The organism is Virgibacillus salexigens, assembly GCF_000723585.1.
GTDB lineage: Bacteria > Bacillota > Bacilli > Bacillales > Amphibacillaceae > Virgibacillus > Virgibacillus salexigens.
Genome location: NZ_CCDP010000001.1, coordinates 288,358 through 346,028, shown reverse-complemented (window position 1 = coordinate 346,028; position 57,671 = coordinate 288,358). Strand labels below are relative to the sequence as shown.

Here is a 57,671-nt window from a genome sequence, read left to right as displayed (position 1 = left end):
AATCAATACTTGATCATTCTGTATGATACGAGTTTCTTTACTCTTTTTTGCTTGCATAACAATCACCTTATCTATTGATGTCATCAGTAGGCTTCGTACCTTACTGCTATTCCATTATAATCCCCTCTGTGGCGCAGCGTACAATGCCAATAACAAATGCGCATCATAACAAATTGTTATGGAAAGGCTTCACTGTTTGTCAGACCCATTCATTCTGTGAAAGCAATTGGTCTAAATAGATTTATAAGCTTTATTTACGAATTAATCCATGGCCATCTCCCTAAACTCCTCTACTCGAATCGGGAGAAGACTACCCGCAGATTAGCACTTTAACGAAAAAACGATTGCCCCCCCTGGATAGGGCGAGGGCAATCGTTTTCAGGTTCTGACAGTCCGCTGTCAGTAAGTTCAGTTTCAATTTGTTTATCTTGTTGAGTTTGAAATTTGATATTACCGCCTAAATCAAATCTCCAATATAGTATTCAAACCACCATCCTAATCGTAATACACGAAGACACCAGCGGAAAATGCAAGCGCAGAACGGAACGTTAGTGGAGTTTGAAGGGCTCACGGGTTCCCCGTGGAAAGCGTAGTGTATTCTATGCCGTTAGAGCCCATTAGAAAAGACTGTCGAGTTCCTTTCCCGACAGCCTGAGCCCCTCGTCAAATATGAAGTCCATCGATCATTCCTTATGCATTAGTTTTTCTTTGGCAAAACGAATAAATTCTTTCATCACTTCTGGCAGCTGACGATTACGCTTCCATATCAGAGCCAGATCCCATACAACGGTTGGGTTTTCAACTGTAATTGCTTTTACATCATTGGTTAGTTCAGTACTTGTACTTTCAGGTAATAACGTAATCCCAACGTTGGAAGCTACCATTTCTTCTATAAAATCTAATTGAGAGGTTTCTGAAATAATACGAGGTTCGAAACCAGCATTTTTACATGCTGTAACGATACTATCACGTAGTGAAAAATCTTTATTGAACATGATAAATGATTCATGCTTCAAATTATTTACTCGGATTTGCTGCTTATCTGCAAGCTCATGTGTAGATGGAACGATCACTTTTAACCCCTCTTTCAGGAAGGAATAATAATGAAATTCATCATGAATTGTAGGGAAAACAACAACCCCAAAGTCAAGACTGTCTTCTAGTACCTGTTCTTCAATCCTTTTTGAACCGTCCTCTTCTAATTGAAACGTAATTTCTGGGTACTCCTCGTGAAATGCAGCAATTAAATGTGAAAAAAAGAAAGAATTTGTAATAGAGGGTAGTCCGATTCGGATATGTCCTTTATTTAATTGCTGCATTTGCTCTAATTCATAATGCATCGCTTTGTACTGCTGATCAAATTGTTTAGCATGCTCAAATAATACACGTCCGGCTTCTGTTAATATCAGTTGTTTTCGGGAACGAATAAATAAGGGAAAGCCAACTTCCTCCTCTAGTGATTTAATAATTCGGCTAATTGCTGGTTGCGTAATATATAAATGGTTTGCTGCTTGTGTAAAGCTGCCTAACCTAGTTACCTCCAAAAAGTACTGTAAATGTTTTATTTCCACGGCCTTGCTTCTCTCCCTGTAATCAGAATTACATTCTTCATTATCAAACAACTACTTAAAATAGGCCCTGTATGCTGAGATAAAAGCTTCTGGTGAAGACTTCACCGTGTACGTATAAACCCCTTTAAGCGTATGTAAATAAAGAATACCACCCTTGTCCGCGATTTTTCGAAATGAGAAATCCATTACATCGTCCATCGGGAATACTCGATTCTGGGTAACTACTTTATCGGTGTATAAATAAATTACCCGTTGATGCTCAATATCATATTGTTCAATACTCGTTACTTTTCTTTCTATTTTTATATAGGGGTGTTGTGCAATCAGACTCATATCTTCCTCCTAATACATAGGCTTGTCATTCATATGGTAGCACATTCTCCATTCCGTCAACTTCTTCCTAGCAATTCTATTTCTTTTATATAAATACTCCATTTTCATCAAACTTTCACATTCGATATGTATGATGTAACTATACCGAGCTTACGGAGGAGAAATATGCCATCAACTACGATTTTAATTACTATTTCCATAAATGTTGTTAGTTTAACAATTGGCTTTATTGCCTTTCAGCTGATGAATGAGCTGGATCGTTCAGATAAAAAGCAAATCATTGACCAAATGATTACCTCCATTATTAATATGATTTTATTTATTTGGTTAGCGAAGATTATCCTGCATCTGTCTATTTTCATTTCAGACCCTATCGCTGTGCTTGCTTATCCAAGTGATGCGAATGCATTCTATCTTGCTCTTATATTAACAAGTATACAGCTTGTCTACAAAGCGAAACGAAATGGTTTAAAACTAGCGAGACTCTTCTATCACTTTATACCGGTACTCGTATTTGCAGGTTTCACTTATCATTTTATTGAGATAATTTGGATGGATAACTCATTTGCCTGGGGAAATTTCATTTTAATGTTTATGCTCTTAAGTCTATTTTTGTTGCTAAAGCGTCTAATCAATCAAAAAACGATGCTATTGCTAATAAGCTATTGCTGGGTATTTGGTAAACTTCTGATAAGTTGGTTGTTACCTTTCACAACCATTTTTGGGTATATGGTCGAACCACTATTCCTAGTAATGGTTGCTCTAATAATCTCTGTTCTATACTTATTCAATCGAAAGCTGGTGTTCTTATGATCGAAACCGCAGACCTTACAATTTGGTTAGCATTAGGGGCAGGAATGTTATCATTCCTCTCCCCTTGTACCTTGCCTATATTTCCAGCGTACTTATCCTATATAACTGGAATGAGTGTAAAGGAACTGGAGCATCATGCCACCTTCAAAATCCGACGGAAGCTCCTTTTTCATGCTGTGTTCTTTCTATTCGGTGTATCACTCGTGTTTATTAGTTTAGGAATTGGCGTATCTTATGTTGGACAATGGATACAAGGAATGTTAGCAGGAGAATCCGGACAATTTATTCAACGGATAGCTGGAATTTTCATTATCCTTATGGGGTTATTCGTCAGTGGTTGGTTAAAAGTTACTTCCTTTATGAAAGAAAAACGTTTTCGCTTCACTAAGAAACCAGTTGGCTATGTAGGAACTATCTTTGTAGGAATGGGGTTTGCTGCAGGATGGACACCATGTATTGGGCCAATCTTTGCATCTATTTTAGTTGTTGCTGCTGCAAACCCTACCCAAGGGGCATGGTATACGTTATTTTATGTTGTCGGTTTTTCATTGCCGTTTCTTATTCTTACGTTTTTTCTTGGATCAACACGATGGATTGTTCGTTACAGTGGGATGATTATGAAAGTTGGCGGAGTAATTATGATTCTGATGGGTCTGTTGCTATTTACAGGGCTTATGCCTCAAATATCAGCGTTTTTATTAAAATTAGTTGAGGATACTTGGCTTACGAAACTAGGTTAGCTAATTCGGCAAAATGAATCCGAAGGAGGTTGTAAAAATGAAAAAGATAATACTTATTGGAGTTATTTTAGCTATGTTTAGTTGGGCGGCCTATGACTTTCTTACTTCATCTAATACAGCACCAGAACAAGATCAGCAAGCATCTGAAAATAAAATCACCTCGACGTTGAAGGAAAGTGAAGAAAAAGCAGCGCAATCAAATGAAGTTGGACTTGAGATTGGGAATACTGCCCCTGATTTTACGTTATCAACGGTAAATGGAGAATCCATTCAACTGTCTGAACTAAGGGGAAAACCAGTAATGATTAATTTTTGGGCTACGTGGTGTCCCCCTTGCCGAGCTGAAATGCCGGATATGCAAAAGTTTTATGATAACAAAGATATCGTTATTTTGGCAGTCAACCTAACGGAAACAGAAGGAAGTCAACAAGAGGTAGAGAACTTTGTGAAAGACTTTCAACTCACCTTTCCAATTCTAATGGATGAACAAACAGAAGTAGCAAATAAATATCAAATTCAACCAATACCGTCATCCTATATGATTGATGCAGATGGAAGAATTCAGTACAAAGCACTCGGCGCAATGAATTATGATTTAATGGTTCAGGAATACGAGAAAATGAAATAGGAAATTGCTTCTCATTAATTCGCCTGAATGATGTAAACTATTTTTGAGGTGAAATCATGAAACAAACAATTATGGTCGTAGAAGATGACAAGATGATTCGAAACCTGATACGAATTTATTTGGAAAAGAATTATTACGAGGTAATAGAAGCTACGGATGGAGAGGAAGCACGGTTATTATTTTTAGAACAGCTTCCCTGCTTAATCATTCTCGATTTAATGTTGCCTAAATCAAGTGGAGAAGACTTCTGTCAATGGGTGCGCACCCAAGCACATGGCGAGGTTTCCATTATTATGCTTTCAGCTAAAAGCCGCACAGAAGAAAAAATATCTGGCTTAAGGATAGGGGCAGACGATTATATGACCAAACCTTTTGATCCTAACGAACTTATTGCCCATGTAGAAGCAGTATTACGCCGCACCGGTCAATTTTGTCAAAAAATAGTCTGGGATGGCCTTTGCATTAAACCTCGTAAAGGTGAAGTGCTTCTGCATAATCAGCCAATTAAATTAACCAAATACGAATTTAATCTGCTTTATTATTTCATGCAAAACCCAAATATCATCCTTTCTAGGGAACAACTAGTAGAAAAGATTTACCCGAATACTACACATCATGTCATGGATAGAACCATAGATGCTCATATTAAGAAGCTCCGAGAAAAAATAGAAATCGTTCCTTCACAGCCTAAACGTGTACAAACAATACGTGGAATGGGGTATAAATTTGTCACAGCTATGTAAAACGTTAAAGATGCTTCTTCCTGATAGCTTTTTATGGCGATTGACCTTTTTGCACTTTATTGTTATTGGTATCGCCTCACTTATTAGCGGCTGGGCATTATATCATACTGCCTGCTTTCTTGCAGCGGGCGTTGGTAACCTCGGAGAAGAGCGCCAACAACAATTTAATCAATCCTTATTTCATTATGTGTGGATGTTTATACTTATCGCAGTAATTGCTGGAACGATCCTTTATTTCTATTTAATGAAACGTTTACTAAAACCAATACATGAGCTTATAAATGCAACGAGGCTGCTAAAGAAAGGAAACTATCCGCAACCTATTGCAGTATCAAAAAAAGATGAGATCGGTCTCCTTGTAGAACAATACAACCAATTAATCCAGCAGTTAAATAAAAAGGAGCAGGATCGTAAAAAGCTTGTTTCTGATATTTCCCATGAATTTCGAACCCCTTTATCCAATCTCAATGGTTATTTATTTGCATTAAAATCAGAAGACATCACAGGAGATAACGAATTATTCGAAGCGCTCTATCAGGAATCAAAACGGCTTACTTCTATGCTGGAACAGTTTGAACAATTAAAGCAATGGGATCATACAACTTCTACTATGCACCCAAACAAACAACTCATTTCAATAAAACAAGTTATTGAACAAAGCACATCTATGTTTACATGGTCATTAAAACAAGCCGATATTCAATTACTGCTTAACGTAGAAGATGTACATTGTCTCATCTATCCAGAAGGACTGCAGCAAATCATTAATAATCTTCTCGATAATGCCATTCGCTATTACCGAAGTCCTGGTTCGATACGAGTAAGTGGGAAACAACAAGACAATTACTATAACCTAACTGTTTCTGGACCGAGCGAAACGATTCCAGAAGGAGAAAAGGAACAAATTTTTGAACGTTTGTACCGAATTGAAAGGTCACGAAGTCGAGAAACTGGAGGTGCTGGTTTAGGACTAGCCATTACGAAGGAAATCGTCGAGCAGCATAACGGTTACATTTATTTAGATACGTCCGAAGGTGAAAATAGCTTTCATGTTTATCTACCAATATAACAGACTCTCCCTGAATAATGAAGGGAGAGTCTGTTATTACTTTCCAGTTGCATTGAATTGTTTTATACGTTCACCAATTTCATCGCGTACACGTTGAAATACTGCCCATTTCTCCTCTTCCGTTCCTTCTGCTTTAGCTGGATCATCAAACCCCCAATGCTCACGCTTTACATGGGGAGGAGTCATCGGGCACTTATCTTTTGCATCCCCACACAATGTTACTGCTAAAGTTGCGTTGTTAAGAATGTCTCTGTTAATAATATCCGATGTTTGCTCTGAGATGTCGATATCAACTTCCTGCATCGCTTTTACAGCATTTGGATTTAATCCATGTGCCTCGATTCCAGCACTCTTTACTTCCCAATCATCGCTTAAATAGAATTTCGCCCAACCTTCTGCCATTTGGCTTCTGCAAGAATTACCTGTACACAAGAAATAGATGGTCTTTTTGTTCATTTTTAATCTCCTTTTCATCTCATGTTTATATTAAAACAATACAAGTGTTACATATAAACCAATTAATGTAATTAATAGAATTGGTAAGGTTAAAATGATCCCTGTTTTGAAATAGGTACCCCAAGAGATTTTAACCCCTTTTTGAGACAATACATGGAGCCAAAGCAGCGTAGCAAGAGATCCAATGGGTGTGATTTTTGGCCCAAGATCGGAACCGATGACATTAGCATAGATAAGTGCCTCTCGAATCGTTCCTGTAGTATTTGTCTCTGCGATTGCAAGAGCATCAATCATTACCGTCGGCATATTGTTCATGACCGAAGATAAAATTGCTGCGATAAATCCCATCGCAACCGTGGCAATAAACAAGCCTTGTTCAGCACTGGCCTGAATAACATTCGCCAATACATCGGTAAGCCCCGCATTTCGTAAACCATATACGACAACATACATTCCAATCGAGAAGAAAACGATATTCCAAGGAGCACCTTTAACAACCTTTCTCGTATTTACAGTACTGCTTCTGCTGGCCATAACTAAGAAAAAGATAGCAGTAACCCCTGCTACAATGGATACCGGGATCTCAGCAAATTCACTTACAAAATAACCAATGACTAATATCACTAATATAAACCACGATAAGCGAAACATTGGCAAATCGCGAATTGCCTCCCTTGGCGCTTGCAACTGTTCTGTGGCATAACTGCGTGGAATACGTTTACGAAAATAAAGTAGTAAAACGCCGATCGTTGCAACTAGCGAAAATAAATTCGGAATGACCATTCTAGAAGCATACTCCACAAAACCAATATTGAAGAAGTCTGCTGAAACAATATTTACTAAATTACTAACTACTAATGGAAGTGAAGTCGTATCAGCAATAAATCCACTTGCCATTATAAATGGAAAAACCATTTTTTCTGAAAAATTCAAATTACGTACCATTGCAAGCACAATCGGGGTGAGTATCAGTGCAGCTCCATCATTTGCAAAAAATGCAGCAACAATTGCACCTAATATACTAATATAAATAAACATTTTAATGCCGTTGCCCTTTGCTAATTTGGCCATATGTAAGGATGCCCATTCAAAGAAACCAATCTCATCTAAAATAAGCGATATAAGTATAATTGCTATAAATGCTAACGTCGCATTCCAAACGATTTGGGTTACTTCGATAACATCCGTAAATCCAACAACTCCTGCTATTAAGGCAAGAATTGCTCCCCCGCAAGCTGACCATCCAATGGATAGACCTTTCGGCTGCCAGATAACAAAAGTCAAAGTAATAATAAATATCGCTGATGCTATAAAAACCGTTGATGTCAAAACCTTCCCCCTCCTCTAACAACAAGTAATCCGTATTCCTTTTTCTTCTAATTCCTTTAATTTATCGTCCTGATCAGGGAGGTTTACCAGAATAGTTTGCACAAACGCATATGCTTCATGTTGTTTATTCATCGCGTAAAATATCCACTGACCCCTCCGTTCTTCTTTCACCAAACCAATATCCCTTAACTTCCGTAAATGCTGGCTGATCGAGGGCTGGCTAACTTGAAATATTTCTACTAATTCACAGACACAGCAATCTTGACTATCAAGAATTTTCATGATGGTTAACCTTGTTTTATCACCGAACAATTTACAAATTACTGAGGCTTTCTCCATTTCCATGACCTTATCACCACCTAATATAATCATATAAGCATATGCTTATATTTTCAATAAAAAAACCTCCTAAAAGCAAAATGCTGACGTTTCATGCCACCATGGCATACTTAGTCAGCGTTTTTGATTAACGGCTTTTGACAAGAAGATTAACCGCTTCTTGAATTAATTCCTCCGTACTCTCTCCATTTTTCTGTTCTTCACGAATACATCTTTCTAAATTTTGACTCACGATTAAAGCCAACGTGCGATCTAATGCGTTTCTTGCGGCTGACATTTGTGCTACAACATCTCTGCATTCCTTTTGTTCTTCCATCATTTTCTGTAGCCCACGAACTTGTCCCTCAATCCGCTTCATGCGATTCTTTACCTTTTCATCATATTGCACACGTCTTCACTCCTTTCTATTATCATAGCATAAAAAATAGGAATAGCAGCAAGATTATGAGGAAAGGAGCTGTTCTAGAATCAGCTCCTTTTAAACAACAAGAGAAACACTCCTTACTACTATTCTTCCTCTAAATGCGGCTCATGCTTGTTAATTTGTACCCGCTTTATCGTACGGTCTTCAATTTCAAGTATACGGAATGTTAGCGTTTCTTTCGCTAATGTTTCTCCTTCTTCTGGAAAATAATGAAATTCTTTTAATAAGTATCCAGAAAGGACGTCTTCTTCCTCTGGTATTTCCGTATGAAAAATGGTATTCAATCGATGTAGAGGTATTTTGCCATTACAAATAATTTCTGAATCCGTTACTTCCTCAACTAATGGTCCATTTCCACTATCCGTCTCATCTTCAATCTCTAAACCGATTAGTAATTCAATAATATCTTCATGGGTGATGATTCCTTCTGTTCCACCATATTCATCAAGTACAATCGCCATATGCTTTTTCTCTTGAATCATCTTGCGGAACACCCAATCAACCGAGTGAAACTCAAAGACAATTAACGGATCCATGTCACTATATGACTCCAGCGTTTTATCGGGATCCATCGACCAAGATAGCAAATACTTCGAATGAAAAACACCTACAATGTTGTCAATTTCTTCATCATAGATTGGATATCGTGTATACGGACTCTGAATGGCAATATTTCGCACCTCTTCAAAGTCAGAATCATACGGAAGCGCCAAAATATCTACACGAGGGGTTTTAAGTGCATCCTTTACATTTAAATTCGTAAATTCAAGCACCCCTTTAATTCGATGCGATTCGTCCTGCCTAAAAATCCCTTCCGTGCGTGCTACATCTACCATTGCTCGTATTTCGTCCTTTGAAACAGATGTATTGGCCTTTTCTCCCTTGGATAGAAACCGGATGATAAAGCCTGTTAACCAGTTTAACAGCATGGTTAACGGCTTAAAAACAAACACAACGGCTCGAATTACCGGGTAAACGATGTATGCAATTCGATCAGGAAAAGTCGCTGCTACTGATTTGGGGATAACCTCTGAAAAGATAATAATGGTGATGGTTAATACAGCTGAGGCTAGTCCAACATTAATTCCATAATCCATGGCTACCATCGTTACTAATGTAGGCAAGATAATGTTTGAAATGTTGTTCCCTATTAAAATAGAAGTAATAAATTGTTCTGGTTTGGATACTAACTTTAGTAGCTTACCAGAGCGTTTATCACCATTCTTCTCTTTCGTTTGCAGTTTCATCTTATTTGCTGCAGTTAGAGCAGTTTCACTGCCTGAAAAGAAGAATGATACAAATAATAAAACAATGATCACAATGATCACGTGCGTTTTCCTCCTTATGTAGTATGTAGTACCTCTAATATCATGTAGTTTAGGATGTGTTAATCCTAATTCTATGATACATGGATTTCCCAATTATACAAAAGAAAAACCTTTATTTTCCTTATAATGAACCATCGCATATTTTCCGTCCATAAAACGAAAAATAAAGGTAAAAGTAGGTGAAAAAATGAAAAAGGAACGTGCACAAGAAATCATGGATGCATTAGAACTTATCCAAGTTCGCTATCGAGGGATTCCGGTATATATAAAAGATTTACAAGAAACGACTGCAACAGTCTTCGCTTTAGATGAGATGGCTGAGGAACAAATCGTGGATTTACATGGGTTACAAGAAGTTGCTAATCATGATGAAATGGAATAGCTGGTGATACTGCACGCCAACTATTCCAACAATTAAAGCTGTAATCCAGTCCACTGCCAATACGTGAAGTAAAAGAATACCATAACTAGAATATAGACAGGCATCAACACACCACTAAGTTGGAGCAACTGTTTCTTATCAAATGATGTATCTTCCGCAAACAGCAAAATTGCCTTCGAGCTAACTGGAAATGTCAAACAATAATTCATTCCGATTAAGCTAAGAAATACAACTGACGTGGAATCTAACCCAATTGTTTCACTAAAAACAATCAAGCTTGGAATGAATATAACAGCCCTCGTCGTATGCGAGTGGATATAGAAATGACTAGTTATTGTAATCAGTAAAATAATTAGCAATAACAACCATTCTGGAGCTTGGTTAATTAGGTTTAAACCAATGAATAACTCCTTTTCCAACCAATTAATTACACCGGTATCAATAAGTGTTCCGCCTAAAGTAGTAGCACAGGCTACAAATAAGATAAGTGGCCAAGATACAGAATTTACTGCTTGCTTCCAGGTTATCACTCCATAAACAGGAGCCATAAATAACATTGCTCCCAACATCGTAATAAATCCAATATCATAATGATGAATGGGATGCGTTAGCCACCCTAGTAAAACCAAACCAATAAATCCTAACGCACGAATCTCCTTTTGATTAAGCGATCCATCCATCTTTTGTTGTTGTGAAATGGTCACATGATTCTTTTCGTTTCGCTTTTCTTTCGGCCAAATCATACACTTTAGAATATATAATGTAAGAAAACTAATTACGATAGTAAATGGTACACCCCAAATGAACCACTGGATATACGTAATCGATTGTCCGGTTGCATTTTCCAATAATCCAACGCCAATCAGGTGAGATCCTGCTCCAATTACCGTAGCTGAAGTACTTATTAAAATCAGAATCGGTGTAAATAATGCAAGAAAACGTTTCTCTTTTTCTGAATGCCACCGTTCACCTATTTGCGCAATTAATGGCTTCGCTAATGCAGCTCGGCCAGAGGTGGATGGAACGAAAAACGCAGATAATAAAAGTACATTTGTTAAACGACGAAGGAGTTTTTCTTTACATGAAGCATTCTTCAGTAAATAATCGATCATGCGATCCGTTAACCCAGACTGTTTTACCGCTTCTCCCATAATAAAAGCACCTATCATAAGCCAAACAACCTCTTGCGCTAATGCATCATATAAGATGGAAGGAGTAGCTCCTCCTAATAAAATAATTGCCATTAAGGCTGCAATTGCTATAAAACCAGCAGGAAGTTTCGTCAACACCCAACAAGTCATTGCGGATAAAAAGATGAATAACGAAACTTTGGCCGAATAATCTAGCGCTCCTGGTAAGACAACTGCCATTAAATAGAAGAGATGTAAAATAAGAACAACTGTATTTTTGAAAGGCAGCCGCGATTCCAATAATCCTGATTTACTGATTTTGATAGATTCGGCCATTCCTCTTAACATGAATAACATCCTTTCGCTTCGCTACCTTCTTACCAATGTCGATTTGTCTTAATATCGATTCAATACTGTCTGCGATCCAGATAGGTGCTAACTCCAACGCTTCTTGAAGTACGACTGGCTTCTGTGTAATACTGGTATAGGCATGGATACCTGCTCGGTAATTCGCAGTTGCCCCTTTTCCAATTGCACCAGCGATAAGAATGACAGGCACATCATATTTCTTTGCAATTCTTGCTACTTCAGCAGGAACTTTTCCATTGGGTGTTTGGAAATCTAAACTTCCCTCTGCAGAGAAAACGACATCCGCAGTTGCGATTGCTTGTTCGATATCAATAAACCTACGAATTAATGAAAACCGTTCATGTAACTTCGCCCCTGTAAACGCTGCCAAACCTGCGCCTAATCCACCAGATGCGCCTCCACCTGGAATCATTCGTACATTTACACCAATTGCTGTTTCAATTACTGTTGCATAACGTTCGAATCCTTCAGATAAAAGGTCAACCTGTGACGGGGTAGCACCCTTTTGTGGTCCAAATATGCGGGCAACTCCTTGATTACCGCAAAGGACGTTCTTCCAATTACAAGCTACATCAACTGGAATATGATGCAGACGTTTATCTAGTTCACTTGTATCCACTTCTGCCACTTCAATTAATCGTTCTCCACCTTCAACCGTTATCAATTGCTGTTTATCGTTATAAAAGCGGACACCTAATGCCTCAGCCATCCCAGCTCCTCCATCAGAAGTTCCGGAGTCCCCACATCCTATCAGAATATGATCCACACCGTAATCCAAGGCATGGATAATTAATTCTCCAACTCCATAGGACGTTGTCTTCAGAGGATTTCTTTGCTGAACCGGTACTAAATGTAAACCAGCTACCGCGGCCATTTCTATTACGGCAGTTCGCTTCCCATTCTCACGAATAACCCCAAAATAACTGGGAACTTTTTCACCGACTGGACCGACTACTTCTCGATGAACAAGTTGACCACCTTTTATATTAATAATGGTTTTCGTAAAGCCTTCTCCACCGTCGATCATCGGCACAACTTTGATGTCCATTGTCTTATCAAATCTTCTAGCTCCCCTTTCCATAGCTTCAGCAACCTCTCCAACCTGTAAGCATTCTTTAAAGCCCGAAGGTATCATAACTACTCTCACGTTAACCGCTCCTCATGAAAAATTTTTGATATGATAAATGTATCAATGAAAACTGAGTCCACCATGAGAAGTAGATTATAAATAATGAGAAGTTTATGAGAAGCATGAATTTAAAATGAAGGATAGCTAAAAGGAGCATTCGATTTTCGCTAGATTACTTGGTTGGTTATTCCACCATCTACCATTTCCTAGACAATAAAAAAGCTTGCAGAAGTACTACAAGCTTAAACAAAGTGAAAAGCTAGTTATTCTTTATCTCTTCCCTTATTACGATGCATCATCAATAACGTCCGTGGTTGCTCATCTCCAGTCATTAACTTCGTTACATAGGACGAAGTTAACTGATAACCATCTTCAATTTTTTCTGCCAGATAATTGGTTCGCTCAAACAGAATAGAGCGGATATTATCCAACTGCCTCACCATCTTTTCTGTTAACGCTTCTTGATTTTCTAAACGTGCATTTGTTTCTTTCTGTTTTTTATCATGGTTATTCACACGTTCTACAAGACCTTCCTGTAATTCTAAATGTGCTTCAACCCTCTTGGCAACATCGGCATTCGCCTGTTCAGACATTTTTAATTGCTCCATTAATTTTTCATCCGAATCTTTCAGCATATCCATTTGCTTGTGAAAATCCTGTTTAGATAATTGATGGTCATTTAAAACATTTTCCAGATTTGCTGTGGTTGTTTCCAAATGATGTAGCTGTTGCATTACTTTCTGTTCTACTTGATCATGCTCGGTGTGCAATTCCTTTAATTGATTTAGTCGCTTGCTGACCTCTTTAAATCGAGTCGATGCCTTCACATCCTGCTGAGCAACCAAGCGATTTAGACGATTAAAAGACTGTTGCAATGCAGCATTTACCTTTTGCTGTTCTTTTACCATTTCGGTCGTATGGTTTCTAACAAAGAATCGTTGATTCGGCTCCTTCCTAGCTTCTTCATGTTCATAAATGGTTGTATGATTATCTCGATTTATATATAAGCCCATGTAAATGCACTCCTTTGATTCCATCTACACTACTAGTTTATGCCTCAATAGGTTAATTGGGACAGAAGACCACGCCCATTTTAGAAACGGCTGTGAAAAGATTCAATCGTGGATGAGAAATATGATAAGATAAGAGAAAACAATTCCATCCTTGATGAAGGCTTACCTTATAGGAAAAAGACAAGCTTTCTAATTCCAATAAATCAATAAGGTAAATAAAATGGAGGGAAGCATATTGCTAAAGAAGTGGCTAAATGAAGCAAGTTATGTTGTTGTTTTTACTGGAGCAGGCATGTCGACAGAAAGTGGTTTACCTGATTTTCGTTCAGCAAATCAAGGACTGTGGAACAACCAAGACCCTAGTCAGATTGCAAGTACAGAAGCATTAAATAACAATGTCGAGGCGTTTACACAATTTTATCGCGAACGCGTCATAGGTGTAAAAACCTATCAACCACATAAAGGCCACTATATCCTCGCAGATTGGGAAAAACAAGGAATCGTCCAATCTGTAATCACACAAAACGTGGATGGTTTTCATCAACAAGCAGGCAGTAAACGGGTAGCAGAACTCCATGGAACCCTGCAAAAGCTTCATTGCCAGTCGTGTCAAAGAGAATATAGTAGTGAAGAGTACGTTCAGAGGGGATACTATTGTGAGTGTGGTGGTATCTTACGCCCTTCCATTGTCCTTTTTGGTGAAACATTGCCTGTGGATGCCTTTCAAATGGCTTTATTAGAATCCGAGAAGGCTGACTTATTTATTGTTCTCGGTTCTTCGTTAAGTGTCACACCAGCAAATCAGTTCCCTTTAATTGCTAAAGAACGTGGAGCAAGATTGGTTATTGTAAATCGAGAACCAACTGCTTTCGACAATTATGCTGATCAACTCATCCAAAATCGTCAGCTCGGTGATGTTTTAGCAGAAATTGAATAAAAGATATAAGAAGTGCCGGAACATTTCATCCCAGCACTTCTTAAGCCATCCATTTTGGTGGTGTATTCTTATCCCAGTATATATCGCCAATATCATAATGTTTCTCAAAATTATCGTCTTTAATATGATAATGGAAGTTAAACCAATGCCCTTCTAATGGACGATGGTCTCTCCTTACGTGAAATTTCGCAACATATTGCTGATTCTTTACATCTAAAATATTAAAGATACGTTCTCCATAACCATCAGCAGGGTCTTCTGTAATCGTATAATAAGGAATTGGTTGGTTGTTTTCATCGAGCAAGATAGTTTGCATAACCGCTTCAATGTTTGGCAGAATAACCGATGTAAATTCATCACCTACACGACGCGTAATCCTTGGCCCCATTTTAAGCTCAGTCTGTGCCTTGATCTTATGACTAAGCTGCTCCATTGTTAAAGCTACGTTCGTCGATTGTTCTAGTACAGTAGTAGAAGTTGCTTCATTTACATTCGATCCCGAGTCATAACGTTGTTTGGGCTCCTCCGGATCGGCAGTTAAAGAAGCAGGAACGTACATCCCTAAAGTCATTATTGTAATTAAAATGACGGCTATTTTTCTCATCCATTGCTTCATGATCGGGCGCTCCTTTTTATCTATTACTATAGATTTTATCACTTCTTGTCCATTTGTCTATCCTATTTTTCAGAATTTAACCATTTATTAAATGAAGTGATATATTTTGTAATTATATCTTTGTCAATCTGCTTTCGGGGGAACGCGAGCCTAAACGGAAGAAACCTTTGTCATTTAAGAGGTTCAAGATCATTCTGTTCGTGTGCCAAGTGTTAATCCACCATCAACAACAAATTCAGCGCCCGTACAGTATGAACTCTGACTGGAAGCAAGAAAAGCAATAACATTTGCAATCTCTGTTGGTTCACCGATTCTTCCTAACGGTGTTTGCCCATAAATCGGCAGCGTTCCACTTTTCTTCGCCATTTCCGTATTTACACCTCCAGGGTGTACCATATTGATTCTAATTCCCAATTCACCAACTTCTACAGCAGTTGCCTTCGACATTGCAACCACAGCTGCCTTCGATGAGGCATAAGCTGCTGTACCATCCAACGGCGCAAAAGCGGAAATAGATACATTGTTAATAATGGATCCTGCCCTTTGCTTCGACATGACAGGAATAACGTTTTGCATACCAAGAAAAACACCTATTTGATTCACGTTTATAATTTCACGGTAGTGATTCAATTCTGTGTCTGTTAAAGGACCATTATAATATAAACCAGCATTATTCACGAGTACGTCCAACCGCCCAAACACTGCGATGGTAGATTGGATAGCTTGTTCCCAATCTTCTTCGCTTGTAACATCAAGCTGAACAGGGAGCGTTTGATTTACTTCAGCTTCTTGGGAAAGTTTCTTAGCATCTTGCAGCTTACGGGAAGCAATGACGACTCGAGCTCCTAAGGACAAAAACTTGTTTACTTGAGACTCGCCTTGACCTTTAGAAGCGCCAGTAATCAGAACAACTTTATTCTCAAGATCATACATACGATCACCTTTTTCTTTATCTATTTTTGCATGATTTAATCATATCAAGTCAGCATCAAAACTTCACGAGAAATGTCACCTCTCATTTCTGGCTACACATCCCATTCTAACCTAAATCTTTCTTCTTCTCGTTTTACTTACGTATTACCGGGGAACATAAAAAAAGAAAGAATGCAAGAGACATCTATAGAATGACAGAAAAGAGGTATAAAATGAATACCACCAAAGCTTCTTCTAAATTACGCGATAGCTTTTGGTTTTTACCAATTATATATGGGCTATGTTCCATTCTTGCTGTCAGCATCATCACGTTAATCGATGTTACGCTCGTACCAAGATTTTCGAATAGTATTCCAAATATACTACTAACAGGACAAAGTATCGCAAAGAATTTGTATTCAGCTCTAATCACCGCGATGCTCACCATGATAACCATCAGCTTCTCAACAATCATGGTTGTATTAACCACTTATTCTTCCCAGTTTTCGCCGCGGGCCTTACAAGATTTTATGCGAAGTAAAATCACTAAACATGTCTTAGGTGTGTTTACCTTTGGGTTTATATTTGTGTTGATTAATTTATGGCTGTTAACAGAATCGAAGCAGAAAGACTTATTAAGCCCTTTTTTCACAGTGATATTCACTATTCTCTCTCTAGGATTTTTCATCTTGTTTATCCATTATGCCGCGCGTTATGTACAGGTGAACTTTTTAATTTCGACTGTACGTAATGAAACATCGAAATTAATTAAAGAGACCTTTGCAGATCGGACATATGGTGAGCACCAACATTGGGACCATTCACAAATTCAGGAGATAAAGGAAAAGGATAAGCAAACCACGTATGCATTGCGCTCTGGATATATTCAGCATGTTGATTACAACTATCTCATTCAATGGGCTAGTAAAAATAACATGGTACTCGAAGCAAATTTCCAAGTAGGAGATTATGTACCTAAGGGAATGCCCGTATTTTATTATTGGTCGTTTAACCACAAAGATGTAAATGAAGCCGAACACGATCAATTTCTTATGGTGGGAAATGAACGAACAAATTTGCAAGATATTGAATTCTCGATGGAAAAATTAGTTGAAATTGCTGTAAAAGCTTTATCAACGGGGATGAACGACCCAAATACAGCAATTAATTGTATTCATCGTCTTGGTGGTTTACTAACCGAGTTAGCAGGAAATTACCGCCCGATCACGTACTTCTCGGATAATCAAGGAGATTTAAGATTAATAATGGAACAAAAAAGATTTCGGGATTATCTATATAAAAGCTTTTACCAAATTAAACATTATGGCAAAGATGATATATCTGTCGTAAGTAACATCGTAGACGTATTATATAAATGTGCGGTTGTCAGCAATCAGTCGATCCAAAAAGAGCTTTGGGACTTTACCCATTATGTTTTAGAAGCGGTAGATGTCCAAAGTCTTCCATCAATGGATTACCATTATTTAAAAGAGATCATGGTTAAATTTGCAAATGTGACTGGCAAAAATCTAAATTGGGGCTGACGCAAGCGTCAACCCCATTTGACTATAATTGGCGATGGTACGTTTTCTTCCCATCGTGAGAATAGATGACTTTCTTCTCCTCCACATAGGTTTCTAAATAAACCGTTTTGCCCCATAATTGATAAATATAAGGAAGAACATGTTCTAAATAAGTAAGGTCCAGTTCCGTTCCTTCATAATTATGAACTAAATAGAGCTCCCCATTACGTAGATAATCTCCATTTTCTACCGTAATATAAGGAAAACCACCATTTACACGCATGGTTACTAATTGTTCTCGGACTGCTTCATAATCTTTATTCGTAATTTGATAATTCCTTCCTTTCTTCTCAAATAAATACATATCTTCTCGCTGTACCAATTCTTTCGTTAAATAATTACGAATAAATGATATGTCTGACTCCAGTTCTCGTACTTCGAAAATTTTTTCTCTACCTGAATTATCTTGAACACCCAATTCCTTCATCTCTTTGGTAGGATGATTATAACGTTCCTCAATATCTTCAAAGATCTTTATTCCCAAATAATAAGGATTAATTTGATGCCTCGATGGTTGAACAACTCCAGCATTTAAGGAAGCAAATTCAATCGTTTCATCACTCGTTAAATCCAGCTCACGTAAAATGCGCTGATGCCAATAGGAAGCCCAGCCTTCATTCATAATTTTCGTTTCTAACTGTGGCCAAAAGTAGAGCATCTCTTCACGCATCATGGTCAATATATCTCGTTGCCAATCGTCTAGCTCTCTGCTATATTCTTCAATAAATAACAGAAGATCTTTCTCTGGTCGAGGAGGAAACTTCTTTCTTTTTTTTATTTCCCTTTTTTGTTTATTCTCAGCCTTCTCATCCAAGCTCCATAAGTCATCATACGGCGTTTTTTGTATAGATAGCTGCTCTTCCTCTTCTTCTATTTGATAATCTGGTAACTTGGGTCTGATAATCGACGGATCAATATGCTCTTGAATTGCAAGAATAGCATCTAAAAATGCTTCCACTTCTTGTTTTCCATGAATCATTTCATAGTGAGCGATTCGTTCAGCCGTTGCCGTCATACTCTCTACCATATCCCTTCTTGTATTGGAAAAGCGCACATTATTCTTAAAGAAATCACAGTGCGCCAACACATGAGCAACGATCAATTTATTTTGAATAAGGCTATTAGTATCTAGTAAAAAGGCATAGCACGGATTAGAATTAATCACCAATTCATAAATTTGACTCAGTCCCAAATCATATTGCAGCTTCATCCGATGAAATTGTTTTCCAAAGCTCCAATGGCTAAAACGTGTTGGCATTCCATAAGCACCAAATGTATAAATAATATCTGCTGGACAGATTTCATAACGCATTGGATAAAAATCCAACCCAAATCCGGACGCAATTTCCGTAATTTCGTCAATGGCACGATCGAGTTTCTTCATTTCGGTCAAATAGATCCCTCCAAACGTACTTTATACAGTTTATGAACAAATAAAAGAATGATTACAGTTTATCCGAAAAGCTTTAGCGGATATAAAAGGGGGTCACTTTTATACTCAAATGCTACATGAGGACGATTGATCTAGTTAATAAGTGATACGTCCAAAGTTTTTAAACAAAAGTATTGATAAATTTAAACCATTGCCATATAATTTGCCTATAGGAAACTTTTTATAACCAATAAAACCTTTTGGACATAATACAACAAGAGCATGATTCACATATAATGCAAGAGAATTTTTTTAGGTTTGTTTTGCATTAATCAAACTTTATTAGAGAGGGGAAATACCACATTGAGAAAGATCGGATTTTTTATGATTACTACCCTATTTATTATCGGAGTTGCAGGCTGTTCCTCGGGATCAGAGGAGATACAAGGTTCAGAGGATAAACCGGTTGAAATTGTAACAACTACTGCCCAAATTGGAGATATAACAAAGAATATTGGCGGTGAGCTTGTAGAAGTAAATAGCCTAATGGGACCAGGGGTTGATCCGCATTTATATAAAGCAGTCCAAGGCGATATTCAAAATATGACAAGTGCTGATATCATTTTTTACAACGGCTTGCATCTTGAAGGACAAATGGGAGAAATCTTTGAAGAAATGAAAAAGGAAAAACCAACCATTCCAGTGGCAGAGCGTATTCCTGAGGATAAATTACTGGCTGACCCTGACAGTCCAGATGTGAGTGATCCCCATGTATGGTTCGATATTAACTTGTGGAAATATGCTGCCGAAGCTGTCCGGGACGGACTTATCGAACTGGATCCCAGCAATGAAGAAACATATGTTAAAAATACCGAAGCTTACCTAGAAGAGCTTGATAAACTAAATGAATACGCTATGGATAGATTTGAGGAAATTCCAGAAGAAAGTCGTGTTCTTGTAACAGCTCATGATGCATTCAATTACTTCGGTGAAGCTTATGGCTTTGAAGTATTAGGGCTTCAAGGGTTAAGCACCGAATCGGATTATGGCGTCAACGATATTCAACGAATTATTGATGTACTCGTCGAACGAAATATTAAAGGTGTATTCGTTGAAAGCAGTGTATCCGAACGTTCTATTAATGCGGTAGTAGAAGGTGCGAAAGAGGAAGGACATGATGTCTCCATTGGCGGTGAATTGTACTCCGATGCAATGGGTGAAGAAGGTACAGAAGAAGGTACCTATATTGGGATGTTTAGACATAATGTGGAAACGATTGTAGAATCTTTAAAGTAAGGTGGAGGATAGCATGTATGCATTGTCAGTGAAGGATATATCAGTAACCTATGATAAACAGTTAGCACTTGAAAATGTGTCTTTTGCTGTACCAGAAGGGTCGATAACCGGGATTATCGGTCCGAATGGTGCTGGTAAGTCAACGCTTATTAAGTCTATTTTACAATTATTACCTACACTCTCAGGTAATGTAGAAGTATTTCATAAACCAATAAAATCACAGAAGAAAATTATCGGTTACGTACCACAGCGCAGCGAAGTCGATTGGGATTTTCCAACTAATGCACTCGATGTCGTACTAATGGGAAGATATAATCACATTGGTTTGTTCAAACGCGCCAACAAAAAAGAAGTTACATGGGCCAAAACCTGTCTTGAAAAAGTTGGCATGCAAGACTACGCCACTCGACAGATTAGTCAATTATCAGGCGGACAACAGCAGCGTGTCTTTCTAGCAAGAGCTATGGCTCAAGATGCGAAAGTCTACTTTATGGATGAACCATTTGCAGGTGTGGATGCATCTACGGAGAAAGCAATCATTCAATTGATGAAAGAATGGAAAGCAGAGGGCAAGACAGTCCTTGTTGTCCATCATGATTTACAAACAGTAAATGATTATTTTGATCACGTATTATTATTAAATAAATCACCTATTGCTTATGGAGAAACGCAGACCGTATTTACCCTTGATAATTTAGAACAAGCATACGGAGGAAAGATTGCATTCTTACAAAAAGCCCCGGCTACTGTAAAGGAGAGTACGTAAGATGGACGCTTTTTCATCTTTTTTTTCCAGTGCTAACTTGCAATGGGTGCTTGCAGGGAGTTTACTATTAGGTTTTGCGAGTGGTGTCATTGGAAGTTTTGTTTTACTGAAAAGGCAAAGTCTAATTAGTGATGCTATGGCTCACGCGGCATTGCCAGGTGTATGTATTATTTATATTCTATTTCAAGTCAAATCGGTACCTTTTCTCTTAGCAGGGGCGGCAGTTACTAGTTTGATCGCAACTCAATCGATTCAAACCATCGTGAATAAATCGCGTATTAAAACAGACGCAGCGATCGGCATCATTATTTCTGTTTTTTTTGGACTTGGTATTGTTTTGTTAACCTACATCCAGCAGAACTCCAGCGGAAATCAAGCAGGACTCGATTCATTTATCTTTGGGCAAGCAGCTTCCCTTGTAAGGAGTGATGTTCAATTAATAGCCATTGGTGCATTGGTTTTGATCATCCTAACGGCATTGTTTTTTAAGGAATTTAAAATTAGTATTTTTGATCCAGAGTTTGCAAAAGGAATTGGATTACCAGTGACATTCTTTAATGGCGTTCTCTTGTTTTTAGTCGTTGCTGTAGTTGTCATAGGTATTCAAATGGTTGGTGTTGTATTAATTGCTGCACTATTAATTACACCGCCAATCTCTGCAAGGTATTGGACCGATCGTCTTGGATGGATGACGATACTAGCTGGTATATTTGGTGCGATCGCTGGTGTTAGTGGTGCTGTTTTAAGCACAGCTTTTAATAATTTACCAACTGGTCCAGTTATTGTTTTAAGTGCCTCCCTTATCTTTTTCATTTCCTTGTTCTTAGGATCAAAAAAAGGGCTTATCATTAAAGGGGTGAAGCACGCATGACCTATACAATTTGGATTATCTTAACTGGATGTCTTGTCGGTCTAACCTGTGGCGTGACAGGATCGATATTGGTTTTACGAAAAATGTCCATGATTGCAGATGCGATTAGCCATACGGTTTTATTAGGGATTGTTGGTGCATTCTTTGTTACACAATCACTGAATGGCGTACCCATGTTGATCGGTGCAGGAGTCGTCGGTATTTTAACAGCACTATTTGTGGAAATGCTCCATTCATCTGGTGTACAATCCGATGCGGCAATTGGTATCGTATTTACATCCTTGTTTGCATTGGGAGTTGTACTCATTTCCTTTATTGGGGATCAAGTTCACCTGGATGTACAGCATGCATTAATGGGTGAGATTGCTTTTGTACCTTGGGATACATTATCAATAAATGGTGTCAGCTATGGCCCTATTGCCGTATGGATGCTTGGTGCCGTACTCATCATCAATTTACTTTTAATCACCCTATTTTATAAGGAAATTAAAATGTCAACATTTGATGCGCAATTTGCAACGTTAATTGGAGTACCTGTTGTTTTTATTCATTATTTATTAATGACCATGGTATCCTTATCTACGGTAGCATCATTTGATAGTGTGGGAGCTATACTAGTCGTCGCTATGCTTATCGTACCTGGTGCAACTGCCTATTTATTAACAGACCGCTTTCTTATTTTACTTATTTTAAGTGGTGTCATTGGTGTTGTATCAGCATTAATGGGCTATTGGTTCGCTGTCAGCTTCAATGTATCTATTGCGGGTTCAATGGCCGTAGCAACAGGTGTGCTATTCCTTGCCGCTTTCTTATTCAGCCCTAAGCATGGTGTTATTTTGCGAAAGTGGAGAAATAAAATAGAAGAAAATGTACAACAATCTGCATAAAAAATGACCAAGGAATAGAATTCCTTGGTCATTTTTTATAGGTAAATGGAAATGGATGGAAGTAGTGAGATGATAACGAAACCAAGTATCTAATCATTCTTTGTATGTTTCCTTTCATTCGGGAAAAACTACCTATTAGGAGGAATTAGTATGCCAGATCAATTTTTAACCATCGAACAATTTAATAAGCTGTTAAAAAGATGGAATGGAAAACGTGTAAAAATTGCAAAGCAGGAACTACATGATTATGATGAAACCATCATTGATCTCTCTGCGGTCTCCTATGAGACAAACACCCGAAGAATCGATGATTATCAACCACTACATGCACTACATTTAAATGGAGTTGGTGAAATAGAAAATGCTTCCAATCACCTAGAAGAATTACCTATGTCTATGTATGAAATACCGCTGGAGGATACCTCATTATATCAGTTTGATGGCGAGCGATTTGCATTAGTAACGGATCGGGCCATTTATACAATTGAGGTTGTCAATGAATAGAACCGGCGCATCACTGGGTCATGGGACTCCAGAAATGCCCGGTTCTCCTTTTATACCAACGCTTCTTCTTTTTTGAAGAATGTTTTTAATGCTTGGTAAATATCCGCTTTTTCCTTCACAATATAGTACCTAAACTTCGGATCATCGATTTCTTCAAAAGCGCGCATTAAGGTTGATTTTCGATTATAGCCATTTACCTCACCATAGCCAAACATACTAGACACCTTCATAACCTTTTCTACAAGGTCGATACAGGTAGGGTTATCGGAAGTGATATTTTCCCCATCGGATATATGAAATGGATAGATATTATAGCGAGATGGGTGATACTGTTCTTGGATTAGTTCTAACGCTTTGGAATAGGCAGAAGAACAAATCGTGCCTCCACTTTCTCCCTTCGAAAAGAAATCTTCTTCGGATACCACTTTCGCTTCCGTATGATGCGCAATAAATTCAATTTCCACTGATTCATATTTTGTTCGTAAGAAGCGAGTCATCCAGAAAAAGAAACTACGAGCCACATATTTCTCAAATGTTCCCATCGAGGCACTTGTATCCATCATTGCTAATACAACAGCCTTGGATTCTGGCTTGGTTACATCATTCCATGTTTTAAAACGTAAATCATCATTATAGATCGGTGTTATCCCAGGTCTGCCCTCTCTAGCATTCCTTTTTATTGCAGTAAGAATGGTACGCTTTTTATCAATATTACCCATTAAACCTTTCTTACGAATATCATTAAACTCAATTCTTTCTGTAGTAATCTCGGCCTGTTCTTTTTCTTGGAGATTAGGTAATTCTAATTCTCGAAAGAGGGCATTCTCAATTTCTTCTAAGGATACTTCCGCTTCATAGTAATCTTCTCCTGGTTTATCTCCCGCCTTTTTGCCTCTTCCTTGGCCTTGCTCATCTCCTTTTGGAGCTTGGGCAATAATGTCACCGACTTGGCTATCTCCCTTTCCTTGCCCGACATGCTTTGATTTATTATAGCTATAGCGAATCTTATATTCATCTAATGACCGAATTGGAATTTTAATTACATCTTTTCCATTTGACATAATAATGTTTTCTTCACTTACCAAGTCCGGTAAATTATTCTTAATAGCATCTTTCACTTTATCCATATGACGTGTTTGATCCTGATAACCTTTACGGTGGAGGGACCAGTTTTCCTTCGATACGACAAAATTCCCCTTATCTTCTTGCATGCCTTCCCCTCCTATACAATTTGATCTACTTCTGTTTTGATGCTTTCTCTATCCTATGCAAGCACTAAGTTATTATTGCATTATTTAAACTATTTTGTAAAAATGGTTCATTTACCATCAAACAGAATTGCTATAAAAAATAACAGGGCGCGCGTCCACCCTGTTATTGGCACAAAGTTACTTATCTATTCAACAAACTTCCTACATATCGGAGCAGTTCATTCGCTGAGACAGAATTATAACCATATTCGTCAACCAATCTTGCAATAACCTCATTGATTTTCTTCAATTGTGATTCATCCGGTGTTTTCGTAGAAGTCGTTATTTTTACAACATCTTTCAAATCGGCAAACAATTTCTTTTGAATTGCTTGGCGTAAGCGTTCATGCGAGTTATAATCAAACCTTTTTCCTTTTCTGGCATACGCAGAAATACGAATAAGAATTTCCTCCCGAAATGCTTTTTTTGCATTTTCTGAAATTCCAATTTGCTCTTCTATCGAACGCATTAGCTTCTCATCAGGATTCATTTCTTCGCCAGTAAGTGGATCACGCAGCTTATTCTTATTACAATATGCCTCTACATTATCTAGATAATTATCCATTAATGTCTTCGCAGATTCTTCATAGGAATAAACAAAAGCCTTCTGTACTTCTTTTTTAGCAATCTCATCATATTCTTTTCTTGCAATAGAAATATAGTTCATATACTTTTCTTTATCTTCCTGAGAGATGGATGCATGCTGGCTTAAACCTTCTTTTAGTGAGCGCAACACATCCAGAGCATTGATCGATGGTACTTCCTTACGAATGATGGCAGAAGATATACGGTTAATTACATAACGTGGATCAATCCCGTTCATTCCTTCCACTGGAAACTCTGCCTTCAATTCTTCCACATCCATTTGATTAAAGCCTTCAACACTTTCCCCATCGTACAGGCGCATTTTCTTTACAATATCTACACCTTGCTTATTTGAATCTTCCAGCCTGGTCAAAATAGAAAAGATTGCTGCTACTTTTAGCGCGTGAGGAGCAATATGAACATGCGCCATATCACTTTCTTTGATCATTTTTTGGTAAATCCGTTCCTCTTGTGAAACTTCCAAATTATAAGGTATTGGCATCACAATAATCCGTGAATGCAAAGCCTCGTTCTTTTTATTGGAAATAAATGAGCGGTACTCAGCTTCATTCGTATGGGCGACAATCAATTCATCCGCACTAATTAATGCAAATCGACCTGCTTTAAAATTTCCTTCTTGTGTCAATGAAAGCAAATGCCATAAGAACTTTTCATCACACTTTAACATTTCCTGAAATTCCATCATTCCACGATTGGCCTTATTCAGTTCTCCATCAAATCGATAAGCTCTTGGATCGGATTCAGAACCATATTCGGCTATGGTGGAAAAATCAATGCTTCCTGTCAAATCGGCAATATCCTGTGATTTGGGGTCAGAAGGACTGAACGTACCGATGCCAACACGTTTGTCTTCGGAAAGGAAAATTCGCTCTACCCGTACATCTTCAATTTTCCCATTGTACTCTTTTTCTAAGCGCATTGTATTAAGTGGTGATAGACTCCCCTCAATCCGCACACCATATTCCTCAGCAAATTCCTCACGTAAATGATGCGGGATTAAATGCAATGGGTCCTCATGCATTGGACATCCTTTAATTGCATAAACAGCACCTTCCTCTGTCCGTGAATACTTTTCCAGTCCACGTTTCAGCATGGTTACAATTGTCGATTTCCCACCACTTACAGGACCCATTAATAATAGGATACGCTTACGTACATCCAGCCTTTTCGCTGCTGGATGAAAATATTCTTCCACTAATCTTTCCATTGCATCTTCCAGTCCAAAAATTTCTTCTCCAAAAAAGTCATACATCTTCTTGCCGTCTTTTTCTGTAATACCAGAACTCATGATCATATTATATATGCGTGAATGAGCAGTCTGAGCAATCTCTGGTCTCTCTTTCAATAACTCTAGATATTCCGCGAACGTACCTTCCCACTGCAGCTTGCGCTCTTCCTCACGATAAGTTTTCACCTTGTTTAATATATTCATTCGATCCCTCCATCAAGGTCGCGGTTTAATTACACTATATGCATTAGCCTACTTGATGATTCCCGTAAAAGAAATTACATTAAAAATCTTATAACCTTCCCTTATAGAAAAGCGCAAGTGTCCCAATCTCTACAGACACTTGCGCTTTAACCATTCAACTTTCGCTTCGAACCGAAGCAGGGAAATAACGGTTTTTCAATTGGGTAGACAATACCTCCAAGATAATAGCAATCAGTAGGATAGCATAGGTAATAAATCCAACCTCACTGAGATCAAAGTAAAATCCAGAAGCCATGAATAGTTCAAAACCAATCCCACCGGCACCTGCCGCTGCACCCATTGCAACAGCTACCGAAAAATTGATCTCAAATCTAAGAAACGTCCATGATAATAAATATGTAAACGTTGAAGGTAGTACCCCATGGGTAACTATATGCCACCAATTAGATCCGGTCGATTGTAATGCTTCTATGATCCCTTTATCTATCTCTTCAAATGCCTCGGAAAAAGCCTTTACTAAATAAGCAATTGAATGAAAAAGCATTCCAAGAACAGCGGCTTCACTTCCTAGGCCTGCTGCGATTGCAAAGATGAGGACCCATAGAACAGTTGGTACTGCTCGAATAAACGCAACGACAATTCGTACCGTTTTGGAAACCCATGCATTCGAAAGGTTTGTAGCAGCCATCAAAGAAAGAAACAATGCAATAACTGCTCCAATAACGGTAGAGAGCACCGCTAGTCCCAATGTAATACCTACTTGATAAAAAGCTTCTCCCAAACTAAAATGATTTAATGCAGGTTCAACGAACATTACCTTTAGATTATAGGCCGTTTCTGTAATTGCACTTGCTAAATCAAGGCCCGTATAATCAAATAGCAGAAAACCAATAAGACTTAAAATAATCAATGAACCGATCGTTGCACGCATAACCAATTGTTGTTTACTTCTAGCCTTAATTAAAATGCTGCCATCCCGGTTGCGTTTCATATACGTTGGTTTTGATAAAGTTTCCATTATAAGATCACCTTCCGTATATAGTTTGATAGCAATTCGATCACGATTACAGCGATAACAATACTAAAAGTAACCAATGCAACTGCATTATAATTCATTGACTTATAATACATATCAAACGTGTAACCAATTCCTGTTCCAGTTAGAATTCCTACCAGTGTGGCACTTCTAATATTCGTTTCAATCATAAACAGTATCCAGCTAATGATTTGGGGAAGGCTTTGTGGAATGACCGCTTTATTAACAATGTGAACATAGGTTGCTCCCGTTGCTGTTAAAGCCTCAACCGAACTATGACTCGCTTCATCAATCGATTCAATGAAAGCTCTCGTTAGAAAACCCACCGTACCGACAAATAAAGCTAAATAACCCGTTACGGAATTTTGTCCGAAGGAAAGTAATAATATTAATGCCCAAGCTACTACTGGGATATTTCTAGATACAGAAGCAATAAATCGGGCTGCCACGCTTAATACCCCATTTATACTCGTTGTTTTTGAACCCATTATACCTAAGAAAAGGGATACGACTGCAGCTGTTGTTGTAGCTGCAATCGACATAAATATCGTTTCTGTCAGCTTCTCTAAAATGGTTGGAAGCTTTTCTAGCGATTCCTGTGTAATCAGTAAATTAGCGAAAATCCAACCAATAGCTTGGGGGAATGCAGTTAAACCTTCCATAAGGTTGAAGTTAGTAATAAAAGCTGATAGATACGTAACAGCTATAATAAGGATGAAGAATAAGGTTGCTTGCCATTTTCGTTTTTGCATGACTTTTTCATTCACTTTAATTTCTCCCTACACCGTAATTAATTCTCGTGTTTGCGTTCCATAGATTCGATTAATCTTATCATCTGTTAATTGGTGAATTGGTCCATCAAAGACAACTTCTCCTTCGTTTAATCCAATAATCCGATCAGAATATTGCTGGGCAACTTCTACTTGATGCAGATTAACTAAACAAGTAATACCTAGTTCTGAAGTAATGCTCTTTAAATGATCCATAATGATTTTTGAAGAATTTGGATCAAGGGAAGCAATAGGTTCATCACATAGTACAAGCTTCGGGTCTTGAATCAAGGCACGAGCAATGCCAACTCGTTGTTGCTGCCCTCCACTTAATTGATCACAACGTTTATATGCATGCTCTTCAATTCCTAGTTTGTGCAGCAAATAAAATGCCCGTGCTTTCTCATCTTCATTAAATCTCCCAAGTACACCTTGTAGGGTTGATTTATAACCAAACCGTCCATGAAGAACATTTTCAATAACCGTTAACCTTGGTACTAAGTTATAATGTTGGAATACCATACCAATGTCCGTACGGAGTTTTCTTAGATCCTTTTTCTTTAATCTACTTACTTCTTGATTATCAAATAGTATACTTCCCTCACTTATCGATACCATCCGATTTATACAACGAAGTAAAGTTGACTTCCCAGCACCAGATGGACCAATAATAGAAACAAATTCCCCTGCTTTTACATCGAAATTAACTCCTTTTAATACACGGGTTTCTGTGTTGTAAGACTTACCAAGCTCAATAACTTGTAATAATGCCATCTTCATTACTCCTTTCTGTTTATAGTGAAGCTTCTATCGGTGGGAGTTCTTTTATCCCCCGTCAATTGTTAATACTCCGAAATGCTTAAAACCTCTGAACACAATCGTACGTATACTGGTAGTCTCCTAAGGATCACTGTCAGTTACATGTAGGATAAAAGAGTATGCCGTTCTACCGTGCATACTCTATTGGTTTATTGATTTATTGACAAGCTTTATTTACTTATTGATTTCACGAATCGGATCAAACCATGCATCTTCTACAGGAGCGAATCGTTCGTCACCAGATTTAAAGAATAAAGCAGATCCTTCTGCATCTTCTGGGACAAAAATGGATGCATTATTTGCTACTTCATCAGAGGTTAAAGCTTCTTGTAATTTCTTATAATCTTCTTCGCCTAACGTGTCCATATTAGCAACAAACGGTGCATTTAATACAGGCGTAACACTCATTAGTGTAAATTCACTACCAGTCACTTTATTGAATGGTTCAGCGGCATCATCCTTGACACGATAAACGGAGCCGACCTTATTCTCTTCTCCTTCTGCAATTTCCACATAATTTTCCACACATGTATCACAGAAAGCAGCGACATCGGCATTACCAGATAATAAATTCACGGCTGAACCTTGATGGGAATTACCAAACAGTACCTGAGAGAAAAGTGATCCACCTTCCATTAAATCTTCTTCTGTTAAATCGGCATATTGATCTTGTTCGGTAAAGTGTGCAAGAATACTAGAAGAAGGTACTTTAAATCCTGATGTGGAGCTATTTGAAACAAATGAGAATGACTTGTCAGCAATCGTGTCTAATGAAAATTCGCCATCCTTTTTAAACGTTTCTTGGTCATCAACATTGACAGCTAACCAGCTGTGATAAACAGCATCGTCTAGTGTGCCAGAAGGACCTGTTGGAACAACCAGCGGCTGAATCGAATCATTACTGTCATTTGCTTCGATATATCCTTGTGCACCCATAAATGCAACATCTGCATTATTATTAACTAGCGTTTCAATTGCAATTGCATAATCTGTAGTTAAATGATGTTCTACTTCTTTCCCTGTTGCATCCGCTATTACTTTTCCAATCTCATCACGAGACGATTTCAAATCTTCTCCTGATTCATTTGGATACCAAACAATATCAATGACATCATCTACTTCGGGTTCTCCATTTGCATTACCTGTTGAACAGCCAACAGCAAATACAGCTAATAAAAGTAAAACAGCTAACCTAGAAAATGCTCTTCTCATGTTAAACGCCCCTTATTTATAGATTTATGACCATTAAATAGACAGACTGATTCTTAAGCCTATTCAATTGTCCTATATCATTGAAACATAAATAATTTAAAAATAGCTTATATTTACAATAGTTTAACTATTATTTAAGCTTGTTTACAATTACTCAACAGTCGATTTGTTTTTCTTCTTTCGAAGTGGAAGCATCGGACTAGTCAGCGAGCCAATTTCTACCTGAGCACCGAAATATCCATGATAATCTGTTCCACCAGTCATGACTAAGTGATATTCCTTTGCTAATTCCTCTACTTTAAGAACATCCTCCTCCGTATGATCAGGATGATTTCGCTCTATTCCACCTAAACCAACTTCCATTAGCTCTGGAATTAATTCATACGAATCAAGCTGTCCGGGATGAGCTATTACAGCCAGTCCACCATCTGTAACAATTGCTTTAACAGCATCTGTCGCATCAACATACGTAATATCACCTGCTGCAGGACCCTTCCCTTTAAATAACCGTTGATATACCTGTTGATATTCAGCTGAATTGAAATCAGCCTCCGTTATATGTTCCATCACATGTTGTTTATAAATAATCGAGCTTGGCTTCGCTGATTCAATGATCATTTGTTTATCCAAGTAATAACCATGACGATTTAACTGGTCAATCTGCCATAACGTATGACGTTGCCTTCTCCTACGTACTGCTTGACAAAGCGCATTGATATGTTTCGCCGGCGTTTGATAATGATAGCCTAGGACATGTACCTTTCGATCTCGCTTAAAATCATAAGCAGAGATCTCAATTCCCGGAATTACTTCGATTCCAAAGGTACTGCCAAGGGTTTGTTTTTCTATCAAACCATCCGTACTATCATGATCCACAAAACTCAGATGGGTAACCCCCTGTTGTGCCGCCTTTTTTAGAACAGTACAAACAGCATCTGACCCATCAGAATAATAGCTATGCACATGGAGGTCAGCCTTCACGGATAACACCTTCCTTGGGAGATCGTATCGCTCTTGTTCTCATATCAAAGACTTTGTCACAGAGGCCATTCATAAATTCAATATCATGGAAAATCCCGATTAGTGTAGTTCCATTTGTTTTCAATTTTTCGATGATTTCCCGTACTTTTACCTTTGATTGTTGATCCAAACTAGCAGTTGGTTCATCTAATAATAGTAATCTTGGTTGTTTTACGGTTGCCATTGCAATATTAAGCCTCAGTTTTTCTCCACCCGAAAATGTATTTGGGTAGGTATCCCATAATTCCCTATCAAGCTCAAAATGATTCAATGCTTTTTCTGCTTCTATCTTAGCAATCGCTGTTGGCTCTCCCATTTCCAGCATTGCTTTTTCGATAAGTTGTCTAGATGTTGTCCGTGGCATGACGTTTAAAAATTGCGATACGTAGCCAATTTCATGTTTTCGGAGATAGAGAACCTCACGTTCTGTTGCATGTGCTAAGTCGATCAACCCATAGCGCTTCGAGTCATATACAATACTTCCTTTATCTGGCAAGTAGGTACGGTAGATACTTTTTAGTATGGTAGATTTGCCACTACCACTCTTACCCGCAATGCCGATAAATTCTCCTGCATCTAAAGAGAAATTAATCTGTTCTATGGCTTGCATGGTTTTGCCTAGATGATGAATTGTAAATCGCTTGCCAAAATTCGTAACCTCTAACATTGCCATTATCGTACCTCCTGTTCTTCTTAATTTGTGCGATAATTCGTCGTTGTCATTAATGCACCATTCACCATCGCAGCTGTTAGCATTGGATAACCATCATCCATTCGTTCAATAACAATTATATCTGCCCTCTTCCCAGCCCGAATGGAGCCAACCTCTTCATCCATTTGTACAGCTTTTGCTGGGTTGAGTGTAACCTTCATAAACATATCATGTAAGTTATTGTCATACGTGTCAGTCAATGTAAAGATGGCATGAAGTAAGGCAGCGGGATAATAATCACTGCAAAGAATATCGATACAATTTTCGGATATAGCTTGAGCTGCTGATAGATTCCCAGAATGGGAGCCCCCCAGCATGACGTTAGGAGCACCTGCAATCGTCTGCAAACCTATCTCTTTCGCCTTTTTAGCTACATCTAAGGTTATCGGAAACTCACTAATTGTCGTTCCATAAGAACGTACTAAATCTAGTTTTTCTGAATAATCATCATCATGAGAAGCTACTGCAATGCCTTTTGAAATGGCGACAGCTGCGATTTCGCTAATTTGATGAATAGTTAAACATTCCGTATTCTGACGATCTAAGATAATCGTTTGCACATCTTCGTCAGATAGATTACGATACCCTTTTAGTGTTTTCCGATATACTTCTAAGTCACGGTACTGTCCTTGTCCTGGTGTATGGTCCATAAAAGATAATAGATGTACTTTATCATTATTAATATTTTCTATGAGTCGATCCACCTCATTCACATTGTCAATCTCAAATCGAGCATGCAATCGATGACGAATTAAATGCGGTTGATTATGTGTTGCTGCTATTGCATCTACCATACGTTGGACATTGGCTGGATTACGCATCGGCTTATGATTAAAAATGTCATCGCGATAAAAGGATAGTGAATGAAACATGGTAGTAATACCATGGCTTATCAAGATTTTTTCTGCCTCTCTTAAACTAATACCGAAATCCATCATAGTCGTAGGTCGAGGAGAGGCCAGTGTTTCAATATAATCGGAATGAATATCGATAAACCCTGGAGAAATAAAGCCACCATGTGCGTCAATTTTCACTGCATCCGGATAATCCAATACTTGATCCTCTGAAATAATTTCTTTAATACGTTCCCCGTCGATGACAACGGCACATCCTTCTTCAATTGTTTCTTCTGTGATTACCTTCCCATTATGAATAACGTACACCGTAGCTATCCCTCCTACAATAATGAATAAACCAACCGCTGCGTATAAGCATGCTGCGGGTCTTCCAAGATTTGATCTGTCAGACCTTGTTCAATAATGGAGCCGTTCAACATGACAACCGTACGGTCTGCCAACATCCGAATAACCGCAAGATCATGAGATACAACGACCATACTAATCCCAGATTCACGTTGAATCTTTTTAATTAAGTCCAAGACATTTGCTTGAACAGACAAGTCCAGTCCAGTAGTAACCTCATCTAAAAATAGAATTGGTGGATTATTAGATAGTGCTTTTGCAATTTGAACACGCTGCTGCATCCCACCTGAAAAATTGCTTGGTTCTTCTTTGGAACGGAATAATGGAATATGCACACTTTCTAATAATTGGTTACCTGTTGTTTCCATTTCAGATACATTTCGTTTTCCAGCACTAATTAGCTTTTCCGCAATATTACCCATCGAGGAAAAATTCATTTTCAGTCCATTAACCGGATTCTGGTAAACCATGCCATACTTATGGTTACGAATATATCTTTTCTTCTGAGAGGATAGCTGGAACATATTTTCATCTTGTAATTCCGGGTCATTCAATGTGGCTTCTCCCGAAGAAACATCAGCGTCAAAGTATAAGCATTGCATCATGGTTGATTTCCCACTGCCACTCTCTCCAACAATACCTAAAATTTCACCGGGAAATAAATCGAAGGAAACATCTTGGCAAGCGTAGACAGTACCACAAACAGAGCAATAGTTCTTCTCCAAATTTCTATTCGTTTTTTCCTTACATTCTGGACACCCTGGCCCAAAACGTTTATCTAAATTTCGAACGCGTAATAGTGCTTCCTCACCCATGGTTATGGACCACCTCCTGTCGTTCTCCGCTATTTAGCCGTTCCATACAATAACTGGTATCATTACATTGATAATATGTTTCACCTGTAGCTTCATCGATTAATTCATCTAAGAAGACATCTTCTGCCCCACATAAATGACAATGTTGCCCAGCAAATGATTCCACCGTAAATGGATAATCTTCAAACGCCAAGGATACTACATCCGTATATGGCGGGATTGCGTAGATTTTCTTCTCTCTTCCAGCACCAAGAAGTATTAATGCCTCTGATTGATGCATCTTCGGATTGTCAAATCTAGGAATAGGGCTCGGAGCCATCACATAACAATGATTAACAAACACTGGATGATCCGCACCTGTTGCCGTCTTACCATATTTCATAATTTGTTCAAATAACATGAGCCAAGCTCCGCTGTATTCATCTTCTGCATGCAGTCTTTTTGTCACGTATTCACGAGCCTCGACTTTGCGGAGTGGTTCGGGTGTTGGAACCTGAAGAACGAGAATTTGGTCTTCCGTCAACGTAACTTCCGGAATCCGGTGCCTTGATTGAATCAACGTTGCTGCTTCGGTTTGTTCTGTTAGGTCTACACCAGTTGTTTCCTGAACTAATTTCTTAATACTAACTGCATTAACTGATTCATCAGCACCCTGGTCAATAACTTTCAATGTATCCTGGGTTCCAATTAAAGACAATGTCAGCTGTAATCCCCCCGTTCCCCAACCTCTAGCAATCGGCATTTCTCTTGAGGCAAATGGAACTTGATAACCAGGGATCGCAACTGCTTTTAATGTAGCCCGGCGAATTTCTTTTTTTGATCCTTCGTCAAAAAAGGCAAAGTGTGTCGCAGTCATCACTGTTGTTTCCCCTCCTTTTTCACTTCACGGATGCTATCTAACTTGGATTGGAAGGTAACATAATGTGGAAGTTTTAAATGGGAAATGAATCCTGTTGATTCCACGGAATCGATATGTAATAGCACAAACTCCTCATCATGTGTTGGAAAATCCGCCTCTGGATGTTCTAAACATTGATCTAAAATACTCATTGCAATTGCTTTTGTTTCGTTTTGGCCGTAGCATATTCCGTAACCAATTTCAAACTCCAGCTCATTTTCATTTTGTTTATTTTTTACAGAAACAGGCACAAACGACTCGACTTCTGAAACTTTTATATTACCTATATAGTAGTGATCTGCTTCGTCCTCGTCAGCTTCATTTGGGTGACCAACGGAAATCGGCAGTGTTCCAACTCGAACTTCCCCAACCGTTGGATGTACTTGTCCATATCCACGTAATGATGCATAACCTAAAGCGGTAACTGCTCCTGTTTGGCCGCGGGTTAATGTTTGTAACCTGGCACTTCTTGTAGCTGGAAAACTCAAGTTTTCTTTCGTGATGTCTGTTGGTTTGCTATTATCGCAATCATAGGTTTCGAATAGTCCCTCATGCCTTAAATGATCGACTACCTTTGGAAAATAGATAACTTCATTACCATCACCTACATGTTGTAATGCTTGTTCGTAGTCATGGAGCCAAGATTCGTTCGTACTAGCACTCTCATTGATTAAGGTAAAATCTAGTAATCGATGGGTATAATCATTTGTGGCCCCGAGTAATTGCCCACCAGGAATATCTTTGAAACTTGCAGAAATACGACGTTCTACGAACATGGTTTCAGATTCAACCGTTTCACTATAGTATAACCTCGGCAGCGTAGATCGATGAGCTCGCATAATAAAAACCGCTTCTTCCATACTTCCATTCGCCTGTTTGATGGATAGTGCTGCTAAATACGGAGAATAAAGACTGCTTTCCGACATGACTTGATCAACAAGCGATCGCATGGTAGCCATAATGGTTTGAACTTCAATAATTTCTCCATCCTTTAGCCGTTCATATGTTAGTCGTTTTAAGGATGCTTCTATCGCGTTAGTTCCGCCTTTTACAGCAACATAGCCCATTTAAACCACCTCCAATATTTCGATCTTTGTTGTTCGCGGCACACATACAAGATTTGCCTCGTTGTCTAAGCAAATCAAATCTATTCCTAATGGATATTCCTTTACACGTTTATTTCGAGTTGTCCATAATTCCTTTGTTAAACCTATTTGTAATTCTGTTTCATCCTTAATCCCTGGTCCAGTTAATAGCAACTCTGCTTGATTCACGATCCCAGAACTTTCTAGAAACCACGTAGATGAAAATTGCGGATCTATTAAATTCCCTATCTTGCATTGCTGCAAAGCTTCCACTATATCTTGTTGCAACGCATCTTGAAGAACAATAATGTAATCTGCTTCATGAATTGGCGCTGACTTTGCCAAGGTATATGCAGTAAGCTTCGTACTTAATTGCTGGCTATTTTCAGAAATTATAGCAAAGGTCACCTCTGCATCTAATAATGTCATTGCACTAAGAAATGTTGCCTCGTAACATGGCAAATCATAATCCACTTTTTCGGCAAACGGTTCTAGATTTGAAATCGTGCCTGGATGAGACATACTATGCAATATTTTCCGATATACTTGCTGTAGGTCATGAACTTGATCCATCGCCATAAAATCTCTCCTGAACTGTATTTTTCATGCTATTAAACGTCCATCGTTTCAAAATGAACCTTGGTCTCAAATAATTCAGCTTGTTCCTTGGCTTTTTTAGCTTTAAGGTCTGCCTCAGCTTGTAAGAGCAAATCTTGCCACTCCCTTGTCTCTGGTAAGGTGGCATTATAGGCGGCATCGATAATTGCTAGATGCTTTGCCAGTTCTTCTTCCATTCCCTGTACAATACCAATACCAATATACTGATTGATTTCCACCTTTGCTTCTGTAACTAGAACTTCACCAATATAAAATAATGACTGCTTCGCCGATTCTCGCATCTTGACCATCGTTAACCCATGATGTGGGGGGACGATTTCTTTACAGGTGTATGTCTGCAAAATCGTTTCAGCCAGATGTTCGGCTAGGTCAGCATTTGATTGAACCAGGATTTCAGTCCTTCTACGCCTTTTCATTCAAGCAACCTCCTTTACACACTTATCGTAACTTGTTGCCAAGTGCTTGTGTTTTAAGAGATCGTAAAGTATTTGTAAATCAGATTTACAGGTACAACCTTAATAAACAAAAAGGATAGATAAAAAAACAAACAAGATCCCTTGTTCTTTTAAGGAGACTGAAAAACTAATTTCACACGCTTTTTTCGCTAAAGGTTCGGTATCTTCATTAAAATAGCATCGAAATAGGAACAAAATAAAAAGCTGGCATATGCCAGCATCCAGTTTGTTTTGTATTTCTGTAATTTCGTTGTTGTTCTGTTGTATTAAGCAGTAATTTATAAGGGAAAGTTATTTTGTCATGTATAAAAATGTTGACAGGATATTATCTATGTACCGAACCGCCTATTCATATAAACTAACCAAAAATCATTTGAAACAGCTCACTGCCCCCGAGGTATACATATAGTAAAATGATGAGGCCAAAAATAGTATTCTTCACCTTACCGTTTTGATCAGTCTTATCAATGTGTTTTGAATTTAGTAGATACAACAGGACAGCAGCCAGAATTGGCATAAATGCCGCACCAAGAGCACCGTATAGAAGCACAATCGCCACTGGCTGTTTAAATAACAAGAGTAGCATCGGTGGGAATGTTATCCAAAAGAGATAGAATCGAAATGACGAATCCTTTTCATTTATTGGCTTTTCTTTTCCTGAAGCCTTATGCCCTTTATTCTTTACTATACGAACAAAATCTGCAAACAAATAGGACATCCCATGCCAAGGTCCTACGATAGATGTGAAAACAGCACCCCATACTCCAATTAGAAAAATCCAGCGAGCTAGATCTCCAAACCTCGCACCATAGGCATCAGCTAGACCTACAAGTCCCTCATTGCCACTAATTGTTATTCCTGAACCAAACAATAATTCCGCGGCAATTATCATGACGCTTATTGCAAATATACCTGTAACTATATAAGCTACTGACACATCCAGTTTCATAATCGAAATCCAACGCCTGTCCCTCCAGCCCTTTGCATAGATCCAATATGCATAGGAGGTAAGGGTAATAGAAGCACCAACTCCTCCTAATATGCCCAATATCTTAAAAAATGAACCTCTTGGTATGGAGGGAGCTAGCCCATATGCTACGTTTCCTGTATTTGCGACAATCATGATCGCGGATCCAATTATACTTATAAACATTACACCAATTAATATCTTTAAGAAATTCTCAATCACTTGATACCTGCCGAACCAAACAAGTAGGAAACCACAAATTCCCGAGCTGATTGCCCATAAGGAAAAAGAAGTACCCGGGAACATAGCAACCATTATCATTGCACACGTTCCTGTTATCGCTGAACCGTATATTAATCCCATTAAAATAAGGTATACTCCAAAGTAGCCAGTTGCCCACCAACCGGTCATATGCCATCCTTCTAAAATGGTTTTTCCAGAAGCTAAATACCAACGCCCTATTCCTTCAGTTAGGACAAATTTAATAAAAGCTCCTACAATGATGACCCATACCAACGTCAACCCAAAACTTGTTCCTGCAATGGAAGCCATAACAAAATCACCAGCTCCTACACCGGTAGCTGCAACAACAAATCCAGGCCCAACGAATTTCAATTTGTCTTTTAAGTTTTTAGGTAGCGTAGCCTTGGAAGTCCTTTGTGGATCGACAATTTTTTTAGTTTCCACCTTCATTCCTCCCTTAAAATAATTGAGATTTGTTTTGAACGCTTATCAACTAATCCAAAGATTGAAACCGCATTATGATATACATTTAATCGATTTAACATATAAAAAGAATCCAAATGAGTTTTTTTACATTCATTTAGTTATTTATAAGATTATAATTGGTTTATTTTCGAAAGTCAACAATATTCAATAAATTATGTTTATTCTAACTATTGATCTCACAGGTAACTAAAACTCCATTGGTAGAAGCAAAATAAATATCCTCGTTCATCATCGATAGCTTTTAATAACGGGGCAATTCTTTGAATGGTATAATTTCTTCGCTCTAAACTTCCTTGTTAGGTGCTTACACTACCTTTTCAAATACAATTATAATGAAGTATTCCATTAAAATTGCAGCATTAAAAAAGCTTGTAGAGAAAATTCCTCTACAAGCATAGGGAGGAGCGCATACTGCTGCTCCCATTTACTTCATCGTGATATCATATTTAAATTTATCACTGCGGTATAAAATTTTCGTATACTCAAGTACATCCTGTGATGGTACATCTACACATTCACTTTCTACAACGATCAGGGGAACCATGCTACTGCAAGATAATAATTTTTGTTCATCAGATGTGGGAAAGCTCGTGCTTAAATAGCTTTGATTACTTGTAAATGACGTATAACCTTGACTTCGATAATAAGCAAACATAGATAGAATCCCCTGACCCTCTGTAGCAATATCAAGAAATTTCGCTTCCCTAACAAATGACTGATGAATCGCAATCGGCTCTTCATCTATGTATCGTAACCTGCCAATATTAAACACCGTTTCTGCTTCATTCGCCTGTAAGATTCCGTAAATCTTTTGGTCATAGGCAATTGGTTCACAATACATATTTTCCGTTGTTAGATGATAGCCGGCCTGTTTCATCTTTTCTGTAAAACTTGTCTTTCCTGTTAGATGTAATTGGATCGGTCTAGATGCGTCTTTCAGGAAGCGTCCGGTGCCTTGCTTTGAATAAATATACCCTCGATCTTCCAACGTAGTTAATGCTTTTCGAGCAGTCATTCTCGGTACATCATAGTCTTGTGATAACCTGTTTTCAGAAGGAAGCTTTTCTCCAGGCTTTATGGACTTACTAATAATCTTTTCCATGATGTCGTCAATGATTTGTGCTTCTTTATCCACCCTCATACAAATCATCTCCTTTTTTACGTAAATGGAAATGTTCGAAATCATTCATGGAACGTAGGATTTATAAGTTTTCTAAAAACACACGAATTACATCTACTCCGCCAATAAAGGTTCCAAGTGAGCTTCCTAAGTTTGCAAGCACAATAATTAATAGTACTCTGGTTACTTTGTTTTTCCAAAACCCTTTGACGGAAAAGACATCTTCCGATAATGTCTCAAAATCTCGTACATGCGGCCTGCGAATATATGCTTGTACAAAGCCAGCGAACCAGCCTGCAGCTAGTAAGGGATTCAGCGAAGTAATTGGCGCAACGACAAAAGCAGTAAGAATGGTCAATGGATGGCCCATAGCAATTAATGCACCAATTGCCGATAGACTACCGTTCCAGATGATCCAACTTAATGTTTGTTCCCATCCAGCTTGAGGATTTGCCATAAACGTATAGACAATAATCGCTAAAATAAGAACGGGAATGGACCACCCAATTATTTTTGGAATATTTGATTTCGGAGGTACCTCTGCCAATGTATGTAAATCATGATCCTGTTTAATTTGTTCTTTAATCCCCGGCACATGGGCAGCTCCTAATACCGCAACGATTTTATCGCCGGATGCCTCTTTGATTTTCTGTGCTAAATATTGGTCTCGCTCGTCAATTAATGGTTTCTTCAACTTCGGAAATGAATCGGTAAATTCTTGCAAAATGGTATGAATGGTATCCTGATTTTTCATTCTTTCTAATTCTTCTTCTGATATCGTTTCTCTACTGAAGATACTAGCAATTACCTGCGCAAGCAAGATTGCCTTCCCTTTTAATCCAATGCTGCTCCAAATTCGAGCAAATGTAATTTGGATATTTCGGTCAGCCAACACTAGCTCAGCATCAACAGCTTGAGCAGATTCCATCCCTTGAATCATCTCTTGCCCTGGATTAATTCCAAATTGTTTGGCCATCTTTTTTTGAAACGACGAAATAGCTAGATTCATTAATAATAGGGAGGCTTTCTTATCTTTAATCACCTTAAAAATATCCATATCTTTCCAACTGTTTCCATCTTTCACTGATTGATAACGTTGTTCATCCAACTCGATACATACCGAATCTGGCCGTTCTTCTTCAATTACAGCTTTCACTTGTTCCGCGCTATGCTTGGAAACATGTGCTGTTCCAATCAGGATATATTCTTTATTATTTATATGCATACGTGTTATATTTTCTTCCGTCATGAATTACCTTCCTTTAGTTTCAATCATTTAGCATTCATAGGTTAATTATACTGTATATACAAAAAATTTTATAGGAAATTAACGAAGAACATTGTTGTAGTTAAATTACTCGGTCTTTTTATTGACGAATGTTTATCTATTTAGTACTATTAAATCGTGCGCAATTTAATTTTATAAAATTTAAATGAGAGAGGGTTATATAATGAAACCAATGTTTACAACCACCGTTTCTTCTGTAGGAGGTAGAAATGGGAAAATTGTTTCTAGCGATGGCAGATTAGAACATGATATTGCAATGCCAGGCACAGCAAAAGCCAAAGAGAAACCAGAAGCTACCAACCCAGAACAGCTATTTGCTGCTGGATATGCTGCTTGTTTCGGTAGCGCGTTAGAAATGACAGCAAATCAACAGAAAATTGACTTAGATAGTGAAGTCATCGCACATGTTAGCATGTACAAGGATGAAAAAGATAATGGATTTAAATTAGGTGTGAAGCTAGAGGTAATTGGGACCGGTATCACTCAAACAACATTAGACAATCTGGTAGAAAAAGCGCACCACGTATGTCCCTACTCAAAAGCAACTACAGGCAACGTGGAGGTTGAATTAATTACAAGCGTTAAGTAAGCTACAACCGCTTTATATCCTACTCATAGGTAAACAGAAATCAAAAAGCCATTGAGATATAGAATAACCCGAACGATAATCTGCATATAACTTCGTTTATGCAGATTATCGTTCGGGTTTTTTAAAATTCTACTGAGACCGTACCTGGGAAACAGATGAGGTAAAATTATGTTTTAGCTACTTTTGATGATTTAATCGGTCCAGGAGCAGCTCTAGTTGATTTCGAAGTTGTTCGATTTGTTCTATTTCCATTCCAAATTTATCTATAATTTTAATAGGAATATCAGAAGCTTCCTGTTGTAATTGTTCTCCTTTTTCCGTTAAAACCACATTTACGGTCCGCTCATCTTCAATTGAACGAATCCGGCGAACAATATCCTGTTGCTCCATACGTTTCAACATAGGTGTGAGAGTTCCTGTATCAAGATGTAAATAGAGTCCAATCTGTTTCACCGGCATTTTTTTATATTGCCATAGTAGTAACAGCACTAAATATTGTGGATACGTAATATTTAGTTTTTCTAAAAGCGGTTTATATTGTTTGGTAACTTCTCTTGAACTGGCATATAGTAGAAAACATAGTTGATTTTCTAAATGCATGTGTTCAGCGCTCATTTCACTCACCAGTCCTTTATTTCCTACAATAATCGTTTTTCCTAATTATACTGGAAAAGCAAATACATCTCAAAGGATCTTACATCTACCCATCCCGCTAGCCAATTTTTTTGCCAGATTGTTTATAAAAGTTACTGAAATAATCATTCGTCTCAGTTGCAACTACTTTATATAAGAGTAATAGCCCAATAAGGTTTGGAATCATCATCAAGGCGTTAGCCATATCAGCAAATGCCCACACCGTTGTTAACTTCGCAATGGTTCCGATAAAGGTAGCTCCTATATAAATCGTACGATAAACACTAATATAGTTTAATCCGAATAAATACTCAAAACATTTAATACCGTATACATACCATCCTAAGATAGTCGAGAATCCAAAGAAAACGACAGATATGGATACAATATATTCACCGATATTACCTAATGATGAACCAAAGGCTGCACTTGTTAAGGCACCCGCTTCAAGCCCTGCATCATGCGTAACTCCTGAAAGAAGCCCGCCTGTTGTATCCCAAAAACCCGTTACTAATAATACAAGCCCAGTCATCGTACAAACAATGATCGTTACAATGAAAGTCCCAGTCATTGCCACTAAGGCCTGTTTCACTGGATGGCTAGTCTTTGCATTTCCAGCAATCAAAGCAACTGTACCAAGTCCAGCTTCATTCGAAAAGATTCCTTTCGATACGCCATTTCGAATCGCCTCTGTCACAACCACACCAGAAAATCCACCTACAGCTGATATGGGATGAAATGCATAGGTAAATATTAAATCAAAAGCAGGGATAATTTTATCATAATTTAAACCAATGATTAGAAGTGACGCACCAATATATAGAATTGCCATGAGCGGCACAAACACACTAGCCACTGAACTGATACGCTGCAGCCCACCGAAAATGATCAACGATGTAAATATAACAAGAATAACACCCGTAGTTATACCATTTATATTAAAACTATTTTCCATCACGTCTGCGATTGTGTTTGACTGTACACTATTTCCAATTCCTAATGCCGCGAAAGCACCAAAAAATGCAAAGGCAAGAGCAAGGGGCTTCCATTTCTTCCCTATACCTCTTTCGATATAGTACATCGGGCCACTGGAATATTCTCCGTCATCATTTTTAACACGATATTTCATAGCAAGTAAAGCTTCTGCATATTTCGTCGCCATTCCTACTAGTCCAACGATCCACATCCAGAAGATTGCTCCTGGTCCACCGAGGGTAACCGCTGTTGCTACACCAGCAATGTTTCCATTACCAACCATTCCAGCAAGTGATGTCATTAATGCCTTAAAATTGCTGACATCACCTTCCGTACCATCATCTTCTTTGTCTTTTGTAAAGGCAATTTTAAAAGCATATCCAAGATTTTTAAATTGTAAGCCCTTTAAAACAAATGTTAAAAATAATCCAGTCCCAACTAATAATATTAAACTTGGTGTTCCCCAAAGTACTTCATTAATATTTTCAAGAATGTTAAGCATACATATCCTCCTATGTGAGATCTCGAGATGTTGTAAAAAGTTAAACTTCATTGTTTATTTGATGTAATGGGGGTATTTCCTTTGTTACGATATAGTAGGAATAAAGCCATTTCTATCCTAGCATATTACCTAATCCAATGCATGCGCTTTCAATGGACAATGCAAAAAATTTTTATGCACATTTAACGATGTTAATACATTTTTGTATTTATGTACAGTACTTCGTTACTACCCCACATAAAAACAACCATGAGTCAGCCCCTCATGGTTTAAACATGTATTTATCCATGCCTTTTTGTAAACCCAAACCCACAGGTAAAAGCAGATTGTAAGCGCATATAATTATATAGGGTTCTAGCGTGTCTCCCTTTTTCTGTTCTTGGATTGATTTTTGCTCGAAGTTGATCCATAAATATCTGATCGCATTTACATGGATCACCATAGCGTTGATAACATTCATCATGTGCCTTACATACAGCATCTACATCATTGATTGGCGTTCCAGGACCACTACACCCAGGTCCGCACCACCTGTATCCCCGTGGAAAACAAAAGCCAGGTCTGCTAAACGCTCGATCTCTACGCAATGCAAACACCTCCTCTAAATAGAATCTACTATAATCTATTCCAGATGGTGTCTGCCGGTCTATGCATCTTCATTATCTATGGTACAATCTCCAGTCGTTGTACAGAAAAAAGAAGACTTATGCTAGCATATTCAGAAATACTTTTAAATTAGGGGAAAGCCACTTGTCTTTATGTCTTGCGGCATATACCCCAATTATATTTGAAGGGCTGAAGGACGGCGTTTCTACCAACTTCCCTTCCAATATCTGATCTTTTACTACGAAATAAGGCAGCATGGAATTACCTAATCCACAAAGAACGCATTGTTTAATTGCTTCAATACTTGGTAATTCAACTTTAGATATTACCTTATTCTCCATTGCCTTCAGATGCTGGTCAATAATCGTTCTCCAGCTGCACGTATATTCCGTAACAAGCATCGTTTCTGTAGTAGAAGAATGCGCAGCATTATCTGCGGATTGTACGAGCGCTAACGTTTCCTCACTTATTTTATCAATGAATAAAGCTTCGCTATGCCAATTCTCATCTTCTACTAATACAGCAGCATCTATCTCTCCGCGTTTTAATTGACCTTCCAAATCATCATATTGAATCGTTTTTAGCGTTAACTCTACCTTGGGAAACTGTTGACGAAATTGCATAATAATCGTTGGCAGCCAATAGATCATCAAAGATTCGCTTGCACCAATTGTTAATGGACCAGATGGTTCATTACTTGCATGTATCGTTGCTTTTGATTTTGTATATAGTTGAATAATTTCTGTTGCATATGGAAGAAAGTTTTTTCCTGCCTGCGTTAAAATTACTTTCTTTCCTAAACGGTCGAACAATGGTTGTTCCAATTCTTCCTCTAAGTCTTTTATATGTGCTGTAATTGATGATTGAGCATAACCCAACATTTCCGCTGCCTTTTTAAACCCGCCTAAGTCTACAATCGTTGTAAAAGTAATGAGCTGACGTAATTCCACCTTTACTTCACCTCTTTATTATCAAAAATACTGATCGATTAATTCAAATATATCTATTTTACTGAACTTAGTAATCAGTATATGCTAGAAGTAACTTTAATACAAGGGAGAGAGATTGATATGAAAATTATGACCTTATTAGGTAGTTCTAGAAAAGACGGAAATACTGCTTACCTAAGCAATAAAGCATTGGAAGGCATCGACCATAAAGAAATTTTTCTACTTGAGAAGAAATTGAACCCCATTGTTGATCAACGGCATGATGCCGGAGGATTTGACATGGTAAACGACGATTATGAAGAACTTTTCTTTGATTTTTTGCAATATGACACTTATTTCTTTGTCACCCCTGTTTATTGGTTTGGTGTATCTGGGCAAATGAAAATCTTCTTCGATCGTTGGAGTCAATATATGAAAGATGAACGCATCGATTTTTGGGAAGCTTTTCGAGGTAAAAAAGCTTACGTTATTGTTACAGGTGAAAATCCACACCCTAAAACAGCTGCATTGCCACTAATCTTACAATTCAATGCGATATTTGAGTATTTGAATATGGAATTTGTGGATTATGTCATCGGTAAGGCAAATAAACCAGGGGATATTCAATCAGATGCTTATGCTTTAGAAAAAATGAAACTGTGGAACCAACAATTAAAGGCTGATTCATCAGAATTAACGATACGCTAACCGTTCCATCATTCATATCATCTTGTGATAAAGACACATTTTTAGTCACATTTGAATACGATATGGGTGAATATAAGGAGGTTGATGAGATGAATTATCCTAATAATCAAACAGAAAGCAACGGCTCTGAGTATCCTACGCAGGAGCAACGGATGAACATGAAGGAATTTTGCAACAATTATATATACCAGTTTATCCAGATCGAAACGAACGACGGTAGTATGCACATCGGAATCTTACACAGTTTTGATGATGAAAAATTATACATTCTAATGCCTTCAACTGAAGACAATCAACACAACCGATTTGAAGGGAATGACGAACGCTTATTTCCTTTCTTTGGACCGTTTGGCTTATTTGCCTTTCCATTCTATGGAGTTAGAAGATTTGGACCATATCGCCCTTATTGGTGGTAAATGAAAAGAGTCACTAATTTAATTAGTGACTTTTTTCATTGATTGCAGTCCTTACTACAGCCCACTAAATTATTCAATAAAAAAATAAGCAAAACCACTAGACATATGTCCAATCATGATATATTATATCTCCTTTCGTTTCTAAAACAGAAGGAGGTAAAAGCATGACTTCTATCCAACCAACTCGTAATTTAATCTTAGCTATCTTTATGATATCGACTTTCGCTATTGGCATGACAGAATACGTTGTTACAGGCTTACTAACACAGTTTGCTGCTGATTTAAATGTATCTGTATCGACAACTGGACTCTTGCTAAGTGTTTATGCCATTAGTGTAGCAATCTTTGGTCCAATACTGAGAATGGTTACGATTAAAATATCCCCTAAACCTTTGCTTATTTCTTTAATGGGGTTATTTATAGTTAGTAATATGATGGCAGCAATGGCACCAAACTTTGAAACACTTTTAGTATCTAGGTTATTCTCAGCAGCCATGCATGCACCGTTTTTTGGCTTATGTATGTCCATTGCTTATAATATATCCCCTCCCACAAAAGGTCCACGTGCTATTGCAGCAGTCCAAGGTGGTCTTACAATTGCTGTTATGTTAGGTGTTCCCTTTGGTTCTTATCTTGGCGGTTTTTTGGATTGGCGCTATGTGTTTTGGTTTATCTCAGCACTCGGTGTACTCGCACTCGTTGGCCTCATTTTATGTACACCAAATCAAAAGCCTGAAATAGCACCTAACTTAAAACAAGAGCTCACTATCTTTAAGAATAAGAATGTATTATTAATTCTAGCAATTATTGTTTTTGGGTTCTCCGGGGTGTTTACCGCTTATACGTTTATCGAACCGATGTTACGTGAATTTGCTGGATTAGGAGTAACAGGAATTACCGTGGCATTTTTCTGTTTCGGTTTAGGCGCAGTAATTGGGAATTTTGTCTCAGGAAGAATTCGTCCTGATTTCTTAACCGAACGATTGATACTAGCATTAGCTATTTTAGCAATGGCACTTGTCGCGTTCACATTTATGATTCAACTTACACCGTTAGCTTTTGTTATGTGCTTCTTATTCGGTGCAGGTACATTCGGTACAACGCCAATCTTAAACTCAAAAATTATTCTTGGCGGAAAGGAGGCACCATCTCTCTCAGGGACCATAGCTGCTTCTGTATTTAATTTAGCCAATAGTATCGGTGCCACATTAGGTACCCTCCTGCTGCATAGTGGGGCAAACTACAGGTGGATTACAATTATTGCTGCAAGTATGATTATATTAGGCATGATCCTTACTATCGTAACAAACAAGGTAGAAGATAAGTCATTATTTGCTGTTGAAGCGTAGAGGCTGAGTCAAAAGTGAACGAACTTCGGATAATCGACAAACCGATTAAATTGCAACCTGAAATATGGCATGCTTTCTGCGAGAACGGACTCAGTTACCGTAAGTAAGCAAAAATCCCTAGTGGGGCATTACGACTGTGCCGTGCCTGCAGGAGCTATGCCTATTTATTTTGTATGAGTAGCGGACAAGACAATCCCATTTTGATAGTAATTATTATTTTCAAAAACGAACGATAACGAATACTACGTTGAATAGGCTGATTGTTTTTCTATAATATTTTTGTTTCGCGCTCTACTCCAAATGTTTAATAAGTCGTGCCGGATTACCACCTACAACTACGTTATCAGGAACATCCTTTGTAACTACCGCTCCTGAAGCAATAACTGCATTATTACCGATTGAAACTCCAGGGTTAATAATTGAGCGGCCCCCAATCCACACATTATCTCCAATTGTAACCGGTTTTGCGAATTCCTTCCCAGAATTTCTTGCTTGGGCATGAAGTGGATGTGTGGCTGTATAAATATGTACACCAGGAGCAAGCATACAATTGTGCCCGATACGAACCTCGCACGCATCAAGGATGACACAATCAAAGTTAGCATAAAACTGATCCCCAACATGGATATTGTAGCCATAATCACACCGGAATGTTGGTTCAATAAATATATTTTCCCCCATGGAGCCAAATAAATCGTTGAGCAATACTTCTCTATCCGTACCTTCCATTTCTAATGATTGATTATAAAGTCGTGTCTTACGTCTACTTGTCCTTCGGTCATTTACTAAGGTTTGATCAGAAGGATTATATAATTCCCCATCTACCATCTTTTCTTTTTCCGTTTTCATATCATTCCTCCACATCTACGTTTGTTCTATTGTATTCAAATTATTTCCGTTAAGCCAGTTTCCGTAACGATTGTCTATTTATTAAACATAGAAAGAAGTATCACATCAATAGATATATCTCCACTCCTTCTTTTCCTATTCAAGTCAGAATAGAATAAGATAAATCGAAGTTGAAAGGAGAGATCTATCGGTGTGTGCTATTGCAAAGACACCAGAAGCTCCATATTATGCGGCTATATTCACATCACAACGCACGGATATTGATAAGGGGTATGATCAAACGGCAAAAAAGATGATCGAAATTGCTGAAAAACAAACTGGCTTTTTAGGCGTGGAGAGTTCTCGGGATACAAATGTAGGAATTACCGTATCCTATTGGGATTCATTAGAGGCGATTAATCAATGGAAAAACCATGCCGTCCACCAAATTGTGCAGAAAAAAGGGAAAGAAGAATGGTACCAGGCATTCGCTGTACGTATTTGTAAAGTAGAGCGTGCGAATAATTTTGAACTTTAGAACGAAGGAGGCGGGGCAGAACGAAAATAGTTAGCCCCAAAAGCCCCCTTAAAACTTAGCTTCTGCGGGAACAACTCCCCCTCGGAAAGCAGATATTGCTTACCGAGGTAGCTGAAGCCGCGGAAAGCGAAGGATTTGACGAAGCGATGATACAACCTATTTTAACTAATTGAAATGAAATGGTTCATATAATTATTATGAATAAAAACCTTTTGACCAGCCTCTAATAGATTTATTTTATAAAAGATAGGAATGAATTTAAACGAAGAATATAACGAGTAAATAACCCAAACCTGCTAATAAGACGGAACCGATTACTCCCGCTGCAAATGATTTCATACCTAATTTTCGAAACGTTTTGATATCCACATTCAAGCCAAGTCCCGCCATAGCCATTGCAATAAATAAATAAGCAATCGTAACAATAATTTCAGCCACATCCTGTGATACAATACCAAGTGTATTAAAACCACTCATGGCAATAAAGCCCAAAATAAACCATGGAATAATCGACATCGATACCTTTTTACCGGAATTACTGCCTATACGTTGAAACAAATATCCGATGATAATGGCTACTGGAACAAGTAATGCAACCCTCGTTAATTTAACAATCACTGCTATATCGATGGCATGACTGCCACCAGCTCCCGCGGCTGCTACTACATGTGCAACTTCATGTAATGTTGCACCAGTAAAAACACCGTACCCAGTTTGTGATAGATTTAAGAATGCATATAAAAATGTATAAATTAACGTAAACATTGTCCCCAAGACTGCCACAGTTGCTGCACCCACCGCTGTTTCATCATCTTTTGCCTTTACTTGTGGCGCAATTGCGACAACAGCTGCTGCTCCACAAATGGCCGTGCCACATGCAGTAAGTATGCCTAATCGCTTTTCTACCCCGAACAAGCGAGTTAATCCATAGACGACAAGTAGTGCAAATACAAGACATATTGCTGCAATCATAAATACACTTAATCCAGCGTTATAAATATCTGCTAAGTTGAGTCGCATCCCTAAGAGAATAATACCAAGACGTAACAGTTTCTTACTTGAGAAATTGATACCCGATTGTAAATGATCTCTAACACCAATCGTCGCTTTCCATATCATTCCAATAATGATTGCAATGACCAACTGCCCAAGTATAGATAAGAATGGTAAAACTGCTGCATATTTTGCCATTATAGCAATGAGTAATGTTAACCCAATTCCTTTTATAAATGCATATTGATTAGCTTTTGGTTCGCCCACCATATTCCCCAATTGTATCACTCCTTCAAAACCGATGATCGATATCAACTAAAACTTTAACGGAAGTATTGTTATTAGTAAAATACATATATATAATTGTAACTATTAATATTAATAATAGTTAAGGAGGATACCGAATGTATTATGATGCATTACGCACATTTATTACACTTGTCGACGTTAAAAATTTCACCAAAACAGCTGAAATATTACACATCTCGCAGCCAAGTGTCAGTCTACACATTAAAAACCTAGAAAAAGAGTTTGGAACCAATTTAATTGTTCGTTCTCCAAAATCTTTACAGGTATCACCAACAGGGGAAATCTTATATCACCGCGCAAAACAGATCATTACGATTTACGAACAAGCAAAGCAAGAAATTAGCGAGCATCATCACGCCGTGAAAGGAGAACTAAAAATCGGTGCTAGTTTTACGATTGGAGAATATATTTTGCCTGTAGTACTTGCTGAACTACAAGCAGCTTATCCAGAACTGGAATTGGAAGTAATGATAGGCAATACCGAAGAAGTTGTTCAAGATGTAAAACTATTCCATGTAGATATTGGGTTAATTGAAGGACAAACAAATGATAAAGAGCTGTCCGTTTATCCATTTATGCAAGATGAACTTTTTATTCTTGCTGGGGTGAATCATCCATTAGCAACAAAACCAAAAGTAACGATGGGGGATTTGCAACATCAAGCGTGGGTGACAAGAGAAGAAGGGTCTGGAACACGTGAGTACCTTGACCATGTCATTCGTTCCAATGGGTTAAAAGTCAAATCATTACTCACCATTAGTAGTAATCAAGGGGTTAAAGAAAGTGTTATTAAAGGATTGGGATTATCGCTCCTTTCTCACAGTGTGATTGAACGAGATGTACAATTACATCAATTAACCATTCTCCCATTAAAGAACATCTCATTCAATCGAACGCTTTCTTATGTTTACTCACCAATTATGAGAAAAAAACAGAATGTCGAGGCTTTTATACAGACGATATCAAAAAATAGAAACAACGTTTCAGAGTAAGACCGGTATATAAATGAAGCGATCTTACTCATTTTTTCTATTCTTAGCTAAAAATAGAGTAGTGTTACACAAATTAAGAGTAAAGAAATGATGAAACTAACGATTCCCATTAGCGTTCGTTTCTCCTTACATTCTCCTATTCCCATAATTATTGTCATTATCCAATGCAAAGGAGAATAAGACTGACTGATTTTGAAACACCTGTAATGAGGGAATAACTAAATAATACACACATAATGCATACAAGTAATTTCCTAACTGTATATAACAATCACTACATCCTCAATATTAAATTTAAACAACTGTATTCCAGTATTGTTAGAAGTCATCGAGCATGAATGTTCTAAATGTTATATTCTATCTCTCGTATCAGCTTTTTCGCACCTTCCGGACTAAGAATAATTCTTCCATTTGCAAGCGATAGGTTATTTCTTGAAATCTGCCCAGTAACTTGACACGTTTTATTGACATTGCATTTTTTTAAAATTATCTTATTATCCTCTACAAACACCTCAACTTCATCTCTAATATCAATATCTAATGTACGACGGAGTTCCTTGGGAATCACCACACGACCTAAATCATCAATTTTTCGTACAATACCAGTTGATTTCATTATTATTCTATCTCCTTTTTTATAAGAAAATTAAAGTGCCACTCGGGGATAAATTTTAAGTATTCCGAATTTATCAATGTGTCGTTACCAACAAACGAAATGATCTATTCATACTTCATATACTCAATATCCTCCACTTTCCAATCATCTTGAATGCGAATCATCTCAAGTCTTAGAAAAGTAGGACTGCTTGTTTTATTTTTTTCTACTTGGATTTCACTGTTGAAATGAGCAAATATCTCTTGACGATATGCTTCTTTATCACCATAATACACTTCTAAATCTTTAACATTTGTTACAATATTCGTAAAATCATGCGTTGTTTCTATTTCATTATGGAAGCGTAAACTTTTTTCTACACCTTTTGCTAAAAAAGATTTTACTTGGCGCTCATCCGGTTGATCTGTAAATTTAAAATAGGTTTGAATAAAATTCTGTGCTGCTTCTTTGGCTTGTGGAAATACTTCCGACTTTTCGATTCTTTTCATCTCTTGTATTTGGGTTTCCATTGAATGTATATCTGTATTTAAAGATGAATTACTAGCTTTTAATTCCTGATTTTGTATAATTAGCATACAAAGGAAAATGAATAATCCTATAGAGAGAAGAAATACAAAACTTCTCTTCTTCACTATCTATCACCTCTATTTATAATGACACATTTTTACCTTGTTTCATTCTAATTACGGATAAATTTAAACCACCTGATTTTTTGATATCTCATTTAGATTCTCTAATATGAATCCTGTACCCAAGGCTACACAGTTTTTTGGTTCTTCTACTAAAAATACGGGCACCTTTAATTCTTCTATAAGCAGTTCTTCTAACCCATGAATAAGGGCACCTCCACCAGTTAGCGTAATCCCCCGATCTATAATATCACCGGATAATTCTGGCGGTGTCCGTTCAAGTACGGATTTAACAGCTTGAACAATTAGAGATACTGATTCTCGTAGAGCTTCTTGCAATTCTACAGAATGAACAGAAATATTTCTCGGGAGACCAGAAACCAAATCTCTGCCACGAATATTCATCTCCTCACTACGACTGCTTTCATGTACTGTCGCAATGGTCGTTTTCATTTCTTCTGCCGTTCTATCCCCTATTAAAAGACCATATTTTTTCTTTATGTATTTAAGAATCTCGTTGTCGAATTTATCACCGGCCATATTGATAGATTCTGATGTTACAATATCTCCCATAGATAAGACTGCTATATCGGTTGTACCCCCACCGATATCAATTACCATATTTCCACTAGGTTTGTAAATATCCATTCCTGCCCCAATGGCTGCTACCTTTGGCTCCTCCTCCAAAAATACTTTAGACCCTCCCGCATTCTCTGCCACTTCCTTAATTGCTCGTTGTTCTACCTTTGTTACATTCGTAGGACAACAGATGAGCATTCTTGGTCTAGACATGAATCCTTTGACGTTAATTTTATTAATGAAATGTTTTAACATTGCCTCAGTACTATCAAAATCAGCGATTACACCATCTTGCAACGGACGAATAGCTACGATATTTCCGGGCGTTCGTCCAATCATTCTTCTTGCTGCTTCACCTACCTCGATCACTTTACCTGTGTTTCGGTCAAGCGCAACAACAGATGGTTCATCCAATACTATCCCTTTGCCTTTCACATGAATAAGTACATTCGCTGTCCCAAGGTCAATTCCAATATCCCTATAATTCATAGGTTAAATCCTCCTATAAAGCCATTAATAAAATGTGTAATTTGTCCCCTTTATTGACACCAATTAAGTATTTTAGCACACCGATTCCTAATAATCTGCCTTTTGTAATTTATTGACATTAAAATAATCCTTTTGTCCATGCCATTTCAACCACATACATACTTTTCATCCTACAGATTAAATAAAGTTTTTAGTCAATTAAGACATAATACCTATACATGCTATATTAGATATAGAGGAGGTGTTTCGAAATGAACTTATATCGAAAAAAAGAACAAAGCAGACTCCAAAAATGGACAGTTATTGGACTAGAAACACTCATACTTTTTCTAGCGGCTTGGTTGTTATTTTTCGTAGACGAGCAGCTTTCCCTGCGTAACTTTTTGCTATTTGGTTTGTTTTTAATTGTATATGGAAGAATGTACGTCACTATATTCTATTTATTAAAACGGAAGATGCCTTGGCAAGAGGCAATGACGATACCCGTTGCTTTTTCGTTATATTATATTGGATTTAGCATTTTCACACTGATAACCGACAAGCCTGTTGACCTTCTTGACATTGGCTCTATCCTTTTGTTTTTAATAGGGTCTTTTATCAATACTTATTCAGAAATCCAACGTGATCGATGGAAACGGGAACCAGCTCATAAAGGGGGATTATATACCGAAGGATTATTTACCTATGCTATGCATATTAATTATTTTGGGGATCTCGTCTGGGTGACTGCTTTAGCCTTATTCACAAGGTCAACAGGGGCACTAATTATCCCAATTATCTTGTTCTGCTTCCTCGCATGGTATAACATTCCAATACTTGATACCTATTTAGCTGACAAGTACGGAGAACAGTTCAAAAGATATAAACAATCTACGAATAAGCTGATTCCGTTTCTTTATTAACAGGAAGGGAAATCATTAAGAAAAGCTACTGTTAAAGGGTAACAGTAGCTTTTATGATGATTGCTCAAATCGATAGATTCCCTTTCTATCCCTTAACTTACAGTGATTCTGTAGAAATATCGATATCATAGGCTGGTAGCTGTATCTGTACTTCCCACATAATATGTTGCTTGCATGTCTTTAAGTAACACTAAGGCGATTTGATGAATTTTTGTTCCGTTACCTTGGTTACGCCATTTAGGAACAACGCCAAAATAAAACAACCTTCCCTCATTAACTGTTCCCATTTCAATATGAGGGATAGCTAACCCAATAACTTCATCTCCGCTCTTAAAATAATAGCAGTGTTCCCGCCATGTTAAACCAAGCTCGCTTTGCAATGAACGCATGAATTCATCTACCGACTGCTGTTTATTTTTATTTGCCGTACCAGAACAGCATGTTTGATATAATACAGCAAAATCTTGGTCGCTCATCTTTCCTTCGATTAACGAATGAGTCAGAATGTTAGATTGGTGTCTAGATACCTCCTGGAGTTCCCGCGTATATTCCACAATCGAGGAAATTTTTGAAAACCCTAATTCAATCATTTGCTTGTGATTGGTTTCATCCATTAATACCGAAATATAATGACAATCCTGTTGCTTCCATTCGTTGAACAATTCTGTAAATGCTTCGATATAAGTATGAGCTGAGACTTGTTCTTGTTTAACTTGATCGACTAACCAATACATATGATCATTTTTTATCGTATGAAATAGTTTCATTTACTTATCCTCTCCCAAATACATATATTACCATTATTAACCATCATTTAAAATTATGGGTATTTGATCCTATTTTTACATATATTAGAAGGATTATTGATAGATTAGCAGAATATTAGAGTTACAAACAATATAGGGGGTCTATTTGTATGTATCTTAAACGAGTTGTTTCGATTGCACTTGCTTTTTCCATTTTATCCTCACCAATTACTGTATTAGGAAGCGCATCCTCGGTACATCACCATAATCATACGGAATCCACCTTGTACATGAATGCATTACCAAAGGCGAAAGAAAACACTCCTGATGAAGGTCCAGCTAAGATTGAAAAGTCTACTAAAGTAATAGAGTTCGGAGAAAACGGTGAGATAAAAGATATTACCAGCACAGAAAAAACAGTTTCTCCGAGTATAAGCAAAAGAAGCGACGTACAGCCTCAAGCTAGCAGAACAGTTACCGTCCTTGCAGTAGCAGACGAGGAGTATCGTACAGCTTACAGTGACTGGCAAAATCGTGTACAGCAAATCGTTGAAAATGCAGATGATGCATTCATTCGCGATCATGAAATTGATTTCCAAGTACAAGCAGTCGCTAGTTGGACATCTCAAGGTGCCAATAGTGGGCAAATACTTGCTGACTTAAGTGTAGATCATCCAGGTCAAAACTATGATTTTGTCGTTGGGTTTACCAACGATGTTAATTTTGATGCTGGAGGCATTGCATATGTGTACAATACAGATCCAGGCACTGCCTTTAGCGTTAATTTGGACCAAGGGATAACAAATACATCTAAGGCAGCACAACATGAATTCTCACATAATTATGGGTTGGGCCATGACCCTCAAGGAAGCGGAATACAATGTATTATGAACTATGATTATGCATACTCAGTAGATTATTGGGATCCTGCCCATAATAATCAGATTGCTAATAATAAATATTGGTATGGCCAGTAGTCCTAACCCGATCGCCCCTCCAAATAAATGGAGGGGTTTTTTAACGCCATCATTCAAATCCCCCCTTCAACTTATCATCCTATTTTTATATTATCAATCTTCACCAAGATACATATACTATATCGTCATTCGCATACAAAGGGGGAAATAAATTGGACTATCACCATTCCCGGTTTTTTAAGGAGACAGATCCTTCTTCAAATCATTTTATTTTTGACTTACCATATACATGGGAAACGAGGTTTTATGAATACGAATGGGTCAAAAATTTTGCTAAAAAAGAAGATATCGTATTAGATGCAGCTTGTGGCATTGGTCACCCGCTAAAATTTTATTTAGCAGATGAATGCCACTCTGTTTACGCATGCGATATCGATGATCGAATTTTATCAAGAGAAGCGATTTGGGAAGACGCTGTATCCTCCTACCCTGAAGAAATAAAAAAATCTGTGATTGATAACTATTTAGACAAAATTGAATTAGCCTGTTGTTCTCTGACAAACCTTCCCTATCCCGATCAAGTCTTTAACAAGGTGTTTTGCATTTCAGTATTGGAACACTTAAACCATGATGATATCCTTCGTTCGTTTCGTGAATTAAAGCGTGTCTTAAAAGATGATGGGCAACTGATTTTCACCTTTGATTATCCAACGATCTCCATCAATACATTGGCAAATATTATGAAGGAAACCGGGGTAGAATTCTATGATCAGTTCACCCTGAACAAACCAGACAATGCTGTTGTTTCGAGAATTTGGCATGAATTGAGTTGCTTTCGTGCCGTATTAAAAA

The 57,671-nt window shown here is 37.8% G+C and carries 64 protein-coding genes (2 of these 64 only partly in view); 22 read left to right on the top strand and 42 right to left on the bottom strand.

The genetic code is table 11. The features are described from left to right. From BN990_RS01690 to BN990_RS01680, 3 genes are all read right to left on the bottom strand, one after another. Positions 1-57: the start of an acyl-CoA thioesterase gene (locus BN990_RS01690; protein WP_021290041.1), read on the bottom strand. 462 nt of this gene lie to the left of the window's left edge; only the first 57 of its 519 coding nucleotides appear in the window; it begins with the start codon at positions 55-57; the stop codon falls past the left edge of the window. Positions 58-683: 626 nt separating this feature from the next. Continuing rightward, a complete protein-coding gene (locus BN990_RS01685; RefSeq protein WP_038241896.1) occupies positions 684-1,571 on the bottom strand; it encodes a LysR family transcriptional regulator in 888 nt (295 codons plus the stop codon). 51 nt (positions 1,572-1,622) lie between these two features. Next, positions 1,623-1,904: a hypothetical protein gene (locus BN990_RS01680; protein ID WP_021290043.1), complete on the bottom strand. Its 282-nt coding sequence runs from the start codon at positions 1,902-1,904 to the stop codon at positions 1,623-1,625. Positions 1,905-2,069: 165 nt separating this feature from the next. On the opposite strand from BN990_RS01680, the gene BN990_RS22850 reads away from it, so the two are divergent. From BN990_RS22850 to BN990_RS01655, 5 genes are read left to right on the top strand one after another with little or no spacing between them, the layout of a single operon-like run. Beyond that, a complete protein-coding gene (locus BN990_RS22850) occupies positions 2,070-2,717 on the top strand; it encodes a hypothetical protein (protein ID WP_038241893.1) in 648 nt (215 codons plus the stop codon). Then, complete coding sequence (locus tag BN990_RS01670) at positions 2,714-3,457, top strand: cytochrome c biogenesis CcdA family protein (RefSeq protein WP_038241890.1); 744 nt, start codon at positions 2,714-2,716, stop codon at positions 3,455-3,457. Before BN990_RS22850 ends, BN990_RS01670 begins: the two co-directional genes overlap by 4 nt. Before the next feature lie 37 nt (positions 3,458-3,494). Next, positions 3,495-4,085 carry a peroxiredoxin family protein gene (locus tag BN990_RS01665; RefSeq protein ID WP_021290046.1) on the top strand — a complete coding sequence of 197 codons (591 nt, stop codon included), beginning with the start codon at positions 3,495-3,497 and terminating at the stop codon, positions 4,083-4,085. 56 nt (positions 4,086-4,141) lie between these two features. Next, a complete protein-coding gene (locus BN990_RS01660; protein WP_038241887.1) occupies positions 4,142-4,828 on the top strand; it encodes a response regulator transcription factor in 687 nt (228 codons plus the stop codon). Further along, on the top strand, positions 4,812-5,897 hold the full coding sequence (locus tag BN990_RS01655) for a sensor histidine kinase (protein ID WP_081856096.1): 1,086 nt from the start codon (positions 4,812-4,814) through the stop codon (positions 5,895-5,897). Before BN990_RS01660 ends, BN990_RS01655 begins: the two co-directional genes overlap by 17 nt. Before the next feature lie 36 nt (positions 5,898-5,933). Here the strand turns inward: BN990_RS01655 and arsC are convergent, their stop codons facing one another. From arsC to BN990_RS01630, 5 genes are all read right to left on the bottom strand, one after another. Next, positions 5,934-6,353, bottom strand: coding sequence for an arsenate reductase (thioredoxin) (gene arsC, locus BN990_RS01650; RefSeq protein ID WP_021290049.1), 420 nt, complete (start codon positions 6,351-6,353; stop codon positions 5,934-5,936). A 30-nt stretch (positions 6,354-6,383) separates the two neighbouring features. Then, positions 6,384-7,682: an arsenic transporter gene (locus tag BN990_RS01645; RefSeq protein WP_038241884.1), complete on the bottom strand. Its 1,299-nt coding sequence runs from the start codon at positions 7,680-7,682 to the stop codon at positions 6,384-6,386. A 15-nt stretch (positions 7,683-7,697) separates the two neighbouring features. Beyond that, positions 7,698-8,027 carry an ArsR/SmtB family transcription factor gene (locus BN990_RS01640; RefSeq protein ID WP_232620873.1) on the bottom strand — a complete coding sequence of 110 codons (330 nt, stop codon included), beginning with the start codon at positions 8,025-8,027 and terminating at the stop codon, positions 7,698-7,700. A 121-nt stretch (positions 8,028-8,148) separates the two neighbouring features. Further along, on the bottom strand, positions 8,149-8,409 hold the full coding sequence (locus BN990_RS01635) for a metal-sensitive transcriptional regulator (protein WP_021290052.1): 261 nt from the start codon (positions 8,407-8,409) through the stop codon (positions 8,149-8,151). Between the two features lie 119 nt (positions 8,410-8,528). Next, positions 8,529-9,773 carry a hemolysin family protein gene (locus tag BN990_RS01630; protein WP_021290053.1) on the bottom strand — a complete coding sequence of 415 codons (1,245 nt, stop codon included), beginning with the start codon at positions 9,771-9,773 and terminating at the stop codon, positions 8,529-8,531. A 187-nt stretch (positions 9,774-9,960) separates the two neighbouring features. Between BN990_RS01630 and BN990_RS01625 the strand changes: the two genes are divergently transcribed. Next, a complete protein-coding gene (locus BN990_RS01625; protein WP_021290054.1) occupies positions 9,961-10,155 on the top strand; it encodes a small, acid-soluble spore protein, H family in 195 nt (64 codons plus the stop codon). Between the two features lie 32 nt (positions 10,156-10,187). On the opposite strand, the gene BN990_RS01620 is transcribed toward BN990_RS01625, so the two are convergent. The 3 genes from BN990_RS01620 to BN990_RS01610 form a co-directional block, all read right to left on the bottom strand. Beyond that, positions 10,188-11,633: an SLC13 family permease gene (locus BN990_RS01620; protein ID WP_051738994.1), complete on the bottom strand. Its 1,446-nt coding sequence runs from the start codon at positions 11,631-11,633 to the stop codon at positions 10,188-10,190. Further along, complete coding sequence (locus tag BN990_RS01615; RefSeq protein ID WP_021290056.1) at positions 11,596-12,801, bottom strand: glycerate kinase family protein; 1,206 nt, start codon at positions 12,799-12,801, stop codon at positions 11,596-11,598. Before BN990_RS01615 ends, BN990_RS01620 begins: the two co-directional genes overlap by 38 nt. A gap of 245 nt (positions 12,802-13,046) precedes the next feature. Further along, positions 13,047-13,796, bottom strand: coding sequence for a hypothetical protein (locus BN990_RS01610; RefSeq protein ID WP_038241871.1), 750 nt, complete (start codon positions 13,794-13,796; stop codon positions 13,047-13,049). Positions 13,797-14,031: 235 nt separating this feature from the next. Here BN990_RS01610 and BN990_RS01605 point away from each other — a divergent pair, with 235 nt between their 5' ends. Then, positions 14,032-14,733, top strand: coding sequence for an NAD-dependent protein deacylase (locus BN990_RS01605; RefSeq protein ID WP_038241868.1), 702 nt, complete (start codon positions 14,032-14,034; stop codon positions 14,731-14,733). 40 nt (positions 14,734-14,773) lie between these two features. Here the strand turns inward: BN990_RS01605 and BN990_RS01600 are convergent, their stop codons facing one another. Continuing rightward, positions 14,774-15,349 carry a YpjP family protein gene (locus BN990_RS01600; protein WP_021290059.1) on the bottom strand — a complete coding sequence of 192 codons (576 nt, stop codon included), beginning with the start codon at positions 15,347-15,349 and terminating at the stop codon, positions 14,774-14,776. Positions 15,350-15,538: 189 nt separating this feature from the next. Then, positions 15,539-16,282, bottom strand: a complete 744-nt coding sequence (locus BN990_RS01595; RefSeq protein ID WP_038241865.1) for an SDR family NAD(P)-dependent oxidoreductase — start codon at positions 16,280-16,282, stop codon at positions 15,539-15,541. A gap of 212 nt (positions 16,283-16,494) precedes the next feature. Here BN990_RS01595 and BN990_RS01590 point away from each other — a divergent pair, with 212 nt between their 5' ends. Next, positions 16,495-17,805, top strand: a complete 1,311-nt coding sequence (locus BN990_RS01590; RefSeq protein WP_021290061.1) for a DUF2254 domain-containing protein — start codon at positions 16,495-16,497, stop codon at positions 17,803-17,805. Positions 17,806-17,827: 22 nt separating this feature from the next. Here the strand turns inward: BN990_RS01590 and BN990_RS01585 are convergent, their stop codons facing one another. Then, complete coding sequence (locus tag BN990_RS01585) at positions 17,828-19,228, bottom strand: SpoVR family protein (RefSeq protein WP_038244731.1); 1,401 nt, start codon at positions 19,226-19,228, stop codon at positions 17,828-17,830. Positions 19,229-19,579: 351 nt separating this feature from the next. Between BN990_RS01585 and BN990_RS01580 the strand changes: the two genes are divergently transcribed. The 5 genes from BN990_RS01580 to BN990_RS01560 all read left to right on the top strand — a co-directional run bounded on the left by BN990_RS01580 (position 19,580) and on the right by BN990_RS01560 (position 23,540). Next, positions 19,580-20,512 carry a metal ABC transporter solute-binding protein, Zn/Mn family gene (locus BN990_RS01580; protein WP_038241858.1) on the top strand — a complete coding sequence of 311 codons (933 nt, stop codon included), beginning with the start codon at positions 19,580-19,582 and terminating at the stop codon, positions 20,510-20,512. A 13-nt stretch (positions 20,513-20,525) separates the two neighbouring features. Continuing rightward, positions 20,526-21,278: a metal ABC transporter ATP-binding protein gene (locus tag BN990_RS01575; RefSeq protein ID WP_038241855.1), complete on the top strand. Its 753-nt coding sequence runs from the start codon at positions 20,526-20,528 to the stop codon at positions 21,276-21,278. 1 nt (position 21,279) lies between these two features. Continuing rightward, positions 21,280-22,149: a metal ABC transporter permease gene (locus tag BN990_RS01570; protein WP_038241852.1), complete on the top strand. Its 870-nt coding sequence runs from the start codon at positions 21,280-21,282 to the stop codon at positions 22,147-22,149. Beyond that, on the top strand, positions 22,146-23,036 hold the full coding sequence (locus tag BN990_RS01565; protein ID WP_038241850.1) for a metal ABC transporter permease: 891 nt from the start codon (positions 22,146-22,148) through the stop codon (positions 23,034-23,036). Before BN990_RS01570 ends, BN990_RS01565 begins: the two co-directional genes overlap by 4 nt. Positions 23,037-23,186: 150 nt before the next feature. Further along, positions 23,187-23,540: a hypothetical protein gene (locus tag BN990_RS01560; protein ID WP_021290067.1), complete on the top strand. Its 354-nt coding sequence runs from the start codon at positions 23,187-23,189 to the stop codon at positions 23,538-23,540. A gap of 50 nt (positions 23,541-23,590) precedes the next feature. Here the strand turns inward: BN990_RS01560 and yhbH are convergent, their stop codons facing one another. The 17 genes from yhbH to BN990_RS01475 all read right to left on the bottom strand — a co-directional run bounded on the left by yhbH (position 23,591) and on the right by BN990_RS01475 (position 41,535). After that, positions 23,591-24,751 (bottom strand): sporulation protein YhbH, encoded by a 1,161-nt coding sequence (gene yhbH, locus BN990_RS01555; protein ID WP_021290068.1) that lies wholly within the window; start codon positions 24,749-24,751, stop codon positions 23,591-23,593. 181 nt (positions 24,752-24,932) lie between these two features. Then, positions 24,933-26,828 carry a PrkA family serine protein kinase gene (locus BN990_RS01550; protein WP_021290069.1) on the bottom strand — a complete coding sequence of 632 codons (1,896 nt, stop codon included), beginning with the start codon at positions 26,826-26,828 and terminating at the stop codon, positions 24,933-24,935. Positions 26,829-26,982: 154 nt separating this feature from the next. After that, the gene (locus tag BN990_RS01545; protein WP_021290070.1) at positions 26,983-27,846 is read right to left on the bottom strand and encodes an ABC transporter permease subunit; all 864 of its coding nucleotides are present in this window, start codon (positions 27,844-27,846) and stop codon (positions 26,983-26,985) included. Then, positions 27,846-28,631 (bottom strand): phosphonate ABC transporter, permease protein PhnE, encoded by a 786-nt coding sequence (gene phnE, locus BN990_RS01540; RefSeq protein ID WP_038241847.1) that lies wholly within the window; start codon positions 28,629-28,631, stop codon positions 27,846-27,848. Before phnE ends, BN990_RS01545 begins: the two co-directional genes overlap by 1 nt. A 12-nt stretch (positions 28,632-28,643) precedes the next feature. Continuing rightward, the gene (gene phnC / locus BN990_RS01535; protein ID WP_038241844.1) at positions 28,644-29,408 is read right to left on the bottom strand and encodes a phosphonate ABC transporter ATP-binding protein; all 765 of its coding nucleotides are present in this window, start codon (positions 29,406-29,408) and stop codon (positions 28,644-28,646) included. A gap of 219 nt (positions 29,409-29,627) precedes the next feature. Then, the gene (locus BN990_RS01530) at positions 29,628-30,665 is read right to left on the bottom strand and encodes a PhnD/SsuA/transferrin family substrate-binding protein (RefSeq protein ID WP_038241843.1); all 1,038 of its coding nucleotides are present in this window, start codon (positions 30,663-30,665) and stop codon (positions 29,628-29,630) included. A gap of 150 nt (positions 30,666-30,815) precedes the next feature. Beyond that, positions 30,816-31,646 (bottom strand): PHP domain-containing protein, encoded by an 831-nt coding sequence (locus tag BN990_RS01525; protein ID WP_038241842.1) that lies wholly within the window; start codon positions 31,644-31,646, stop codon positions 30,816-30,818. Continuing rightward, a complete protein-coding gene (gene phnL, locus BN990_RS01520; RefSeq protein WP_021290075.1) occupies positions 31,636-32,358 on the bottom strand; it encodes a phosphonate C-P lyase system protein PhnL in 723 nt (240 codons plus the stop codon). The genes BN990_RS01525 and phnL overlap by 11 nt, the downstream gene beginning before the upstream one ends. 20 nt (positions 32,359-32,378) lie before the next feature. Further along, positions 32,379-33,560 carry a phosphonate metabolism protein PhnM gene (phnM, locus tag BN990_RS01515; RefSeq protein WP_038241839.1) on the bottom strand — a complete coding sequence of 394 codons (1,182 nt, stop codon included), beginning with the start codon at positions 33,558-33,560 and terminating at the stop codon, positions 32,379-32,381. A gap of 14 nt (positions 33,561-33,574) precedes the next feature. After that, positions 33,575-34,414 carry an ATP-binding cassette domain-containing protein gene (locus BN990_RS01510; RefSeq protein ID WP_021290077.1) on the bottom strand — a complete coding sequence of 280 codons (840 nt, stop codon included), beginning with the start codon at positions 34,412-34,414 and terminating at the stop codon, positions 33,575-33,577. Further along, positions 34,407-35,270, bottom strand: a complete 864-nt coding sequence (locus tag BN990_RS01505) for an alpha-D-ribose 1-methylphosphonate 5-phosphate C-P-lyase PhnJ (RefSeq protein ID WP_038241836.1) — start codon at positions 35,268-35,270, stop codon at positions 34,407-34,409. The genes BN990_RS01510 and BN990_RS01505 overlap by 8 nt, the downstream gene beginning before the upstream one ends. Further along, complete coding sequence (locus tag BN990_RS01500; protein ID WP_038241834.1) at positions 35,270-36,379, bottom strand: carbon-phosphorus lyase complex subunit PhnI; 1,110 nt, start codon at positions 36,377-36,379, stop codon at positions 35,270-35,272. Before BN990_RS01500 ends, BN990_RS01505 begins: the two co-directional genes overlap by 1 nt. Further along, positions 36,380-36,976: a phosphonate C-P lyase system protein PhnH gene (gene phnH / locus BN990_RS01495; RefSeq protein ID WP_021290080.1), complete on the bottom strand. Its 597-nt coding sequence runs from the start codon at positions 36,974-36,976 to the stop codon at positions 36,380-36,382. Positions 36,977-37,008: 32 nt separating this feature from the next. Next, positions 37,009-37,431, bottom strand: a complete 423-nt coding sequence (gene phnG, locus BN990_RS01490) for a phosphonate C-P lyase system protein PhnG (RefSeq protein WP_021290081.1) — start codon at positions 37,429-37,431, stop codon at positions 37,009-37,011. 397 nt (positions 37,432-37,828) lie between these two features. Next, entirely contained in the window at positions 37,829-39,124 is a 1,296-nt protein-coding gene (locus tag BN990_RS01485; RefSeq protein WP_021290082.1) for an Nramp family divalent metal transporter, read from the bottom strand. Between the two features lie 466 nt (positions 39,125-39,590). After that, entirely contained in the window at positions 39,591-40,307 is a 717-nt protein-coding gene (locus BN990_RS01480) for a GntR family transcriptional regulator (protein WP_021290083.1), read from the bottom strand. Positions 40,308-40,368: 61 nt separating this feature from the next. After that, complete coding sequence (locus BN990_RS01475) at positions 40,369-41,535, bottom strand: TraB/GumN family protein (RefSeq protein ID WP_021290084.1); 1,167 nt, start codon at positions 41,533-41,535, stop codon at positions 40,369-40,371. 199 nt (positions 41,536-41,734) lie between these two features. On the opposite strand from BN990_RS01475, the gene BN990_RS01470 reads away from it, so the two are divergent. Beyond that, the gene (locus BN990_RS01470) at positions 41,735-42,163 is read left to right on the top strand and encodes an organic hydroperoxide resistance protein (RefSeq protein ID WP_031335245.1); all 429 of its coding nucleotides are present in this window, start codon (positions 41,735-41,737) and stop codon (positions 42,161-42,163) included. A 177-nt stretch (positions 42,164-42,340) separates the two neighbouring features. Here the strand turns inward: BN990_RS01470 and BN990_RS01465 are convergent, their stop codons facing one another. From BN990_RS01465 to BN990_RS01450, 4 genes are all read right to left on the bottom strand, one after another. Then, on the bottom strand, positions 42,341-42,778 hold the full coding sequence (locus BN990_RS01465) for a MarR family winged helix-turn-helix transcriptional regulator (RefSeq protein ID WP_021290086.1): 438 nt from the start codon (positions 42,776-42,778) through the stop codon (positions 42,341-42,343). Between the two features lie 97 nt (positions 42,779-42,875). Next, positions 42,876-44,273 (bottom strand): alanine/glycine:cation symporter family protein, encoded by a 1,398-nt coding sequence (locus BN990_RS01460; protein ID WP_021290087.1) that lies wholly within the window; start codon positions 44,271-44,273, stop codon positions 42,876-42,878. Between the two features lie 281 nt (positions 44,274-44,554). Further along, the gene (locus tag BN990_RS01455; protein ID WP_021290088.1) at positions 44,555-44,860 is read right to left on the bottom strand and encodes a hypothetical protein; all 306 of its coding nucleotides are present in this window, start codon (positions 44,858-44,860) and stop codon (positions 44,555-44,557) included. 117 nt (positions 44,861-44,977) lie between these two features. Next, positions 44,978-45,829, bottom strand: a complete 852-nt coding sequence (locus BN990_RS01450; protein ID WP_038241831.1) for a LysR family transcriptional regulator — start codon at positions 45,827-45,829, stop codon at positions 44,978-44,980. A 120-nt stretch (positions 45,830-45,949) separates the two neighbouring features. On the opposite strand from BN990_RS01450, the gene BN990_RS01445 reads away from it, so the two are divergent. The 3 genes from BN990_RS01445 (at position 45,950) to BN990_RS01435 (ending at position 48,281) form a co-directional block, all read left to right on the top strand. Further along, positions 45,950-46,516 carry a flavodoxin family protein gene (locus tag BN990_RS01445; protein WP_021290090.1) on the top strand — a complete coding sequence of 189 codons (567 nt, stop codon included), beginning with the start codon at positions 45,950-45,952 and terminating at the stop codon, positions 46,514-46,516. Positions 46,517-46,605: 89 nt separating this feature from the next. Continuing rightward, positions 46,606-46,932, top strand: a complete 327-nt coding sequence (locus BN990_RS01440; protein WP_021290091.1) for a hypothetical protein — start codon at positions 46,606-46,608, stop codon at positions 46,930-46,932. 164 nt (positions 46,933-47,096) lie between these two features. Continuing rightward, the gene (locus BN990_RS01435; protein WP_021290092.1) at positions 47,097-48,281 is read left to right on the top strand and encodes an MFS transporter; all 1,185 of its coding nucleotides are present in this window, start codon (positions 47,097-47,099) and stop codon (positions 48,279-48,281) included. 291 nt (positions 48,282-48,572) lie between these two features. Here BN990_RS01435 and BN990_RS01430 read toward each other — a convergent pair whose 3' ends face one another. Next, positions 48,573-49,130 carry a maltose acetyltransferase domain-containing protein gene (locus tag BN990_RS01430; RefSeq protein WP_021290093.1) on the bottom strand — a complete coding sequence of 186 codons (558 nt, stop codon included), beginning with the start codon at positions 49,128-49,130 and terminating at the stop codon, positions 48,573-48,575. 190 nt (positions 49,131-49,320) lie between these two features. On the opposite strand from BN990_RS01430, the gene BN990_RS01425 reads away from it, so the two are divergent. Then, positions 49,321-49,647, top strand: coding sequence for an antibiotic biosynthesis monooxygenase family protein (locus BN990_RS01425; protein ID WP_021290094.1), 327 nt, complete (start codon positions 49,321-49,323; stop codon positions 49,645-49,647). 258 nt (positions 49,648-49,905) lie between these two features. Here the strand turns inward: BN990_RS01425 and BN990_RS01420 are convergent, their stop codons facing one another. Next, positions 49,906-50,910 carry a YeiH family protein gene (locus tag BN990_RS01420; RefSeq protein ID WP_031335251.1) on the bottom strand — a complete coding sequence of 335 codons (1,005 nt, stop codon included), beginning with the start codon at positions 50,908-50,910 and terminating at the stop codon, positions 49,906-49,908. A 134-nt stretch (positions 50,911-51,044) separates the two neighbouring features. Here BN990_RS01420 and BN990_RS01415 point away from each other — a divergent pair, with 134 nt between their 5' ends. Beyond that, positions 51,045-51,941, top strand: coding sequence for a LysR family transcriptional regulator (locus BN990_RS01415; protein WP_021290096.1), 897 nt, complete (start codon positions 51,045-51,047; stop codon positions 51,939-51,941). A gap of 47 nt (positions 51,942-51,988) precedes the next feature. Here BN990_RS01415 and BN990_RS23545 read toward each other — a convergent pair whose 3' ends face one another. The 4 genes from BN990_RS23545 to mreB all read right to left on the bottom strand — a co-directional run bounded on the left by BN990_RS23545 (position 51,989) and on the right by mreB (position 54,254). Next, positions 51,989-52,099 (bottom strand): DUF3953 domain-containing protein, encoded by a 111-nt coding sequence (locus BN990_RS23545; RefSeq protein ID WP_148530674.1) that lies wholly within the window; start codon positions 52,097-52,099, stop codon positions 51,989-51,991. Positions 52,100-52,284: 185 nt separating this feature from the next. Then, the gene (locus tag BN990_RS01410; protein ID WP_021290097.1) at positions 52,285-52,557 is read right to left on the bottom strand and encodes an AbrB/MazE/SpoVT family DNA-binding domain-containing protein; all 273 of its coding nucleotides are present in this window, start codon (positions 52,555-52,557) and stop codon (positions 52,285-52,287) included. A gap of 104 nt (positions 52,558-52,661) precedes the next feature. Further along, positions 52,662-53,132, bottom strand: coding sequence for a hypothetical protein (locus BN990_RS01405; RefSeq protein WP_158295212.1), 471 nt, complete (start codon positions 53,130-53,132; stop codon positions 52,662-52,664). Positions 53,133-53,252: 120 nt separating this feature from the next. Further along, positions 53,253-54,254, bottom strand: coding sequence for a rod shape-determining protein MreB (gene mreB / locus BN990_RS01400; RefSeq protein WP_021290099.1), 1,002 nt, complete (start codon positions 54,252-54,254; stop codon positions 53,253-53,255). Between the two features lie 251 nt (positions 54,255-54,505). Between mreB and BN990_RS01395 the strand changes: the two genes are divergently transcribed. Continuing rightward, positions 54,506-55,156: a methyltransferase family protein gene (locus BN990_RS01395; protein ID WP_021290100.1), complete on the top strand. Its 651-nt coding sequence runs from the start codon at positions 54,506-54,508 to the stop codon at positions 55,154-55,156. Between the two features lie 125 nt (positions 55,157-55,281). Here BN990_RS01395 and BN990_RS01390 read toward each other — a convergent pair whose 3' ends face one another. Beyond that, positions 55,282-55,923: a GNAT family N-acetyltransferase gene (locus tag BN990_RS01390; RefSeq protein ID WP_021290101.1), complete on the bottom strand. Its 642-nt coding sequence runs from the start codon at positions 55,921-55,923 to the stop codon at positions 55,282-55,284. A gap of 149 nt (positions 55,924-56,072) precedes the next feature. On the opposite strand from BN990_RS01390, the gene BN990_RS01385 reads away from it, so the two are divergent. Next, entirely contained in the window at positions 56,073-56,879 is an 807-nt protein-coding gene (locus BN990_RS01385; RefSeq protein WP_021290102.1) for a zinc-dependent metalloprotease, read from the top strand. 152 nt (positions 56,880-57,031) lie between these two features. Continuing rightward, positions 57,032-57,671: the 5' portion of a class I SAM-dependent methyltransferase gene (locus BN990_RS01380; RefSeq protein ID WP_021290103.1), read on the top strand. The gene runs 8 nt beyond the window's last position; the window shows 640 of its 648 coding nt (coding positions 1-640); it begins with the start codon at positions 57,032-57,034; its stop codon lies off the right edge, out of view.

Coding starts and splice junctions, on each gene's coding strand:
- BN990_RS01680 (WP_021290043.1), bottom strand. CDS start 1,904: ATGAGTCTGATTGCACAACACCCCTATATAAAAATAGAAAGAAAAGTA.
- BN990_RS22850 (WP_038241893.1), top strand. CDS start 2,070: ATGCCATCAACTACGATTTTAATTACTATTTCCATAAATGTTGTTAGT.
- BN990_RS01670 (WP_038241890.1), top strand. CDS start 2,714: ATGATCGAAACCGCAGACCTTACAATTTGGTTAGCATTAGGGGCAGGA.
- BN990_RS01665 (WP_021290046.1), top strand. CDS start 3,495: ATGAAAAAGATAATACTTATTGGAGTTATTTTAGCTATGTTTAGTTGG.
- BN990_RS01660 (WP_038241887.1), top strand. CDS start 4,142: ATGAAACAAACAATTATGGTCGTAGAAGATGACAAGATGATTCGAAAC.
- arsC (WP_021290049.1), bottom strand. CDS start 6,353: ATGAACAAAAAGACCATCTATTTCTTGTGTACAGGTAATTCTTGCAGA.
- BN990_RS01640 (WP_232620873.1), bottom strand. CDS start 8,027: ATGGAAATGGAGAAAGCCTCAGTAATTTGTAAATTGTTCGGTGATAAA.
- BN990_RS01625 (WP_021290054.1), top strand. CDS start 9,961: ATGAAAAAGGAACGTGCACAAGAAATCATGGATGCATTAGAACTTATC.
- BN990_RS01620 (WP_051738994.1), bottom strand. CDS start 11,633: ATGTTAAGAGGAATGGCCGAATCTATCAAAATCAGTAAATCAGGATTA.
- BN990_RS01610 (WP_038241871.1), bottom strand. CDS start 13,796: ATGGGCTTATATATAAATCGAGATAATCATACAACCATTTATGAACAT.
- BN990_RS01600 (WP_021290059.1), bottom strand. CDS start 15,349: ATGAAGCAATGGATGAGAAAAATAGCCGTCATTTTAATTACAATAATG.
- BN990_RS01595 (WP_038241865.1), bottom strand. CDS start 16,282: ATGTATGATCTTGAGAATAAAGTTGTTCTGATTACTGGCGCTTCTAAA.
- BN990_RS01590 (WP_021290061.1), top strand. CDS start 16,495: ATGAATACCACCAAAGCTTCTTCTAAATTACGCGATAGCTTTTGGTTT.
- BN990_RS01585 (WP_038244731.1), bottom strand. CDS start 19,228: ATGAAGAAACTCGATCGTGCCATTGACGAAATTACGGAAATTGCGTCC.
- BN990_RS01575 (WP_038241855.1), top strand. CDS start 20,526: ATGTATGCATTGTCAGTGAAGGATATATCAGTAACCTATGATAAACAG.
- BN990_RS01570 (WP_038241852.1), top strand. CDS start 21,280: ATGGACGCTTTTTCATCTTTTTTTTCCAGTGCTAACTTGCAATGGGTG.
- BN990_RS01565 (WP_038241850.1), top strand. CDS start 22,146: ATGACCTATACAATTTGGATTATCTTAACTGGATGTCTTGTCGGTCTA.
- BN990_RS01560 (WP_021290067.1), top strand. CDS start 23,187: ATGCCAGATCAATTTTTAACCATCGAACAATTTAATAAGCTGTTAAAA.
- yhbH (WP_021290068.1), bottom strand. CDS start 24,751: ATGCAAGAAGATAAGGGGAATTTTGTCGTATCGAAGGAAAACTGGTCC.
- BN990_RS01550 (WP_021290069.1), bottom strand. CDS start 26,828: ATGAATATATTAAACAAGGTGAAAACTTATCGTGAGGAAGAGCGCAAG.
- BN990_RS01545 (WP_021290070.1), bottom strand. CDS start 27,846: ATGGAAACTTTATCAAAACCAACGTATATGAAACGCAACCGGGATGGC.
- phnC (WP_038241844.1), bottom strand. CDS start 29,408: ATGGCATTATTACAAGTTATTGAGCTTGGTAAGTCTTACAACACAGAA.
- BN990_RS01530 (WP_038241843.1), bottom strand. CDS start 30,665: ATGAGAAGAGCATTTTCTAGGTTAGCTGTTTTACTTTTATTAGCTGTA.
- phnL (WP_021290075.1), bottom strand. CDS start 32,358: ATGGCAATGTTAGAGGTTACGAATTTTGGCAAGCGATTTACAATTCAT.
- BN990_RS01510 (WP_021290077.1), bottom strand. CDS start 34,414: ATGGGTGAGGAAGCACTATTACGCGTTCGAAATTTAGATAAACGTTTT.
- BN990_RS01505 (WP_038241836.1), bottom strand. CDS start 35,270: ATGACTGCGACACACTTTGCCTTTTTTGACGAAGGATCAAAAAAAGAA.
- BN990_RS01500 (WP_038241834.1), bottom strand. CDS start 36,379: ATGGGCTATGTTGCTGTAAAAGGCGGAACTAACGCGATAGAAGCATCC.
- phnH (WP_021290080.1), bottom strand. CDS start 36,976: ATGGCGATGGATCAAGTTCATGACCTACAGCAAGTATATCGGAAAATA.
- phnG (WP_021290081.1), bottom strand. CDS start 37,431: ATGAAAAGGCGTAGAAGGACTGAAATCCTGGTTCAATCAAATGCTGAC.
- BN990_RS01480 (WP_021290083.1), bottom strand. CDS start 40,307: ATGAGGGTGGATAAAGAAGCACAAATCATTGACGACATCATGGAAAAG.
- BN990_RS01475 (WP_021290084.1), bottom strand. CDS start 41,535: ATGACGGAAGAAAATATAACACGTATGCATATAAATAATAAAGAATAT.
- BN990_RS01465 (WP_021290086.1), bottom strand. CDS start 42,778: ATGAGCGCTGAACACATGCATTTAGAAAATCAACTATGTTTTCTACTA.
- BN990_RS01460 (WP_021290087.1), bottom strand. CDS start 44,273: ATGCTTAACATTCTTGAAAATATTAATGAAGTACTTTGGGGAACACCA.
- BN990_RS01445 (WP_021290090.1), top strand. CDS start 45,950: ATGAAAATTATGACCTTATTAGGTAGTTCTAGAAAAGACGGAAATACT.
- BN990_RS01440 (WP_021290091.1), top strand. CDS start 46,606: ATGAATTATCCTAATAATCAAACAGAAAGCAACGGCTCTGAGTATCCT.
- BN990_RS01435 (WP_021290092.1), top strand. CDS start 47,097: ATGACTTCTATCCAACCAACTCGTAATTTAATCTTAGCTATCTTTATG.
- BN990_RS01430 (WP_021290093.1), bottom strand. CDS start 49,130: ATGAAAACGGAAAAAGAAAAGATGGTAGATGGGGAATTATATAATCCT.
- BN990_RS01420 (WP_031335251.1), bottom strand. CDS start 50,910: ATGGTGGGCGAACCAAAAGCTAATCAATATGCATTTATAAAAGGAATT.
- BN990_RS01415 (WP_021290096.1), top strand. CDS start 51,045: ATGTATTATGATGCATTACGCACATTTATTACACTTGTCGACGTTAAA.
- BN990_RS23545 (WP_148530674.1), bottom strand. CDS start 52,099: ATGACAATAATTATGGGAATAGGAGAATGTAAGGAGAAACGAACGCTA.
- BN990_RS01410 (WP_021290097.1), bottom strand. CDS start 52,557: ATGAAATCAACTGGTATTGTACGAAAAATTGATGATTTAGGTCGTGTG.
- BN990_RS01405 (WP_158295212.1), bottom strand. CDS start 53,132: ATGCTAATTATACAAAATCAGGAATTAAAAGCTAGTAATTCATCTTTA.
- mreB (WP_021290099.1), bottom strand. CDS start 54,254: ATGAATTATAGGGATATTGGAATTGACCTTGGGACAGCGAATGTACTT.
- BN990_RS01395 (WP_021290100.1), top strand. CDS start 54,506: ATGAACTTATATCGAAAAAAAGAACAAAGCAGACTCCAAAAATGGACA.
- BN990_RS01390 (WP_021290101.1), bottom strand. CDS start 55,923: ATGAAACTATTTCATACGATAAAAAATGATCATATGTATTGGTTAGTC.
- BN990_RS01385 (WP_021290102.1), top strand. CDS start 56,073: ATGTATCTTAAACGAGTTGTTTCGATTGCACTTGCTTTTTCCATTTTA.